The organism is Thioclava sp. IC9 (assembly GCF_002213225.1).
GTDB classification, from domain to species: Bacteria; Pseudomonadota; Alphaproteobacteria; order Rhodobacterales; family Rhodobacteraceae; genus Thioclava; species Thioclava nitratireducens.
In genome coordinates, this window is record NZ_NBNX01000001.1 from 1143146 (window position 1) to 1200035 (window position 56890).

Consider the following 56890-nt stretch of genomic DNA (forward strand, 5'->3'; position numbering starts at 1 on the left):
CTCCTGAATTGCGTTGAGCCGCAAGATAGATGGCTGGGCGGCAGGCTCAACCCCGGCGATGGGCGAACCCGAGGTCAGAGACCGAACCACGGGGCGGCATGGGACACGATCTCGTCAAGTTCACGGTAGCGCGCGGTAAAGCCCAGAGCGTCGCGCGCCCGCGACGGATCGGCCACCAGTTCCGCCGGATCGCCGGGGCGGCGCAGCGCGTCCTCGAAGGGCACCTTGCGCCCCGTCACCCGCTCGACCGAGGCGATCACCTCGCGGATCGACGCGCCCCGTCCGGTCCCTAGGTTCAGTTTCAAGCTATCTCCGCCGCCCTCCAGGTGATCGAGCGCCAGAAGATGCGCGCGGGCCAGATCGTCGACATGGATATAGTCGCGGATGCAGGTGCCGTCGGGCGTCGGATAATCCGTGCCGAAGACCTTCACCGCCGGGCCCTGCCCCGAGGCCGCACGCAGCACCAGCGGGATCAGATGGGTTTCCGGGTCGTGGCGCTCGCCGATCTCGCCGCTCGGATCGGCGCCGCTCGCGTTGAAGTAGCGCAGGGCCGCGAAACGCAGATCGGTCGCGGCAGCGGCATCTTCCAGCATCCATTCGCAGATCAGCTTGCTGCGGCCATAGGGGTTGATCGGATGCTGCGGCGTGTCGTCGGAGATCGGCAGCGTCTCGGGCGTGCCATAGGTGGCGCAGCTCGACGAGAAGACGATCTTGTCGAGCCCCACCGCCTGCATCGCGCCCAGAAGGGCGGTCATCCCGCCCAGATTGACGTCGTAATAGCGGGTGGGCTCGGCCACGCTCTCACCGACATAGGCCAGCGCCGCGAAATGGATCACGGCGTCGATCCGGTGGTCCTCGAGCGTCGCCTCGACCAGTTTTCGGTCGCGCAGATCGCCTTCGACGAGCGGCCCCCAGCGCACCGCATCGGCATGGCCGCGCGACAGATCGTCAAAGACCACAGGGGTGTGCCCCGCCTCGGCGAGCGCCTTGCAGCAATGCGACCCGATGAAGCCCGCGCCCCCGGTGACCAGAACCTTCGACGTCACTTAGGCGCCCCACCCGTCGCGCAGCATCGCCCCCACGATCTCGGGCGCGAGAACCCCGTCACGGCAGGCCATATCGCCCGGCATCTTGCCGCAGGCGCGCTCCATCGCGCGCAGCGTTCCGCGCCCGGCGAAGCCGTCGAGCGGGCCACGGTACAGCCCCTGCTTGGCGAGATGTTTCTGGATCAGATAGACTGCGAGCCTCGGATTGGCCTTGAAAAGGTCGCGTGCCTCTGCGGCGGACATATTGGCCATGGCCGGCGCGATCTCTCCGGCGAGCGGCGCGAAATCTGCGTCGTGCCGATGCATCGCTGCGCGGATGGTCATCTCGTAATTCGCCCGCTCTTCCGGCGTGAACAGATCAGCATGCGCTTCTAGGAACGTCGACGCCCCCTTGGGATCGCGCCGCACGTTGTAGGCGTTGCCATCGCGCAAGAGACCGACGAGATAGCGCGCCGCCGTGCGGTTGCCTGCTTCGGCGGCCTCACGCAGTTGCGCCACCGCCATCTTGCCATCACCGCGCATCGAGATGCCCCAGATGCGGCGTGTGGCGTCGAGCACTTCGATCCGCTCGTTTCCGGCCGCACGGGCGGCCTTGGCGTAGCCGTCGAACTTGGCCCGCGAGACCTTGCCGCTGCCGAGATAGCCATACATCGCGCCCTCGGCCAGCGTCGCATAAGCGCTGCCGATGCCCGCGGCCCCTGCGCGCTGCAACATCGTCTCAGCCGCGGCCGGATCGCGCTGCGACCACATCATCTCCTCGCCAAATTTCCACAAGCCGGTCGCGTCGCCCGCCTCCGCCGCAGTCTCGAACAGGTCGCGCGCCTTTTCGCGGTTCCGGGGCACGCCGATGCCATAGAGATAGGCTTCGCCCAGCTTGATCGCCGCATCCCGGTTTCCCGATTTCACCTGCGCCTCGAGAAGGGCCCGGCCACGGTCGGTGTCGCGCGGCAGCACCCAGCCGCCCAGCAATTGCTCGCCCAGCACGCGCGCGGCGCCAGCATCGCCGGCATCCGCGGCTTGCGACAGGAGCTCCGTCGCGCGGGCGCGATCCGTCGGGACCGGACCACCCCAGAGGAGCAGCTCTCCGGCCATCCGCGCGGCCTGGGCATTACCCTCCGACGCCGCGCGTTCCAGCATCGCGAGCCCCGTCTCGGGATCGGCGGGAACCTTCGGTGTCCCCCAGATCAAATCATGAGCACGCGCCGTCGTGTCGGGCTGCGTCTCCTCTGCCTGCACCGCGCCACCTGCGACGCAGAGCACGAGGGCGAAAGCCCCCAACGTGTCGGTCCAAATCTTGCGTGACATAGGTCCTCCCTTGGCGGGGCCTACCCGCCGACCAGATAAGGCAAAGCCAGACCGGCAAGCGCGATCGAGACGCCCATCGGGAGCTTTCCCCGTGCGTAACAGCTCTTCCAACCCAAGCGAGGCCCGAGGCGCGCCGCAACTGGCGCGCTTTGCAGCCCCATCGTCAGCGCCGAGCCTGCGAAAAGCGCGACGGAAAAGGCGATCAAAAACTCCCCCATCGCCGCAGAGGGCACGAACAGCATCAGGGCCGCGAGGAATTTCACGTCCCCGCCTCCGAAGGCGCGCAGCACGAAGAAGACGTAGCCAACCGCGAAAGTGATCGCTGCCGCGGCCAGCCGCAGGCTCAGCTCGTGCAGAGCCAGGAACGGCGCGCAGAGCGCAAAGAAGCCCAGCGTAATCAGCACGATCCTGTTTGGGATGCGCATCTCGCGCAGATCGCTGAGCGCGACCCAGATCAACACCGGGGCCAGCGCCGCCAGCGGCAGGAGTTGCGCAGTCATGCGACCCGTCCGGATTTCGCGCCGCCGAGTTCGAACGGCAGTCCGGAGACAAGCTGGAAGGTCAATTCCGCCAAGTTGCGCGCGCCGGTCTTGGAATAGAGATTGCTTAGATGGGTGCGCAGGGTGGATTCCTTGATCCCCAGCTCCGCAAGCATCTGATCGGGCGACTGGCCATGGCGCAGCAGCAGGCAGACGCGATATTCCGAACGGCTCAGGCGCGCCGGGTTATCCGCGCTCAGGATCGGCGAGCCGATGAGCGGCGCGGCCTGCTTGGCGGCCGATTTCAGCAAGCTCTCGGTGAACATGCCTCGCGCGCGGTTGTGCCAGGTGCGGCTAAGCGTATCGCCAAGGGTCGTCAGCACAGCCTGCTGATACTGGCGCAACTTCTCGGTGAAATGCAGCTCCAGCGTATCGACCCAGCGATCGCTGATCTCGAGCGGGATGACCACCATCTCGATCAGGTTGCGACGGGCGAGTGCCGAGGCGACCGCAGGCGGCACGTCCTCGTCCTGCATCGAGCGATACCAAGTCGAGCCCTTCTTCGCCTTGTCCAGGTAATCGCCCAGCAGATCGCCCGCGAAGCTTTGCTCCAAGGGGATCCGGCAACCCGATCTCGCCCTGTCATGAACCAGCGCCCGCGCCGGTGCGCCCGCATCTCGCGGATAGCGCGCCAATATGATGGCCTCGGCCCCGATACTGTCGGTCAGATATCTCAATGCCATGCGGAGCGGGTTCGTCCCGTGCAGACACTCACACCACTGTGCAACGGCCCCAATCATGCCCGCTTCGATAGCGCGCTCCTGCCCGGGCGGTGCCCCGGCTGTTCCATAGTCTCGCATGGTCCCCACCATCCCCAGAAACTATTATATGTGGCCCCTTTTCTTAGCGTGACAGCGCGTGGGCCATCTCTAAGCGTAACTCCTAAATGGTTTAATTCCTAAGCTAGCCATTTGGACTATATCCACAGAACCCAGGAATGTATCCACAGGCAACCGATACACCCAAAGGTTGCAATTTCGGCATTTAGGTCGAAATTTCGTCCGTAAAAATTGCCCGTAAACAATGCCTTGGGAAAAGCGCCGATTTGGAAACGATTCGAATTACTGGGCGTAGTTCATAAAATATCGAATCACCACGGGGCCGACCGCGATCAGGATCAGCGCCGGCAGCATCAGCGAAGCGAGAACCCCGGACATCTGCACCGGCAGGCGATTGGCCTTTTCCTGCGCGCGCATCTCGCGGATGCCACGCAGATCGGCGGCATAGGTTGTCAGGGCCTGTGCCATGGACGCCCCGAAGCGCAGCGACTGGCTCGCGACATTGGCGAAAGCGCGCACGGTCTCGACCCCGGTGCGGTCGGCCATGTCCCGCAGGGCCGCCTCGCGCTCGCGACCGGCCTGGACCTGTCGCTGCACCGAGAGGAACTCGAAGGAGATCTCCGGCGAGGTCTCGGCCAGTTCGTTGCCGACGCGAGTCATCGCCGCATCGAACCCCATGCCGCTCTCGATGGCGACCTGCATCAGGTCGAGCGCGTTCGGAAAGCTTTCCTCGATGCGCAACCGCCGCTCACGCATCCGGCCGTTTAGCCACATCAGCGGCAGCAGGTAACCGCCAGCGACAAGGCCGGTGAGTATCTGGTAGGTCGCGATACCGCTCAGGCTGCCGAGGCGGGCATCCAGCCCCAGCGGCAGCGCGATGTCGGGGCTACGCGCGGCGATCAGGAGCCCCATGAAAATCCCCGGCAGACCGATCCCCAGCGCGATCCGGATCAGAGTGAAGCGGCGCAAGGCGCTCGCCCCGGACAGCCCGGCCTGCGCGAGTTTGCGTTCGAGCTTGGAGCGGGTCTGGCGGTCTGCGGGCACGAAAGCCTTCAGGATCTGACCCGGACGGGCCTCCGGCGCCTTGAGATAGCCATGCTCGGCACGTCCCCCCGTTTTCGGCCCGCCAATGGCCGCAATGCGCTCGGCGGCGCGGTCGCGCTGGAAGGCGGCCTGAAGCCCGACGATCAGCAGCAGCAGGCCGAAGCCGATCCCGGCGGCCAGAAGCGTTTCGGGCTCGATGCCCATCCGAAGCGCAAAATCCTCGATCCGTGTCATCAACATGGTCTCTCTCCCCGGCTCAGATCCGGAACTGCACCAAGCGGCGCAGCACCACGGCATTCAGGACAATCAGCGTGATGACGATGATCGCCATCGTGCGGAACATCGGCTGATCGGCGACCTCGCCATAGTAATTGGGCGAAATCAGCGAGGTGAAGCCGAACATGATGAAGGGCAGAGCGGTCAGGAACCACGCCGAGGCGCGTCCCTCCGCCGAGATCGCGCGGATCTTGCGCCGCATCGAGATCCGGCCCCGCGTCGTCGCCGCCAGCACTTCGAGGACGCGGGCGAGATCGCCGCCCGTGCCATGCTGGATGCCGATGCTGGCCGCGAGATAATCGGCGTCTTCCAGCCCCACCCTCTCGGCGAATTCCAGCACCGCGTCAGGAAGATCTTCACCGTAGGTGACCTGATCGAAGATGATGCCGAACTCGGTGCCGATCGGGTCCGGCATTTCCTCGGCCACGGCGCCGATCGACATGTTCAGCGGATGGCCGATCTTCAGACCGCGCGCCAGCATGTCGAGCGCGTCGGGAAGTTGGCCGGTCAGCACCTTCATCCGCTGCGTCGCCCGCGAGCGCAGGACCAGAAAAGGCAGCACCAGCCCGATGACCAGTGCCGCCGGGGCCGCCCGCAACGGGCCGAGCGGCGCAAGCGCGAGTACGAAACTCCCGATCGTAAGCGCGGCGCAGAGCAGCAGGAATTTGTCCGGCCCGATCCGGAAGCCCGCACGATGCAGCAGGCGCGGCAGGTCGAAGCTCTTGGGGAGCCGCGCGATCCATCCCTTGCGCGGATTGGGCTTGAGCAGCGCAAGCACCTCCTCGGTGTCGCGGCCCTTCGCGATCATCTTCATCCGGCGGCTCTTGGCCTCGCCGCTGGTCTCCGTCCGGTTGAGCAGATGCAGCCCCCCGGTCAGCGCCAGCAGCACGCCAAGCGCGATGCCGCTATAGGCGACATAGGCGGCAAGGTCTTTTTCGATTATCTCCCACATGGCTCAGTGCCCCCGCATCTTGAAATCAGTCGGATCGACCGCGACGCCCGCTGCGATCAGGTCTTCGAGGCAGCGCGGGCGCAGGCCGGTGGCGGTGAACTCGCCCTCGATCGCGCCATCTGCGGTGGTGCCGGTCTTCCGGAACGTGAAGATGTCCTGCATCATCACGATATTGCCCTCCTGCCCGGTGATTTCCGAGATCGACAGTACCCGGCGGCGGCCGTCGGAGAGGCGCGCAATCTGCACCACGATGTCGAGTCCGGAGGCGATCTGCGAACGGATCGCGGTCAGCGGCATGTCGAGGCCGATCATGGTCACCATCTGCTCGATCCGCCCCAGGGCATCACGGGCGGAATTGGCGTGGACGGTGGTCATCGAGCCGTCATGGCCGGTGTTCATCGCCTGCAACATGTCGAAGGCTTCCGAGCCGCGCACCTCGCCCACGATGATCCGGTCGGGCCGCATCCGGAGCGCGTTCTTCACCAGATCGCGCTGGAGCACCGCGCCCTGCCCGTTCGGATTTGGCGCCCGGGTTTCCAGCCGCACGACGTGCTCCTGCTGCAGTTGCAGTTCCGCTGCATCCTCGATCGTCACGATCCGCGTGCGCGGGTCGATGGCGGCAGAGATCGCGTTCAGCAGCGTCGTCTTGCCCGAGCCGGTGCCGCCGGAAATCAGGATGTTCTTGCGGGCATGGACTAGCCCCTGCAGGAACCGCGCCGCCGCCCCGGTCATCATCCCGGTCTCGACGAGCCGCTCCAGCGTATAGGGCTGGCGCGAGAACTTGCGGATCGAGAGGCTCGGCCCGTCGATCGCGCAAGGCCGGATGATCGCGTTCACGCGGCTGCCGTCATCGAGCCGCGCATCGACCCAAGGGGTGCTCTCGTCGATCCGGCGGCCCACCCGCGAGACGATCTTGTCGATGATCCGGAGCAGATGACGCTCGTCGCGAAAGCGCACCGCGGTGCGCTCCAGCACGCCGTGACGTTCGACGAAGACGCGGTTGCAGCCGTTGACGAGAATATCGTTGATCGAGGGATCGGCCAGCAACGGCTCGAGCGGGCCAAGGCCCAGCACCTCGTTGAGAAGCTCGTCGACCAGCGTCTTGAACTCCTCCGCGCGCAGCGGGGTTTTCGCGTCGCGCAGTTCTTCGCTGACCAGTGCGGCCACTTCGCGGCGGAGTTCCTCAGGCACGACCTTGTCGAGCATCGACAGGTTCAGCCGATCAAGAAGCGCATCGTGCAACCGGCTTTTCAACTCCAGCGCGCGGCGCTGGCTTTCTTCGTCGATCGAAGGCGCCGCCGGTTTCGGCGGGTTCTTTTGCGCGACCATCTCGCGCGCCTCTTTCGGCGGACTTCCCGCGAAGGGTTTGCCGAGCGGGATCACCTTCTCGGTCTCGGTACGTTTGGACCCGCGATCCGTGAAATTGCGAAACATCTCGTGTTCCCCCTCAGTTCGACCGGGCCGCGCTCTGTGCGAGCCGCCCTTTCGCAAGACCGGCGATCGCTTTCGACAAGGCGGAGCGCCGTCCGATCCGCGCCAGCGGCACTCCGCGATCGGCGGCCTCCCGTGCGGCGCGCGGGTCGTCGGGAAGCCAGTGGCTGAGGTCGCGATCGAGCGCCTTCGCCGCTTCCTGCTGCAGCCGTGAGCGCATCAGCGGACGGCTTTGATGGTTCACGACCACCTCGATCTCCAGCGCGAGGTTTTCCTCGCGATAGGCGTCGATCAGGCGGCGTGCCTGCTGCAGCGACGGGACCGCGAGATCGGTCACCAGATACAGCAAGGAGGCGCGCGCCAGCACCGGCGAGACCCAGTCGATCAGCGCATGCGGCAGATCGACGATGACGTAATCGCAGCGCGCCTGCATCAGCGTGATCAGCTCGGTCACCTGATCGGCCCCGAGCGCGCCGAGCGGCGCAAAGGCGGCAGGAGCGCAGAGCACTTCCAACCCGTCTTTCGAATATTGCAGCGACTGGTCGAGGAAGGTCTCATCGGGCATCGCGCCGCTACGCGCCATGTCGTAGAGCGCCGGGCTCGGCTCGAGGTCCAGGAACCCCGCGACCATGCCGAATTGCAGGTCGAGGTCAATCAAGCCGACGCGGCGCGGCGCCTGCCCTTTCTTGGCGCCCTGCGCCGAGAGCTGATGCGCGAGGTTCACCGCCAGCATCGTCGCCCCGATGCCACCACGGCTGCGCGCAACCGCGATCACCTGGCCTTCATCGTCGGGTGCCTCCGTCTGCGCCATACGCCCGGTCTCGGCAGAAAAGCTCAGCCGGCGCTTGGCGGGTGCGGCAAGGTCGCGAGCGCTCGGCTCGGGCACCAGGACCATCGGATTGGTTCTACGAGTCATTTCATCTCTCCCCTTGCTTTAGCTACCCGCGCCCTGCGCGAGATCCTCGCCCGGCATCGACGTACTCATGCTCGGGAAGGCGATATCTGCATCAAGATTTTCATCGGCGGTGCCCGTCACGAGCCCCACCAGCGCGCCCAGCGGCGTCGCGAATTCGAAGTTCACATTCTGCAATTCGACCGTGACCATCGGCACATAGGGCCCGCCGAGGAACCCGAGTTCGGGATCGTAGGAATAGCTGAAGGACAGGTTCGCCGCGCTCGAGCCATTGGGCAGCGCCGGGGCCACGATCGGCCAGATCTCGGCCACGGTCGGATTCGTCATCGCGCCCGAGCAGCTTACCGTCGCAGGTGCGGAGCAGACCCAGCTCTCGGCGCTGCAATTGGTGCCGAATTGCGGCTCCGCCTGGTCCTTCGGCGTCACGCCGCGCGTATTCGTCTCGGGCACACCGGCGCAGGCCGGCGGGCGCACCGCGGCGAGCCGCGCCGCAACCTGCAGCCCGCGCTGCATGTTCACGTAGTGATAGGCCAGACGACCGAAATCCAGCAGCCCGAAGAACACCAGCAGGTAGAGGCCGAAGACCAGCGTGAACTCGACAAGGGTCGCGCCCTCTTCGTCACGCAGGAAGCGGCGGAAGCCATGTGCCCGATATGCGAAACGCGCGCTCATGAGCCGAAGACCCGGTTCTGGTCGGCGACGACCGTGGTCACGGTGCCGAGCGTGGAGGGCGTCACGAGGGTGAAGAGACCGGCGAAGGGGAAAGTGATCGTCACATTCGCCGCAACTTCGACGATTGGCGCATCGCCGAAACGATAGCTTCCTGCGATGCAGTCGAGGCTCGGTTCGACGCTGGTGACTGTCACGCCGCCGCCCAGAACGCTGCCGCCGGTGATCGCGTTGCCGACGATATTCGCGAGCGTCGCCGCCTGACCGTCGACGCTGCCACCGGTTTCGCAGATGCTGCGCGGAGTGATGCGGGCGAGGTAGCGGCTCGCATCGCGCACCCCGCCGATCACCGTCTGGTAGGCGAGGAACATCCGCCCGCTCTCTATGATCGCGGCAAACAGGATCAGCATCAGCGGCAGCACCAGCGCAAATTCCACCAGCTGCGCACCCTCATCATCGCGCCAGATCCGGCGCGGGCTGCGGAGGCGATATGCACGAAACCACCGCATCGCGTTCACCGGTAAAGCTGGACGACGTCGCGGACCATGCCGCCCGTGCCCAGTTCCTCTTGATCGCCATTGCTGGCAGAGCCGATAACCTCGCCCCAGATATCCATCGTCGGCGGGCTCGATCCGTCCTCGCCCACCGGCTCGGTCAGGAAGACCTTGACGAATTCCTTGACCGGCACGTTCGAGGCCGCACCCTTGATCACGGTGCCCGTCTCGGCGCTGCAATCGATCCCCGCGACGATCAGCACGCGGCGGTCGGCATTGGGGGCAGCAGCGGGCGCGCAGCTAGGCAGCCCCGTCTCCGCGCGTCCCGAAAGGATGTCGCCGCCATTTGCCGCCGCGATCTCGGCAAGATAGAGGTCATAGCGGGTCACGGCGTCGGCAAAGGGATCCGTCGCACCCTCTGCCGTGATGTCGATGCCGTAATTCTTCTGCATGTAGGTGATGCGACCCTGCGACCAGTCGCCATCGCCGAAGCGACCGCATGGCTCAGCTGCGCCCGGCATGAAGCAATCGTCACGCGGCAGACCGACCGTATCGGGCGAGACCTCCTCGTTCTCCTTGATGCAGGCGTTCTTGCTGGTGTTTTCCTTCCCGCTCGGGTTGGCAGCGACGATCCCCTTGATGACATTGGGTGCGGGCGCGTAATTGGGATCCTTGCTGAGGCCGTTCATGATCGACTGGTACATGTCGAAGCGCACATTGAAGATCGCCGCGTTGCGCCCTTCCTTCTGGCCCGGCTCGAGGTCGACGCCGCGCTGGTTGAAGCATTGGGTGATCTTGCTGACCGCACCGAGCAGGCAGGCGTCGAGCTGGGCTCCGGATTTATTCGCGCAGGGCCCGTCCTCGTCGACCTTGGCGCGTTTCGGATCGAGAAACCCGAAATCACCGGGCCCCCAGGCCGCGTCGCCGCCCCCGCCAGAGCGCAGCAGGATCATCTGTCCGATGTCCTTCTCCGCGTCGAAACCGGGCGGGACGCAGAACATCAAGGGTGTGACGTCGCAGGCCAGGATTTCGAGCCCCGCCACCGCCTGCGCCGAGGCCGAGCCGTCGAAAGCGTCATAGCCGCCCATCGTCGTGAAGGCCGCGGCGAATACCCCCTGAACTTCGCGTTCGTTGACGTCAACTCGGACGAAGGCGGCTTTTGTCGGATCGGTGGTGACCGCGTCTGTCGCGTCATTGTCGTTTGCCGGGAGCGCGCTGAGATAGGTCAGGGTCACGTCATTCGTGGCCCCAAGCACCCGCGAGCCAGTCGCGAAAGTCTGGCTGTCGACGATGAGTTGGGCCGCGGCATCGGCCCGCGTGATCGCGTCATTGTTGCCGTCAAGTTCGCCTGCCGCCGCCAAGGCCACCGAGTCCGCGAAGGATTGCAGCTCCGAGCGGGTGCTGCCGAGCCGCCCCAGATCGAAGGACAGCGCGACGAGCCCAAGCAGCACAACGAGGCTCATCCCGAAGAAGACGAGGATCGTCCCGTCTTCCTCTCTGGCGAAACGCCGGATGCTGTTCTGGATGCGCCCCATCGATCCCGAGCCTCACTTGATCGCGGTTTCGGTGACTTCGGTGCCGCGCCGGACGATCACGGTGCGGATCCTCGTCGGTTCGAGCTTGTTATTTGGGCGCTCGCTGAGAATGTCCGCGAGACCGATCGAAGGCAGCGGATCGCTCTCGGCGTCGTCCAGCGTGCGCAGCGTCAGGCTCAGCGTGCCCGCCTTCTGCGCGAGTGCGAGGCGCTGGCCCTGTTCGGGCGAAACCTCGACGGTGACTGTACGCGCCACGCCGGGGGTCTTCACCTTCTCATCGGCTTCCTGATCGACCCCGATGACGCGGACATCCTGCAAGATCGTCACGGTCTTAAGGGTCTCGTTCTTGCCGCGCGTCATCATCACGTCGACGCGGTCGCCCGGCGTCACGAAACCACCGACGCCGCTCGAGGCGTTGACCTCGATCGCCATTGCGCGGCTGTTCGGGCCGAGGGTCTGGACGATGGTGACCTTTTCGCCGTAATTCGAGACCTTGGAGGCGAGGATCAATTCGCCCTGCGCGATCTCGGCGCGGGCCCGGCGCGGCTCTCCGCCCGATTTCGGCAGGAGGGCTGCGTAATCGGTGAAGACACCCGGCGGCAGCGCGTCTTTCGGCCAGGAGATCGAGGTCAGCTTCTGTGCCTCGATGGTCTGACCGAAAGGAATGTTCTGTGCAGCGGCGAGCACCTCGACGAGGCCTTCGCGCTCGGCGGCGACTTCGCGTTTGTATTTCGCCTCGAAGAAATCGCGCGCCAGGTAAGCCGAGCCACCTGCCACGGCGAGTCCTGCGGTGAAGGTCAGCAAAGATGCGATACGCATGGCGCTCTCCTCGTCAAATTGATGAAATAGCTGACCAGTCACAAAGTGATCTGGTCAGCTTTTGCTTTACTGCGGCATAATGCCTGCGGCCTTGCTCAACGTACCAACGATGGCGGTGGTGAGGGGGGTGAACGCAACCGCAGCAACACCGAGTGCCACCGCCAGCGCGATCCCGTATTCGACGACAGTGACGCCCTCTTCGTCATTCTTCAGACGGCGCAGCGAAGCGAGTTTGAACAGTTTCATGGTCTTTCTCCGTTTTGAGATGCCGGCCCACCCCGGCGTTTAAATCTGGCCCCGTGTCCCCTGTTGAGCCGGGCAGCCAAGATTCAGATTGCGAGGGTTTCGACGCGGAGGCATCGGCGCGGCGTCGCAATATAACAACTCAAAGTTGTATTTTTTGGCAGCGGTGCCGAAATCTGGACCCCGCACACGCCGATGGCCCCCGCGAATGCGCGGCAACGCCCAAGCTGCGATTCGTCGGTCGGGCGCGATTCTCGTCTTGTTGCGGAGGTTTGGCGCGTGCCACGGAATGACGCCGTTCAGGCTACTGCGCCGTTCGAGCTACGGCCCGCGCGCCGATGCGGTGACAAAAGCGCCAAAATCGACGGCTGCCCCGAAGCGGGACACCCGGTGTCACGAGATGGGCGGACGGTCCGCTCTGCGAAGGTCGACCTCAGCCGGGCAATGCGTCCACGAGCTGCGCGAAATGATCGCCGCGTTTCTCGAAATTCGGATATTGGTCGAAGCTCGCCGCGGCGGGCGCCAGCAGGACCGTGTCGCCCGCCTCGGCATCGCGGGCGCAGGCGGCGACGGCGGCTTCCATCGTCTCGCAAATCTCATGCTCGACCGCCAGTTCCAGCGCGAAATCGCGCGCGGAGTGGCCGATGAAATAGGCTTTTTTCACTGCACCGAGATGTTCGGAGAGCGAGGCCACCCCGCCCTCCTTGCCCAGACCGCCCGCGATCCAGCGGATATTCGGGAAGGCCTCGAGCGCCTTCGCGGCGCTGTCGGTATTGGTCGCCTTGGAGTCATTGACCCAGCGCACGCCGCCCTTTTCGGCGACGGTCTGGCTGCGATGCGGCAGTCCGGCGAAGGAATGAAACGCCTCTTCGATGACGCGCGGCGAAATCCCGAGCGCGCGCACGGCGGCATAGGCGGCGCAGGCGTTCTGGTGGTTATGCGCGCCAGGCAGCCCGGTCACCTCGCGCAGATCGATCGATGCTACCTGCTTGCCCTTGCGCCATTCGCTGAGGAACCCCTTGCGGGCGAAGACCGACCAGCCCCAGTCGCCCAGCTTGCGCGACGCGGAGACGCGGATCAGGCGGTCATCGTTGCGGCCCATCATGATCTGATTGGCAAGATAGATGCCTTCGGGCTCGTCTACGCCGATCACCGCGCGATCCGGGCCGCCTTCGGCGAAAAGACGACGCTTGGCCGCGAAATAGCCGCCCATGCCGGCGTGGCGGTCGAGGTGGTCGGGAGAGAGATTGGTAAAGACCGCGATGTCGGGCGTCAGAGCCCGCGCCAGATCGGTCTGATAGGAGGACAGCTCCAGCACCACGACCTCGCCATTTTCGGCCGGTTCCAGATCGAGCACGCCGCGCCCGATATTGCCCGCCATCTGGGTCGGGCGCCCGGCCTCTTCCAGAATGTGGTGGATCAGCGCCGTCGTCGTGGATTTCCCGTTCGAGCCGGTGACGCAGATCGTGCGCGGTGCCTGATCGTAGCGCATGAAATCGTCGGTGGCCCATGAGGCGAAGAACAGACCGACATCGTTGTCGACGGGCACGCCCGCCTCCATCGCCGCAGAGATCACTTGGTTCGGCTTGGGATAGAGATGCGGGATGCCTGGCGAGACGATCAGCGCCGCGACACCCTCGAAAGCGCCGTGGCGGGTCAGGTCGCGGCAGCTATAGCCTGCATCCTCGGCGCGCGCGCGGCCTTCGGGGCTGTCATCCCAACAGATCGGCTCGGCCCCGCCTGCGCGCAGCGCCGCCGCCGTCGCCAGACCCGAACGCCCGAGCCCGAGCACCGCCACCTTCTGTCCGTCAAAGCCCTGCACCGGGATCATGGAAGTCTCCTGTCGCCTCGCGGGAATGCCCCGCCCTTCAGACCTGTCGCGCTCAGCGCCGCAGGGGCCTGCCCCCGCACCTCCGGGATATTTGAACCGATACGAAGGGGAAAGGGGGAACACGGCGCGGAGAGGGCAAGACACGCAAAAACGGCGCGCACGGAGGGGGAGGAACCGTGCGCGCCGAAAAGGGTCTTCTTGGTCCGGTCGTTAGATTACGACTTCTGGTCTTGCTGCTTTTCGAGCTCCGTCAGGATATCCGACAGGCTCGCGTTGAGGGTCAGTTTGCCCGAGCCGACTTCCGACGCCGGAACGGTGATCTTGAACATCGAGACAGCCGTGTCGAGCGTGTCATCGGTGCGGACATAGACCTGGTCGGTCTTGCCCATGTTCATGACCTTCGTGATCGTACCGACCGCAGCACCGTCCGAAGACACGACGGCGTCGTCCACGCCTGCCTGAACCTCGTTACCGACGATGCCGGCATCCTTTTTCAGCTGGTTCTGCGCCGGGATCGATTCACCACCGTTCGAGGTTTGGCCGCTCGCAGTTTGCTCGGCCGTCGCGGCGCCGACCTTCTTGCCGGCGACACCGGCGGTGTTGTTGACGTCGCTCCCCGTGGTGACGTTCACGGCGGGCGGGTTGCCAGTGGAGGTCTGATCGTTCGGAACGACCTGCATCTTGTAATCGACGAGACCGTACTGGCCGTTCTCCGCGTTGCTGCCCTGGGTCACGCCATTTGCGTGGGTGGCAACGGCGCCGAGCGAGAGCGTAGCGGCAAGAGCGGTCGTCGAAAGGATGATGTTGAACTTGCGGGTCATCGGGGTCTCCTCGCTAAAAAACTTTTGCGACATCTCGCGTCGCGGTTCGGGGAGACAACCAACGAATTTCGCTCTGGTTCGCTCAAATAATTTTGAGAAAAACCACGGCGCGCCTCGAGGAACCAAAGCGCGCCGGAAGAGATCGCGCGCGGGGCGCGATCGGAGAAAAAGATGTGCGGGTCAGCGGATCTTCAGTGTCGCCAGACCGATCAGCGCGAGGATCAGCGAGATGATCCAGAAACGGATGACGATCTGCGGCTCCGACCACCCCTTCTTTTCGAAATGGTGGTGGATCGGGGCCATCAGGAAGACCCGTTTGCCGGTGCGTTTGAAATAGGCGACCTGGATGATCACCGAGAGCGCCTCGACCACGAAGAGCCCGCCGACGATGCCGAGGACGATCTCGTGCTGGGTGCAGACCGCGATCGCGCCGATCGCGCCGCCAAGCGCGAGGCTGCCGGTGTCGCCCATGAAGACCGCCGCCGGCGGCGCGTTGTACCACAGAAAGCCCAGACCGCCCCCCATCAGCGCCGCGGTGAAGATCACCAGTTCCCCGGTGCCGGGCACGAATTGCACGCCGAGATAATCGGTGAAGTCGGTGCGGCCCACGACATAGGCGATCGCGCCCAGCGTACCCGCGGCGATCATCACCGGCATGATCGCGAGCCCGTCGAGCCCGTCGGTCAGGTTCACCGCATTGGCCGCGCCCACGATCACGATCATCGCGAAGGGGATGTAGAAATAGCCTAGGTTCAGCACCAGATCCTTGAAGAACGGGATCGACAGCCGCCCTTCCAGATCGGACGGGTGCAGATACCACGTCAGGAGCGACGCCAGAAGCGCGAGCAGGAAGCCGAGCGCGAGCCGCGCCTTGCTGCTGACCCCTTTGGTGTTCTGCTTGGAAACCTTGGCGTAATCGTCGGCGAAGCCGATTGCGGCGTAGCCGTAGGTCACCATCAGCACGACCCAGATATATCCGTTGTCGAGCCGCGCCCAGAGGAGCGTCGACACCAACAACGCGGTGAGGATCAGGATACCGCCCATCGTGGGCGTCCCGGCCTTGGAGATATGCCCCTCGGGCCCGTCATCGCGGATCGGCTGCCCCTTGCCCTGAGTGCGGCGCAGGATCCCGATCAGCCAGGGTCCGAAAATGAACCCCACCAGCAGCGCCGTGAAGAACGCCGCCCCTGCACGGAAGGTGATGTAGCGGAACAGGTTGAAGACGCCCCCGCCATCGGAGAAGTCGGTCAGCCAATACAACATTAGTCTTTTCCCTTATGGGCCTCGGCCGCTCCGGGCTGGCCGAGTTTTCTCAATACGCTCACGACGAGGCTCACCTTGGAGCCCTTCGAGCCTTTGACCAGCACCACGTCGCCGGGGTCGATCAGGTGGCGGGCGCGCTCTGCCAGCTTGTCCGCCGTTTCATACCATTCTCCCCGCTTGGTGCGCGGCAGGGCTTCGCGAAGCGCCGCCATGCGCGGTCCCGCGAGATGCACGAGGTCGACCTTCGCCATGGCCGGGTGATCGGCGATGGCCGCGTGCAGCGCCGTTTCGTCCTCGCCCAGCTCCAGCATGTCGCCAAGGATCGCGATGCGGCGCCCTTTCGCGGTGCGCCCAACACCGTCGCGTGGCTTGGCGCCTGCCAGAACTTCGAGCGCTGCGGCCATCGAGGCGGGGTTCGCGTTGAACGCGTCGTCGAAGAGGTCGAAGCTCTCGGCCTCGTCCACCACATCCATATAGACCCGCTCGCGCTGACCGCGCCCGGCGGGGGGCTGCCAGTTGCCCAGATCCATCGCGGCAATGGTCGGATCGCAACCCGCGGCTTCGGCCAAGGCCAGCACGCCGAGCGCGTTGGCCGCGAAATGCCGCCCCGGGGTCATCACCTTGAACAGGATCGACGTGCCATGGTGGTCCGCCTGAACGACGGTTGCGTCGCCCGAGATGCGGGCCTCGACAAGACGGTAGTCCGAGCCCGGCTCGGGGCCGAAGGTGACCATTGTTCCTGCCTGCTGGGCGGCCTCGCGCAGGATGTCGGAGGTCTCCAGCCCGGTCGGCACGATCGCGGTGCCGCCCTCGACGAGGCCCTGGAAGATCGACGCCTTCTCATGCGCGATACCTTCGATACTCTCGAAGGCCGCGAGATGCGCGGGCGCGACGGTCGTTATCATCGCGGCATGGGGCTGCGCCAGTTTCGCCAGCGGCGCGATCTCGCCCGGATTGCTCATCCCGATCTCGATCACGGCGAAATCGGCATCCTGCGGCAGGCGCGCCAGCGTGATCGGGACACCCCAGTGATTGTTGAAGCTCGCCTCGGCCGCGTGAACCTTGCCTTGAGCGGAGAGGACAGCGCGCAGCATCTCTTTGCTCGACGTCTTGCCGACCGAGCCGGTGACGGCGAGCACACGGGCCCGCGCCCTTGCGCGCCCCGCCCGCGCCAATGCTTCTAGGCCCGCGAGGACGTCATCCACGATCAGCAGCGGGTCGTCTTTCGAGCAGCCCTCGGGAATGCGACTGACCATCGCAGCCGCCGCGCCTTTGTCGAGCGCCTGTCGCACGAAGTCATGGCCGTCTCGCACATCTTTGAGCGCGACGAAAAGATCGCCCGGATGTATGGTCCGGGTGTCGATTGAAATTCCGGTCGCGGCGAAAGCCTGCGTGGCCTCACCATCGGTGGCGGCAGCCGCGTCGCTCGAGGTCCAGAGAACGGCCATCAGATTTTCCCGTCCAGCGCGGCAACAGCGACCGAGGCCTGCTCGGCGTCGTCGAACGGGTAGGTGTCCGAGCCGATGATCTGTCCGCTCTCATGGCCCTTGCCCATTACCAGCAGCGCATCGCCGGGCTGCAGCAGATCGACGCCGCGCAGGATCGCCTCGGCCCGGTCGCCCACTTCGAGCGCCTTTGGCGCGCCTTCCAGCACTGCAGCGCGGATCGTTGCGGGATCTTCCGAGCGCGGATTGTCGTCGGTCACGATGACAATGTCGGCATTCTCGGCGGCGGCCTTGCCCATCAGCGGGCGCTTCGTCGCGTCCCGATCCCCGCCTGCGCCGACGATGGCGATCAGGCGGCCCATCACATGCGGGCGCAGCGCCTTCAGCGCGGTCTGCACCGCATCCGGCGTGTGGGCGTAATCGACGAAGACCGTCGCGCCGTTGTCGCGGGTGGCAGCCAGTTGCATCCGCCCGCGCACGGTGGATAGCTTCGGCAGTGTCGCGAAGACCTCCTCGGGGTCGGCGCCGCACGCGATGGCGAGCGCCGCGCCGGTAAGCACATTCATCGCCTGGAACCCGCCGATCAGCGGCAGGCGAGTCATCTGGGTCCAGCCTTCCCAGGCGAAGCGCACATCCTGACCGGTTGCATCGAACCGCTGCCCGAGAATCTGCATCTCGCAGCGTTCGGTATGGCCGATCCCGATCAGCTCCTGACCGCGCGCAGTGATATAGCGCGCGAGTTCCTCCCCCTTGGGATCGTCGAGATTGATCACCGCCGCTCCGTCTTCGGGCAGGACCCGGGTGAAGAGCCCAGCTTTGGCCGCGAAATACTCCTCGAAGCTCGCGTGGTAATCGAGGTGATCTTGCGAGAAGTTGGTGAAAGCGGCCGCCGAGAGCGTCACACCATCCAACCGACGCTGCGCGAGCCCGTGCGACGAGGCCTCCATCGCGGCATGGGTCACGCCGACGGCAGCCATATCCGAGAGCAAGCGATGCAGGGTGATCGGCTCGGGCGTCGTATGCGGCGAAGGTGCGGCATAGCTGCCCTCAACGCCTGTCGTGCCGATATTCGCGGCCTCGAATCCCAGCAACTGCCAGATCTGGCGGGTAAAGGTCGCGACAGAAGTCTTGCCGTTGGTGCCGGTCACCGCGATCATCGTCTCGGGCTGGCGCTCGAACCACAGCGCTGCCGCGAAAGCGAGCGCCTGACGCGGATCTTGCGTGACGACAATGGCCGTATCGGTGCCCGCAAGCGCCTCGCGCGCGGTTTGCTCGCCCGCGCGATCGGTCAGCACCGCGGCTGCGCCCATGCGCAATGCGTAAGGAATGAACTCGGCCCCGTGGATCTGCGTGCCCGGCAGCGCGGCAAAAAGATGGCCCGGTTTGACCTGCCGACTGTCGACCGACAGTCCCGAGATCGCGCAGTCTGCGCCCTGCAGCGGCGTCAGCCCCAATTCGCTCAGCATTTTGGTGCCCGCAGCCATCGTATCCGTCCTTTATTCAGCTCGCCGCACTTATCCGGCGACACGTCTGCGAGGTCAAGGCGACAGGCCCTGCCCCCTGTCTCTATGCGCGGGTTCATGCACGTGGCGTGACACCCGCCTTCCGACCCCGAAAACGTCAGTCTTTCTTGACCAGACTGATGCCGTCGAGCGTGTTGGGTGTCGTCGGTTCGGGGCGCAGACCCAGAAGCGGCGCGACACGGCGGATCGTCTCGGCCGCAACCGGTACGGCGGTCCAGCCTGCGGTACGGCGCGGAGTGTCGCCGGAGGTATCCGTCGGCTCGTCCAGCGTCAGAACCAGCACATATTCGGGATTGGTCACCGGGAAGACGCCCGCGAAGGTCGAGATCACCTTCTTGTCGTAATAGCCGCCCTGCGGATCGGGCTTGTCGGCGGTGCCGGTCTTCCCCGCGACCTGATAGCCCTCGACATTGCCGTAGCTTGCGGTGCCGCGCGTCACAACGGCGCGCATCATCGCGAGCGCCTTATGGGCGACCTCCGGGGACACGACCTGCGCGCCTTCCGGGGCGCCGAATTCCTGCTTGTGCGGCTTGCGCGGGCCGCCATTGGCGATCAGCGTCGGCAGCACGCGCCGCCCGTCATTGGCGATCGTCGCATAGGCCGTCGCAAGCTGCAGCGGGCTGTCGGAGAGACCGTGCCCGTAGCCGATTGTCATCGCGGACAGCTCCGACCAGTTCTTCGGCAGGATCGGACGGCCCGTCGGCGCCTCGATCAGTTCCACCGGCGAAGGCTCCAGAAGGCCCAGCTTGCCGAGGAACTCGCGCTGCTTCTCGGGGCCGATCTTCTGGACGATCCGCGCGGTGCCGATATTCGAGCTGTGCACGATCACGTCCGTGACCGACAACTGCTTGCCGTAATTGTGGAAATCGTGGATTCGGAACTTGCCCCAGCGCAGTGGGCCCTTAGTGTCGATCATCGTCTCGGGCGTGACCAGACCATCCTGCATCGCCTGCGACACCGCGAAAATCTTGAAGGTGGAGCCGAGCTCGTACATCCCCTGAACCGCGCGGTTGAACAGCGGGCTGTCGGAGGGGTCGCCCTTCAGAAGCGGCGCGGGGCGGTCGTTCGGGTCGAAATCGGGCAGGCTCGCCATCGCGACGATCTCGCCGGTGTGGACCTTCATCAGTACCGCGGTCGCGCCCTTGGCGTTCATCAGCTTCATGCCACCCGACAGCACATCCTCTAGCGCCGATTGCACGGTCAGATCGAGCGAGAGCTTGAGCGGCTGCCCGCCATTGGCCGGATCGCGCAGCCAGCTGTCATATTCCTTCTCGATCCCTGCCACGCCGAGAATCTCGGCGGAGTTCACGCCTTCTGTGCCGTAGCGCGCGCCGCCAAGAATATGCGAGGCGAGATGGCCGTTGGGATAAAGCCGCATCTCCCGCGGGCCGAACAGAAGGCCGGGATCGCCGATATCGTGAACAGCCTGCATCTGCTCCGGGCTGATGCGGCGCTTGATCCAGACGAACTTGCGATGGCCGGTGAAGTCCTTCTTCAGTCGGTCGCGGTCGAGATCGGGGAAAATCTTCACCAGCTTGTCCACCGTGCCCAGCGGGTCGATCATCATCGGCGGCTGCGCGTAGAGCGAGTGGGTCAGCAGGTTCGTCGCGAGCACCCTGCCCTTGCGGTCGACGATATCGGCGCGTTGGGCGTGAATCTGCTCGGTCGTGGAATCGGTCTGCGGCTCTTCGGGGCGCGCGGCGGCGAAGGAACCCATGCGCAGTCCCACCGTCAGGAAGGCCGCGAGGAAGATCACCGACATGACCAGCAGACGGCCTTCGGCGCTCTGACGCGCCTTGTCACGGGTGGCCTCGCCGCGCAGACGGCGGTTCTCGCGTTCGATCGCGTCGGGGTTCTCACCTTTTTCGCGGGCATCGAGGATACGGGCGAGCGGGCGAAGGGGCGTGCGCATCAGTTCCCTCCCTCAGGATCGGCCTTGACCTCGACAGGATCGGAAAGGCCGGCCAGATCGGTGCCGGACGCGCCAGTATCATCGGCCTGCGGTGTCGGGTAGGCAATCTGGGCGACGGTTCCGAATTGCTCTGGCGTCATCGGCAGAAGATGCAACGAGGTGAAGTTGAGATTGACCAGTTCGCGCAGGCGCTGCGGGCGATTGAGATAAGCCCATTCGGCGTTGAGCACGGTCAGGCCCTCGTTCAGCGAGGCGATTTCCCGATTGAGGTCGCGCAGCTCGTCGATCCGGTCCTGGGTGTCGTAATTGACGTGATAGGCCCAGAAGGCGAGCGCGAGCACACAGGCAGAGGCGGCAAGATAGGCAAGCAGTCTCAACGGCGTTTCCCCTTCTTTTCCCCGGTGACAAGCTTCGGAAGCCCCAGTTGCGTGCGATCGGCCTTGCCGGCGGGCGCATCCGTGCGCCGCCCCACCCGCAACCGAGCCGAGCGTGCACGCGGGTTTTCCGCCAGTTCCTCTTCGTCGGGCCCGTCGCCTTTCACGGTAATTTCAAACGCGGGATCAAGGGTTTGCTGAACCGGCGCGTGGCGCGAACCGCCCCCGCCCGTCGACGAGCGCGCAGCGAAGAAGCGCTTCACAACCCGGTCTTCGAGCGAGTGGAAGCTGACCACCGCCAGCAGCCCGCCGGGTTTCAGCGCACGTTCCGCGGCCTCCAGCCCCTCGATCAACTGGCCGAATTCGTCGTTCACCGCGATGCGCAGGCCCTGAAAGCTGCGCGTTGCGGGATGGCTTTGCCCCGGTTTCGGGCGCGGCAGGCAGCGCTCGATCACCTTGACGAGCTGTTGCGTGGTCTCGAATGGCTGAACCTTGCGCGCCTCGACGATGGCCTTGGCGATCCGGCGCGAGGCGCGCTCCTCGCCATATTGATAAAGGATATCAGCGAGTTCGCCCTCATCCGTCTCGTTGACCAGATCGGCAGCCGACGGCCCTTCCTGCGACATCCGCATGTCGAGCGGCCCGTCGCGCATGAAGGAAAAGCCACGATCGGCCTGATCGAGTTGCATCGAGGAGACGCCGAGATCCAGCACCACCCCGTCGAGCAATTCGTCGGAATAGGTATCGAGTTCGGAGAACGTGCCTTCGACCAACTCCAGCCGGTCGCCGTATTCGCCGCGCCACGCCTCGGCCATCTCGAAAACCGCCGGATCGCGATCCACGCCGATCACCTTGTCGGCACCCGCCTCAAGCAAACCGCGCGCATAGCCGCCCGCGCCGAAGGTTCCGTCAAGCCAGGTCCCAGAGACAGGCGCGACCGCCCGAAGGAGCGGCCGCAGCAAAACCGGGACGTGGGGGGCGTCTGGCAGGGCGTCCCGATCCGTCATGGCTCACCCCTGCGACAAAAGGCTGAGAGGGTCGAAATCTTCGCCCTGCTCTTCGATCCACTGATCGATATTGGCTTCATCGGCAGCGGCGAAGGTCTCGGGGTTCCAGATTTCGAAGGTCTCGCCCACGCCGGAGAAATAGGCCTCCTTGTCGAGACCGATCTTCGTACGCAAGGCCGCCGGGAGAACGAGGCGGCCGTCGGGATCGACTTCGGTCGGATGCGATTTGGACAGAACCATCCGCTGGAGGATCGTGCGCTGCTTCGAGCCGCGCGGCAGCGCCGCGATATCGGCAGCCAGCGCCTCGAAAGCGGCCTGCGTGTAGATCTGAAGCATTTTCTGAGTATCGGCACCGTAGACGATGACCATTCGGGGGCGATCTTTGTTCGGGCGCTCGGGGTCACCCTCTTCGAGCTCACGACGAAACAGCGCGGGGATCGACACGCGACCCTTACTGTCCACCTTGAAGGTGTATTCGCCTATGAACATGCCCGCCAAAGCGCGCTCCTATCACCTGTCCCGCCGGGCCGGGCCCGGAATGAAAACGGCGGATTGGGCTGCTGCCACTGCCCAATCCGCCGCCCTCGTTCCCATCACTGGGTATGTCCGACTGCACGCGCCACCTGGGGGGATGGGATGTCTGCTCGCTCGCGCGCCGGATCTCTTTGTTTTCGTGAAGCGATGGCCTGTATGAAACCTGCTTTTCGCCGTGAGGTCTTGGTGCCTCTATTTGCATTCGCTTCCGATGAATTAGGGATGCCACGGGAATTCATGGCACGCAAGAAAAAATTTGCCGAAGATTGGGTAGATCTTGTCCGCAGCAGCACCCCGCCCCAAGGCCCTGCGCGCCTTATCGCATACCCCTAGGCATCATGAAGAAAAAATTTACCATATCTGGTAGCTGCGAACGCAGACCAAGCTTTCCCACGAAATCCCAAAAAATTTCAATCAAGATGGAACCTGTGATTTTTAAGCCGCAATTGGAGCCACCTGAGGCACCATTTTCCGCGCTCACCGCGGCGTGATTTTGCGCGAGCCGATGTGAATACGCCGTGATTCCACCAAGAATCTCTGCGAATCCCGGCTCACGCGCTCTCTACGCCCTCGTGAAGTTCCATGGAAGGTGCCATGATTTCCCATGACCTTCCCGCGAACATGAAAAAGGCGTCCGTTGAGGACGCCTTTCCCAGAGCAACCTTCGCCGCCAGATCAGATCAGATCGCGGTCGATCAGCCCACGCGCAAGAGTGGCGTAGCCTTCGGCTGCCGGCCCCTCGCTCGCGGCGACCGGGGTGCCCGCGTCACCCGCGAGCCGCACGTCCAGGTCAACGGGCAGCGCACCGAGGAACGGCAACCCCAGCGATTTCGCCTCCGCTGCGACGCCGCCATGACCAAAGAGATGCGCCTCGTGGCCACAATTCGGACAGACGTAAGAGGACATATTCTCGACCAGCCCATGGATCGGCGTCTTCAGCCGCTGGAACATGTCGATCGCCTTCTTCGCATCGAGGAGTGCCACGTCCTGCGGGGTCGAGACGATGATCGCCCCGTCCAGCTCGGTTTTCTGACACAGCGTGAGCTGCACATCCCCCGTCCCCGGCGGCAGATCGATCAAAAGCACGTCGAGCGGGCCGTATTCGTCCCATTTCACCTGGAACAGCATCTGCTGCATCGCACCCATCAGCATCGGGCCGCGCCAGATCACCGCTTCACTCTCTTTCAGCATGAGGCCGACCGACATCAGCGTGACGCCATGCGCCTGCAACGGCAGGATCGTCTGGCCATCCGGCGAGGCCGGCCGCTTGCTCGCCCCCATCATGCGCGGCAGCGAGGGACCATAGATGTCGGCATCCAGCAGCCCAACCCGCTTGCCCGCGCGCGTCAGCGCCACGGCGAGGTTAGAGGCGACGGTAGATTTGCCCACGCCCCCCTTGCCCGAACCCACGGCGATGATCTTCTTCACACCCGGCACCTTTTGCGGGCCCTGCTGGGGCTTGGGATGCCCTCCGATCGCGGGACCACGCTGTTGCGACTGTTGCGCCGTGCCGCCGAGGCCGCGCGGAGGGCCCGAAGGCACGACGACCGTCACGCTCGTCACCTCTGGGAGCGCCTTGATCGCCGCTTCCAGCGTGGGGCGCATCGCCTCCAGTTCGGGTTGCGGCGCGCCTTCGAGCACGAAGCGCACCACGCCGTCTTGCACCGCGAGCGCGCGCACGAGATCGCGGCTGACAGCGGTCCCGCCGCCCGGCACTTCCACCGTTTGCAACGTCGCAAGAACCGTTTCCTTGCTCAGAGCCATGCAGATTCCTCCATTCCCAGGTCCATTATCCGCCCGCATACTCGCTATTTGGCCGGAACTGTGGCGTTTTTGCCGCGCAGTTCAAGTCGAGAACTGCCCATACGGTCAGGAATCCCCCATGCCCCGCGAGGGGAGCGCAAATATCTTGCGCCTCTCTCCCGAAAATAGGTCAGAATCATTCATGCATTTTCTGCATGGCGGCATTGAGGCTTCCCGGCATTGTGCAACCGCAGCATTAGCGCCATCTTTGCTCCAACGACGACGGAACACGAAGTAACGAAATGGGTCGACAAGCTGGAACCAGCAGCGACCCGCGCAAGTAGATAGATGAGGCTGATACGATGGCACTCGCACAAGACATCCAACTGAACGACAGCGGCTTCGCCGCAATGAAATCGAAACTGTTCGAAGCCCTGGCCCGCCGCAAGGTGTATCGCCAGACGCTCAACGAGCTTCGCTCGCTCAGCAGCCGCGAACTGAACGACCTCGGGCTGCACAGCTCGATGATCACCCGCGTGGCCTATGAGGCCGCATACGGCAAGTAATTCTCTTCCTGAGCCCCTCTCCTCCTCCCTGGGGCTCGGAACTTGGGCGGCGCTCTCTCTCCTCCTCCCTGAGAGCGCCGCCACACCAAGACATACCGGCCCCAAGCGGCGAGACGCCGCGATGCCGGACCAAAGCTGCCCGGATCTCTCCTCCTCCTCCCTGAGGGATCCGCGCCGAGCAGGCGGCGACCTCTCTCCTCCTCCCTGAGGTCGCCGCCTATCATCGGCGGAAATATGCGACAGGCTGTCGCATGCTGCAGTGCAGCACTTGATATCCGGACCGGCAGGTCCAATTTGATACGAAAGGCCCTCTCCTCCTCCCTGGGCCAATCGTTTCGGCGGCGCCCTCCTCCTCCTCCCTGAGGGTGCCGCCAACCAGATACCGAGGGTCCTCTCCTCCTCCCTGGACCCGAGGGTGTGACGCCGCTTCCTCCTCCTCCCTGAAGCGGTGTCGACAGTGCCGAAGGGTCTCTCTCCTCCTCCCTGAGACCTGACGGCAGAAAAGAGACGGCGGCGCCCCTCCTCCTCCCTGGGCGCCGTCGTTTTCTTTTATCCCCCTGCCAGATGAACCTTCGGAGAGGCTCCGCCCCGCACTCCTCGCGCACCCCCGGGATACGTCTCCCGAGAAGAAGAGCATTGCCCTCGCGCGCGCTGACCGGCAGGAAGGGCCCAAGGAGACCGAACCGATGCTGTCTTACCAACACGCCTATCACGCCGGAAATCTGGCCGATGTGCACAAGCATGCGCTGCTTGCGTCTGCGCTCGATTACCTCACGCGCAAGGACAAGCCGCTGAGCTACCTCGAAACCCATGCCGGGCGCGGGCTTTACGCGCTTGACGGGGCGGAAGCGGCGAAGACGGGCGAGGCCGCCGCCGGGATCGCCCGGGTGGAAGGCTTGGGCTGGTTCGCCCCCGATCATCCCTACATGCGCGCGCTGGCAGCGGTGCGGGCGCAACACGGGGCGCAGGCCTATCCGGGCTCGCCTTTGGTGGCAGAGGCGCTGTTGCGCCCGATGGACACGATTCAACTATGTGAACTGCACCCGCAGGAGTTTTCCGCCCTGCGAAGCGCAACACGACGCAGCGGGGCGGTCCTGCACAAGGCAGACGGGCGCGAGATGGCGCTCGCGCTGACGCCCCCCACCCCGCGCCGCGGGATGATGCTGATCGATCCGAGCTTCGAGGAGAAAGCCGATTACACGGCGATGCCAAAGCTGATCGGTCATATCGCGAAGAAATGGAACGTCGGCATCATCGCGCTTTGGTATCCGATGCTGGCTTCGGGCGCACAGGAGGCGATGGTCCGCACCCTGCGCCGCGATTTCCCCGAAGCGCTGAGCCACGAGGTACGTTTCCCGCCTGCCCGCGAAGGCCACGGCATGATCGGCTCTGGGATGTTCATCGTGAACCCGCCCTGGGGGCTCGTCGGCGAGGCCGAGCGGCTCTCGGCGCTATTTGCCAGCCTTTGAAGCGAGGAAAGCCTCGAACGCCTCCAGCGTACGGGACGAGACATGATGCTCGATCCCTTCGGCATCGAGCTCCGCGACCTCTTCCGGCACGCCCACGGCGCGCAATAGGGCCACAACGGTGCGATGGCGTTCGCGCACCTGGGCGGCCAGCGCCTCCCCCGCCTCCGTCAGGAACACCCCGCGATAGGGCCGCGACACTGCGAGCCCTTCGCGCTTGAGTCGCGCGACCGCCTTGGTCGCGGTCGGATGGGCCACCCCGAGTCGTGCGGCGATCTCGGTGATACGGGCCTCGCCGAATTCCGCCGTCAGATCGGCGATCATCTCGACATAGTCTTCCAGCAGCGCGCGCGCCGCACGCTCTCGGGCCCGGTTGAACCCCTTGATCTGGGAGGGATCGGTGTCAGTCATTCGCCTGCCTTGACGGTCTCGGTCTCAGTGCCTGTCGGGGCCAGTCGGGCGCCATTTCCAGAGCGGACCGGATAACCTGTCGCGCCCGATATGCCAAGCAAAGCTTCGCGCGAGGCGCGTCGAGCTGTCAACGAAAATTAGCCACTTGCGAATCTTGTAGCCACGGCTACATTTCGCCGAAGAAGTATCCACGAGGAGCCCCATGACCGAACTTATCCGCAAGGAAAACATGACCAGCCGCACCCGCACGGCCATGGAAGCGGTGCTGTCGGGCAACCGGCGCGGCGGGTTTCTGTTGTTCTTCGGGCCGGCGGTGATCGCCTCGGTCGCCTATATGGACCCGGGCAACTACGCGACGAACATCCAAGCGGGCGCGGGCTACGGCTATGCGCTTTTGTGGGTCGTTCTCGGCGCGAACCTGATCGCGATGCTGTTTCAGGCGATCTCGGCGCGCGTCGGCATCGTGACCGGCAAGAACCTCGCGGAACTGTCGCGCGAGAATTTCTCGAAACCCGTGACGATCGCGATGTGGATCGTCTCGGAGATTGCGGCGATGGCCACCGATCTGGCGGAGTTTCTGGGCGGCGCCTTGGGGCTTTCGCTCCTGTTCGGCTGGCCGCTGATCTGGGGAATGGGCGTCACCGCCGTCGTCACCTATGCGATCTTGCTGTTCGAGCGCGGCGGCTTCCGCCCGATGGAGATCGTGATCGGCGCGCTCGTGGCGCTGATCGGGGCGTGCTACCTCGCGGAGATGTTCGTAGCGCCGGTCGACTGGTCCGGGGCCGTGCAAGGGTTGATCACACCCGCGATGCCCGACGCCAAAGCGCTCACGATCGCGGTGGGCATCATCGGCGCGACCGTTATGCCGCATGCGATCTTCCTGCATTCCGGTCTGACGCAGAACCGCGCGCTGACCCCCGACCCGGTGCAGAAGGCACGGCTAGTGAAATTCTCCAACCTTGAGGTGATCATCGCGCTCGCGATTGCGGGGATGGTCAACATGGCGATGGTGATCATGGCGGCCTCGGCCTTCCATAGCGGCCATTCCGAAGTGGCCGAGATCGAGAGCGCCTATCATACGCTGACGCCGCTCTTGGGCGGTTTCGCCGCCGCCGCCTTCCTGACCTCGTTGATCGCCTCAGGAGTATCCTCTTCGGTCGTCGGTACGATGGCGGGGCAGATGATCATGCAGGGCTTCATCCGCCGGCGCATCCCGGTCTGGCTGCGCCGGGTCATCACGATGGCACCTGCCTTCGTCGTGGTATGGCTCGGGGTAAACACCACCGACGCCCTGGTGATGAGCCAGGTCGTCCTGTCGATCGCCCTGCCCGTCCCCATGGTGGCACTCCTGATCTTCGCGCGGCGGAGCGACCTCATGGGCAAGTTCGCCCTGCGCGGGCCGCTTCTCTGGCTCGCTGTTCTGGGCGCGCTCATGGTGCTGGGGCTGAACTTCGTGCTGCTCTGGCAATCGGCGGGGCTGCCGGTGCCGGGTCTGGTGAGCTAAGGCCTAAGCGCGAGGGGGCGCTGCCCCCTCGGGATATTTGCGCCACGGCGAGGGGTTAAAACGGCACGTCGTCGGCATCTGCGGCGGGCACGACAAAGCTCGACAGCAGACGTTTCTCGCCCGCCTTGTCGAATTCGACGACGAGCTTGTCGCCTTCCGAGCCCATTACCTCGCCATAGCCGAATTTCTTGTGGAAGACCCGGTCGCCGATCTCGTAATCGCTCTCGCCCTTGGCGTCGATCACCATGTGGCGGGCCTCGCGCGGCTGGCTGACCCCGCGCGATTGCGCATTTTGCAGCCGCCGCCAGCCGGGCGAGTTGTAGACATCGGCGCGCGAGACGCGGTCTTCCATCGCGCTGGAGCCACCAAAGCCGCCCCCGTTCATGCCGCCGCCATAGAGACCCGGAGGGGTCAGCACGTCGATATGGGCGGGCGGTAGTTCGTCGATGAAGCGCGAGGGCATCTGGCTTTGCCATTGGCCGTAGACCCGCCGGTTTCCAGCGAAGGAAATCGTGCACAGCTCCTCGGCGCGGGTGATGCCGACATAGGCCAGACGGCGCTCTTCCTCGAGGCCCTTCAATCCGCTCTCGTCCATCGAGCGCTGCGACGGGAACAGCCCGTCCTCCCAACCCGGCAGGAAGACCACGGGGAATTCCAGCCCCTTGGCCGCGTGCAGCGTCATGATCGAGACCTTCTCCTCGGTCTCGGCCTTGTCATTGTCCATGATCAGCGCGACGTGTTCGAGGAAGCCCTGCAGATTGTCGAACTGCTCCAACGCCTTGACGAGTTCCTTGAGGTTCTCGAGCCGCCCCGGTGCTTCCGGCGTCTTGTCGTTCTGCCACATCTCGACATAGCCGGATTCCTCGAGGATCCGTTCGGCCAGACGCACATGGCTGAGGTCATTTGCGGGCGCCACACCATCCTCGGCGGGCTCGATCAGCAGCTCGTCATCCTCGGCCCGTGTCACGGCGGTCGCAGGCGAGGCCTGCACAACCTCCTCGTGCCAGCGCGCGACATTCTCGACGAAGAGCCGCAGCTGCCCGGCCGCCTTGCCCGAAAGCGCACCCTCGGCCACCAGCATCCGCGCGCCGTCCAGCAGGCTCAGTCCGTTCTCGCGCGCAGCCACCTGAATGCGCTGCTGCGCCTTGTCGCCAAGGCCGCGCTTGGGCGTGTTGATGATCCGCTCGAAAGCCAGATCATCATCGGGCGAGGTCACGAGGCGGAAATAGGCCATCGCGTCGCGAATTTCGAGCCGCTCGTAGAAGCGCGGGCCGCCGATGACGCGATAGGGCAAACCGATGGTCAGGAAGCGGTCCTCGAAGGCCCGCATCTGATGCGAGGCGCGCACGAGAATCGCCTGCGAATTCAGACTGATCGGCGGATTGCCACGGGTGCCGCGCTGAATCGCCTCAACCTCCTCGCCGATCCAGCGCGCCTCTTCCTCGCCGTCCCAATGGCCGATCAGGCGCACCTTTTCGCCGCCCTCGGCTTCGGTCCAGAGCTCCTTGCCCAGACGGCCCTCATTGGCCGTGATCAACCCGGACGCGGCGGAGAGGATATGTTCGGTCGAGCGGTAATTCTGCTCCAGCCGGATCACCGCCGCGCCCGGGAAATCCTTCTCGAACTTCAGGATGTTGCCGACCTCGGCGCCGCGCCAGCCATAGATCGACTGGTCGTCATCGCCCACGCAGCAGATGTTCTTATGCCCCTGCGCCAGAAGCCGCAGCCACAGGTATTGCGCGACGTTGGTGTCCTGATACTCGTCCACGAGGATGTAACGGAACCAGCGTTGATATTGCGCCAATACGTCCGGCTGGGTCTGGAAGATCGTGACCATGTGCAGCAGCAGATCGCCGAAATCGACCGCGTTGAGCGTCTTCAACCGTGCCTGGTAGGCGGCGTAAAGCTCGGATCCGCGATTGTCGAAGGCCGCGGTCTCGCGGCCCGAGACCTTCTCGGGCGTAAGCGCCTTGTTCTTCCAGCCGTCGATCAGCCCCGCCAGTTGCCGTGCCGGCCAGCGTTTCTCGTCCATATTCGCGGCGACGATCAGCTGCTTGAGCAGCCGGATCTGGTCGTCCGTGTCGAGAATGGTGAAATTCGACTTCAGCCCCACCAGCTCGGCATGGCGGCGCAACAGCTTCACGCAGACCGAGTGAAAGGTGCCGAGCCACGGCATCCCCTCGATCGCACCGCCCAGGTGGCGCCCCACACGCTCTTTCATCTCGCGCGCGGCCTTGTTGGTGAAGGTCACCGCCAAGACCTCGTTCGGGCGTGCCCGGCCGGTGTGGATCAGATGCGCGATCCGCGCGGTCAGCGCCGAGGTCTTGCCCGTGCCCGCGCCTGCCAGCATCAACACCGGCCCGTCGAGCGTCTCGACGGCCTGCCGCTGTTGGGGGTTCAGTTTATCGAGATACGGCGCCGCGCGCGCTTGCATGGCGCCCGCCATGGCACGTTGCGACAGGCTCGCAGCCCCTTCATACGGATCGTCGTCATCAGCCCAATTCATGGGAGGCAATCTAGCGGTTCGGCCCCCTGAGGGAAAGGGGCATGTTCAGCATCTGTTCGCCTAACGTGCGCCTCTGCGCCCGGCTTTGCTCTTGCGAAAATATTCACCGGGAGCCCGAAGGGCGGGGACAGCGCCCCCCTGCGCCAATAGCGATGCGCCCTGGCCCTTGGGGCAGCGTCCCTACCCGTCTTCAGCCCTGATGGATCAGCGTGGCGAAGAGCTTCGGATCGACGCTGGCCGATGCGAAGGTCTCGCCCTCGGTCAGCATGGCCACGGCGTCATGGCTGTGCAGGCTTTCCTGATGGCTGGCCACGATGCGGAAGTCACCGACGCGCGGTTCGGCCAGAAGGCGCTCGGCGAAGGCGCGCACAGCATCCTCGACGAAAATCGGGTTGGCTGCGTTCAATTCGGCGAAAGCCTGTTCGTCCTCACGCTTGACCATCACCTGCGTCTCGGTCGGCACAGCGGCACGGGCGAGATCGATCATGTCCTCGAACCAGAGAACGTTGCCGGGCTCGACCACCGCCGAAATCCGCGCGACGGAACGCTGCGAATGCGGCGTGGCCAGCTGGCCGCGGCTGGCACGAGCATGCTCTGACAGCTCCAGCGAGCACGGACACGTGGAGGAATAAACGTAATCGAGGTGAATAACCTTGGTGCGCACACCAGCCGTCTCGATCAGCTCCAGCGCGATGTCGTAATACTGCCAGCCCTCCAGCCCCGAACGCAGCGACGGCCGCTTTACCGGGAAGGAGACGCGCATCATCAGGCGCGCGTCGAAGCTTTCGAGATCGTCCATGTAGTCGTCGAGCGCGGATTCCATCACTTCGAAGGAGAAGGTCTTCTCCGCATGGGCGTAGAAGCTGCGCATGACGCGGGACATGTTGATGCCCTTCTTCTCCGCCTCGAGGCTCACCGTGCCCGTGACCGACGCCTCCAGCGTCAGATCGCCGTTGTCGCGGGTATGAAACCGCACCGGCAGCCGGAAGTTCGAGATACCGACATGTTCGATCCGGGTATGGGCGCCCACGATCAGCGAGGACGGACCGTTCTGCAGGTCGGGCAGCGTCGCCTTGTAAGCCGCGTCGGCTTCGAAGCTGTCGTCATATTCGCGGCTCAGATCGGGGTAGTTCGAGAGCTCGCGGTCCGGCAGGAGCCGCGCGATGGCCGGGTCAAGCTGCGCCACCTCGACCGGATCGGCCTTCGCGGCCCATGCGCGCAGCACCTCGAGCGCGGCGCGGGCGTCGTTATCGTCGGGGGTCTCGATCCTGCCTTGCACGTTCATATCCTGTCCTCCGGTATGCCCGGTCCCGCCAGATATGGGGGTTTTGGGGCTGATGTCCAAGACAATACGCCGGTTCGCGGAAATCGGTTCACCCCGATCAGGCGGCGTCGAGCGCCTCCTTGATATCGGCGATCAGGTCACCCCCGTCCTCGATCCCCATCGAAACGCGGATCAGACCGGGGGTAATCGCGATCGCCGCCCGCTCCTCTTCAGACAGATTCTTGTGGGTCGTCGTCGCCGGATGGGTCGCGATGGATTTCGCGTCGCCGAGGTTGTTCGAGATAGACACGATCTGCAGCGCGTTGAGGAAGCGGAACGCCGCCTCCTTGCCGCCCTTCAGGTCGAGCGCGAGCATGGTTCCGCCCGAGCCCATCTGCTCCATCGCCAATGCATGTTGTGGATGGTCCATCAGACCGGGATAGACTGTGCGGGCGAGTTTCTCATGGCCGGCCACGGCGCTCGCCACCGCAGCGGCGTTCGCGGCCTGCGCGCGCACCCGCAGATCGAGCGTCTGCAACCCGCTCAGCAGAACCCATGCGTGGAACGGGCTCATGGCGCCGCCGGTGTGTTTGACGTAAGTTTCCAGCGGGCCACGGATATACTCTTTCGACCCCAGCACGACACCGCCAAGTACGCGCCCGCCGCCATCGATATGCTTGGTCGCGGAATAAACGATCACATCTGCGCCAAGCTCCACCGCGCGCGAGAAGATCGGCGAGGCGAAGACATTGTCGACCACCACCGTCGCGCCGCCCTCATGAGCGATCTTCACGATACCCGCGACATCCATCACTTCGAGGCCGGGGTTCGAGACGCTCTCGAAGAAACAGATCTTCGTCTCGGGACGCATCGCGGCGCGCCAGGCGTCGAGATCGGTCCCGTCGACCAGCGTCACATCCACGCCGAAGCCCTGCAGCACTTTCAGCACATGCAGGCAGGATCCGAACATCTGGCGCGCGGCCACGATGTGATCGCCCGCCTTCACGAGGCAGGTCAGCGCGCCGTTGATCGCAGCCATGCCGGAGGCGCAGGCGAAGGCGTCCTCGGTGCCTTCGATCGACGCCATCCGGTCCTCGAACATCCGCGTCGTGGGGTTGCCGTAACGGGCATAGATGAACTCGTCGTCGGAGGCCTTGAGGAACCGTGCCTCTGCGGCTTCGGCCGAGGGGTAGGCAAAGCCCTGCGTCAGAAACATCGCCTCGGCCATCTCGCCATACTGGCTACGGCGAATGCCGTCATGGACGAGTTTGGTGCGGGTCTTGCGCTCGGTCATCGGTGCCTCCTGCGGCGGTCTGTCGCGACTTGGGGCTGCGATACCGCGCAGGGGGCGTAGCGTCAACGCATAGCGGCGATGTCCCGTTCGCACCAAAGGAGGCCCGGCGCGCGTCGCGTTCCATGCCCCGCCGCGGCGCGCTCACGCGAAGGCAAGGGAACTTTCGGGCGAAAAACCGCGTTCGATTTAAAACATCAACCCGCGCCTGCGCCCCTCCCCCGAGGCCCCAATGCCGCTTCTCAAGGTCCATGCCAGCTCCGAGCTGCCCGCCGATGTCCTCGCTCAGGCGCGCGCCCTGCCGGAGGGCGCCCCGATCGTGGTGATGATCCACGGCTACAGCTACGCGGCAGGGGTCGAGGGCCGCGATCCCTACGAGCACATCTTCGCGATGGAGCCGACCTTCAATCTGCATACCGCGATCAGCTGGCCGCGTGCGCTTGGCTTCGACGGGACCAATCCCGGCGAGGGCCTCGGCATCGCGTTCAGTTGGCAATCGACGGGACGGTTGACCCGGATTTACGACATGGCCGAGATCGCCGCCCAGCGCCTTGCCCGCCTGATCGGCGCACTGAATGCCGCGACCGGGCGTCCCGTGGGGATCATCGGCCATTCGATGGGCGCGCGGGTCGCCCTGCGGGCGCTCCGCCACGCCCATGCCGGGCAAGTAGCTCGGATGGTTCTGCTGGCCGCCGCCGAATTTCAAAATCGCGCCGAGGAAGCGATGGCGAGCCCTGCGGGCCGGACCTGCGAAGTGCTCAACGTCACGAGCCGCGACAACGACCTTTTCGACTTCCTCTTCGAGTGGGGTGTAGCCCGCGGGCGCGAACGCTCGCTCGGCAACGGCCTGACGCGCCCCTTGCGCAACTGGCTCGATCTGCAGATCGACGCGCCCGAGGTGATCGAGGTGCTCGACGATCTGGGCTATCCCGTCGCCCCGCCCGAAAAACGCGTCTGCCATTTCGCCTGCTACATGCGCGAGGGGCTGTTCGACCTCTACCGTCAAGTGCTGCGTCAGCCCGACCGGCTGCCGCTTCCGTTCCTCGCCGAAGCGCTGCCCAAGGCGCAAGACCCCCGCTGGTCGCGGCTGTTTGCGCGTCCGCGCACATCGGGTTTCGCATTGCCCTCGTTCCAGCGCACGGCAAAGTAGAGCGGACCCTGCCGCCTAACCCGACGGAGACCCCATGATCGACCTCTATTTTTGGCCCACGCCGAACGGCTGGAAGATTTCCATCGCCCTCGAAGAGATGGGCCTGCCCTACGAGACCCACTTGGTCGATATCGGCAAGGGGGAGCAATTCGAGCCGGAGTTCCTGAAGATCTCGCCCAACAACCGGATGCCCGCGATCATCGACCGCGACGGCCCGGATGGCGAACCCGTCTCGATCTTCGAGAGCGGCGCGATCCTGCAGTATCTCGCCCGCAAGACCGGCCAATTCTATGGCGAGACCGAGCGCGACCGGATCGCGGTCGACGAATGGCTGTTTTGGCAGGTCGGCGGGCTGGGCCCGATGGCCGGTCAGGCGCACCACTTCCTGAAATATGCACCCAAGCTCGAACCCTCGCAGGACCTACCCTATGCCAAGGACCGTTACCGCGCCGAGACGGGACGGCTCTATGGCGTGATGGATCGTCGTCTGGCGGAGAACCGCTACCTCGCGGGCGATTTTTACTCGATCGCGGATATGGCGTCCTGGGGTTGGGCCTCGCTCTGGGAAGGGCAGGAGCAAACGCTCGACGACAAGCCGAACCTCAAACGCTGGCTCGATGAGTTAGGCGAGCGCCCCGCCGTCAAGGCGGGCCGCGCTCTGGCCGCCGAAAAGCGCAACGACAATTCGAGCCGTGACGCGCAGAAGCACCTCTTCAAGCGCTGAGCACGTCCGCCGAACCACGAAAAAGGGCGCCTCACCGGGCGCCCTTTTGCTTTGACCGCTGAGGACCGGATCAGTTGACCGTCAGGTCGAGCGTGATCTCGCAATTCAACAGCTTCGAGATTGGGCAGCCTTCTTTCGCGCCCTCGGCGGCCTTGCGGATCGCCTCCTCGTCGCCGGTTCCCTTCACGGTCGAGGTCAGCGCGGATTTCTTAACCGCGAAACCGTCGCCTTCCTTGTCGAGCGAGATTTCCGCCTTGGTGTCGATCACCACGTCCGAGACGCCCGCCTCTTCGAGCTGAAGCGACAGCGCCATCGAGAAACAGGACGCATGAGCCGCGCCGATCAGCTCTTCCGGGTTCGATCCGGGCTCACCCTCGAACCGGGTATTGAAGCCGTAGGGCTGCGCCTTCAGCGCGCCACTCTCGGTCGAAATCGTGCCTTTGCCGCCCTTGATGGTGCCTTCCCAATGGGCCGATGCGTGCTTGCGGATCATGAATCCCTCCTATGCGTTGCATTCGCGAGCACAACGAGACGGAGGGCCAGTGGTTCCGCCTCAGCGCCCGCGCCCGACCAGCCTATCATATTCCTGGATGGCGAAACGATCCGTCATACCCGCCACGTAATCGAGCACGACCCGCGCGAGAGCCTGCTTCGATTCCGGCCGCGTGCAGTCGCCGCCGAGGATACGGGCCCGCGAGACTTCTTCCTGCCATTCCTCGGGCAAAAGCTCCGGGCGTTCCATGAACAGGGGGAAGAGCGCGTTGATCATCTCGGTCACGCGCTTGCGCTCCACCACGACGGAGGGCGCGCGATACATGCGCTCGAACAGGAACTGCTTTAGCACCTTGAGGCTTTGATAGAGCGGCTTCGAGAAGCGGATGATCGGCCCGTCCATCTGCCTGATATCATCGACCGATTGCGGCCCGAGCGAGGTCAACCGGTTCTCGGCCACCGCGATCACGTCCTCCACCATCACGCCGAAGACCCGGCGCAGCGCCTCGTGCTGGCGCCGCGTGCGGTCGAGACCGGGATGCAGTTTGTCGACCTCGGCGAAACAGGCCCCGATCACCGGCAATTCGCACAGGTCGTCCTCGTCGAAGAGCCCCGCGCGCAGCCCGTCGTGCAGATCGTGGTGATTATAAGCCACGTCATCGGCCACGGCCGCCACCTGCGCCTCGGCGCTGGCGTTGGTCTCCAGCTCCAGGTCCCAGGCCGCATCGACCTCGGCCAGCGCATAGGGCAGTTCCTCGCGGCTCGGGAAGCTGTGCGAAACGCCCTTGTCGGAAATCGCGGGCCCGTTGTGCTTGGCGATGCCTTCCAGCGTCTCCCATGTCAGGTTCAGCCCGTCGAAGCCCGCGTAATGCTTCTCCAGCTTGGTCACGATCCGGAGCGCCTGCGCATTGTGATCGAAGCCCCCATAGGGCTTCATCAGCTCGGCCAGCGCGTCCTCGCCGGTATGCCCGAAGGGCGGATGGCCCAGATCATGGGCCAGCGCCACCGCCTCGGCCAGATCGGTGTTCAGCCCCAATGTCCCTGCAATCGTGCGCGCGACCTGCGCCACCTCGATCGTGTGGGTCAGGCGCGTGCGGTAGTAATCGCCCTCATGTTCGACGAAAACCTGCGTCTTGTGCTTGAGCCGTCGGAAGGCCGAAGAATGGATGATCCGGTCCCGATCGCGCTGGAACGGCGAGCGGAAAGTGGACATGCTTTCGGGGTGAAGCCGCCCGCGGCTCTCGCCGGGCTGGCAGGCATAGGGCTTGAGCACTGGTAAAACCTCGTCTTGTCGGCACGCTTCGGCCCTCCTATATCTCGGATGTGACGGAAATACAGGCCCCGAGGGGTCAGGAAGGCCAATCCGATGCAACTCCCTCCGAAAGTGACCGAACGCGCCTTTGCGCGACTGGCGGAAATCAATGAAGGTCGCGAGGCGCCACAGGCGCTGCGCGTGGCCGTCGAGGGCGGCGGCTGTTCTGGTTTCCAGTATGATATCAAGCTCGAAGAGGCGCCTGCGGGCGACGACATCGTGCTCGAAGGCGCGGGCCAGAAGGTGCTGATTGACCCGGTTTCTCTGCCCTTCCTCGAGAACGCCACGATCGACTTCACCGAAGAACTGATCGGCGCGCGTTTCGTGATCGAGAACCCGAACGCGTCGAGCTCCTGCGGCTGCGGCGTCTCCTTCGCGATGTAACGACGCAGGCGATGCGCCTTATCTGAAAGGCGCATTCTCGCTTCCTCTTGATATAAATATCCCCGCCGGAGGCGCCCTTCCTCCGGCGTCACTCCGCCAGTTGCAATTGGCGAAAATCGAACCCGCCTTCTAGCGTCGGCTTGATCACGGCGAAATAGGGCGAGAGATCGAAATCGCGCGGCGTGAACAGCGACGAGTGCCGGATATGCAGAATTTCTCCCTGGCTGTCGGCGCTGCCCATCACGACATCCGGCAGGATCGGGTAGTGGACCGCGTGAAACGCCTCGGCGATCACGGTCGAACAGATCGCCCGCGTCGGGTCGCCCGATCCGAGCGCCAGCATCCGCCGCCGAAACCGATGCGGCACGGGCGGGCGCGGCAGCAGGTACCGCGCGAGATCGACCACGTTTCTCAGGTCATACTGCCGCCCGACCGCGCCTTGCATGTAGTTAATCACGAGCTCAAGCTGATCGTGGCCAAGCCCGACGGGCCGACAGATGCGTGTGTTGAGATGCGCATAGGCCGAAAGCCCGGTGATCCTGACGCCTTCCTCCAGGTCCGCCTCGATCAGCTCGCCTCCGGGCGGGCCGCCGGAATAGAAGGCTGCATGGGACCAAGTGGAATGGGTAAGATACTTGATCGCCGCCGAAATCCGCCGGTCGCCCTCCACCAACAGCACATCGCCCGGCCGAAGCGTCGCGCGCAAGGCAGGGGTCGGGATGACCCCGAAAGGCTGGTAGAAGCGGGTCTGCTTTTGCAAAAACCGCGCGATTGCCTTGCCGGGCAGACGAGAGACATGCGCCATGATCTCCTCCTTGTTCAGAGGTAGGTGTGGCGCGCACAGATGCACAGCCCAGGCGCAAAGATGTGATTTTCGTTACCTGATGCGCGATGCGCTGCGCTCATTTCGGCGGTAGCGGTCCACCCATGTCGAGCCCGGTATCCATCGCCGGGGCGCGTGCCTTCTCGATACGCGACCAGAGCGCGGTATTGCCCTCTCCCTGCTGCGGCCAGACGCCCGTCAGCGCAAAGCGGAACCGCGCGGAATGGCGCGCCTCGCGCTCGATCCGGTCGATGAACTCGTCGCCATGCTCCGCGACCAGATCTTCCAGCGGCCCGGCGGCGAGCATCACCACCTGCCAGATCGTCGTCGCCCCGGTCAGCGCCTTGCGGATGAAGGTCCAGAGCACCTCGGGATATTCGCGCAGCTCGAAAACACACAGCACCGACCAAGGGAAGTCCTCGCCCTCGGGCTCCTCGGCATTGTCGGCAAGCCACAGATCGACCAGCGCCTCGACCGTGCGCACGTCTTCCGGGGCACTCGCTTCGTTGCACAGGATCGAGACGAGTTCGGGGGGCAGTGGGGTTGTCATTGCATCATTTCCTTGGTCGCCGAGAGCGTCACGCCCTCGTAGTCGCGCTCGACCCGGTCGATGTCCCATTGCAGGCGCGTGAGGAACACCACGTCGCCGTCATGATCATAAGAGATGTGCTGCTTGTTGGCGTTGACCAGCTTCTCGACCGCCGCCTTGTCGCCCAACACCCAGCGGGCGGAGGTGAACTGCGAGGCCTCGAAGCGTACGGGGATGCCGTATTCCAGCTCGATCCGGCTCGCCAGCACGTCGAATTGCAGCGCGCCGACGACGCCCACGATGAAGCCCGAGCCGATCGCGGGCTTGAACACCTTGGCCGCGCCCTCTTCGGCGAATTGCATCAACGCCTTCTCGAGGTGCTTGCCCTTCATCGGGTCGGTCGCACGCACGGATTGCAGCAGTTCCGGCGCGAAGCTCGGGATGCCGGTGAAGCGCAGCGCCTCGCCCTCGGTCAGCGCGTCGCCGATGCGCAATTGCCCGTGGTTCGGAATACCGATGATATCGCCGCCCCAGGCCTCTTCCGCCAGTTCGCGGTCGGCTGCGAGGAACAGAACCGGGTTCGACACCGCCATCTGTTTCTTCGAGCGCACATGCAGCAGCTTCTGCCCGCGGGTGAAATGCCCCGAGACGAGGCGCACGAAGGCCACGCGGTCGCGGTGCTTGGGGTCCATGTTCGCCTGCACCTTGAAGACGAAACCCGCGACCTTCTTCTCCTCGGGCGCCACGTCACGCTCGGCGGATTTGAAGACCTCCGGCTCGGGTCCGAATTCCCCGATCCCGTCCATCAACTCCTTCACGCCGAAGCTGTTGATCGCCGAGCCGAACCAGATCGGTGTCAGGTGACCTTCGAGGAAACTCTGGCGGTCGAAGGTGGGCAACAGTTCGCGCGCCATCTCGACCTCTTCCTTCAGTTTCTCAAGCAGATCGGCCGGAACATGTTCGGCCAGCTTGGGATCATCCAAACCACTGATCTTGATCGACTCGGCCACCTTGTTGCGGTCGGCGCGATCCATCAGTTCCAGCCGGTCGTGCAGCATGTCGTAGCAACCGAGGAAATCGCGGCCCATCCCGATCGGCCAAGAAGCCGGGGCCACGTCGATCGCGAGATTTTCCTGAATCTCGTCGATGATCTCGAACGTGTCGCGGCTCTCGCGGTCCATCTTGTTACAGAAGGTCAGGATCGGCAGATCGCGCAGGCGGCAGACCTCGAAGAGCTTGCGTGTCTGGCTCTCCACGCCCTTCGCGCCGTCGATCACCATGATCGCCGCATCCACCGCCGTCAGCGTTCGGTAAGTATCTTCCGAGAAATCCGAGTGGCCGGGCGTGTCGACGAGGTTGTAGCGGAACTCGCGATACTCGAAGGACATGGCAGAGGCCGAGACCGAAATCCCGCGATCCTGTTCGAGCTTCATGAAGTCCGAGCGAGTCCGCCGCGCCTCGCCCTTGGCACGCACCTGCCCCGCCATCTGGATGGCGCCGCCGAAAAGCAGGAACTTCTCGGTCAAGGTGGTCTTGCCCGCATCCGGGTGCGAGATGATCGCAAAGGTGCGGCGACGGGCGATTTCGGGCGGGAGCGCGGGACGGTTCATCATGCGCGCTCGTTTAGCCTGCCCGCGCGCGCCTTGCAATCGCGGCGATGGGGGCTCCGCCCCCCGCGCTGACGCGCTCCCCCGGGATATTTCGACCAAGGCGAAGTTCAATCCCACGCGCCCCTTCCTCTTGGCGGAAATATCCCGGGGGTGAATTGGCGCAGCCAAGAGGGGGCAGCGCCCCTTCCCCGACCGTTAGTTGTCGCTGTTCAAAAGGCCACAAGCCGATGCTGTCTTTTTCGCAGGGACTATTCGCTGGCTCAATGGCGAGGCGAAGTCAGAGACCGAGAGCGCGGCAGTAAAAATCGCGCTTCGCAGCCCGCAGGCCGTCAGCTCCGGCCGGGTAGTCGCGCGTCGCGCCTTCGAGATACCATTTCGTCTGGTAACCTGCCGGATGCGGCAATGCCATGACCCGGTCTGCGCCAATGACTTCCTGCTTGACGGCAACACCATATATTTTGGCGGCAGCCTTGCCGCCAAGGGCGACGATCCGAACGGGTTGAACCTGCGCGATCTCCTCCGCAAGGATCTCACTGCAGACCCGCCCGCCTCGTTTATCCTTCAAAAGCAAGTTGCCGGGACCAGCGAAAACCTTCACCGCATCTGTGAGCCAGACGTCGTAGTCGGCATCGAGACAAGCTCGGACGACATCCCACATCGCCGGGTGGTGTGGTTTGACCTGTTTGCCCGGGTTGATGTAGTGGCGGTATCTCTCGCTGTCAGTTCCAAAGAAAGTTCCGATAGTTACTACACCAGGCGCTCCCGTTTTTCGGAGCGGATCCTGAGCGCAAAGCATGATCCTGCCACGCGTGGGGCGATCGCGAGAGATCAGGCAGGGCAGGTCGTAGCCGATAGGATAGTCGGTGAATGCCTCAAGGAGATCGGTTGCCCACTCCGACCTCTGAAAACTCGGCATTCGTCGGCCTTCGGCGTGACCACTGTAAAACTCTTCGCGTAGCCCGTCCGACACACGCGTCAGGCTCTCCCGGGAAAAGAGCTTTTGCTGTGATTGGATGAGATCCGGCCATTCACCCTCGTTGAACAAAACATCTGCATCGAAAGCTCGAGAGCTGGAATTCGGCTTGGTCATATAAAGTCCCTGAGATCAAAAATGGATATTCGGCCTTTGAGTGCGCCAGCACCTTCGAAAGCGAACGGCGGGTCCGTTTTTGATAATCGTGAGTTTCGGTTAGGGCAATCGCGGCGGTCGCCTCACGGCGACTGCCCCTGCGCTTTGTCCTCATCCCATACCCTCGAACGCAAACTGCCGAGATCCAGTTGGATCTCGGCAGCCAGGCCGTCTTCGGACTTGGGGTCCGGTATGAGGGTGATAGATCGTATGAGGGTGCCGAGCTCTTCGTTTGCGCGGGCGACGAGATCCGGATCGCCGAGGAGCGCTTCGAGATCCTGGAGCGCCGCCTCGAAGATCGCAGGGATGTCGGGCGGCGTGGCGTCTTTCCTTTCCTGCTGCGCCTCCAGTTGCGCGACCCGGTCTTCGAGTTCCTGGGCCTCTGCTTTGAGCTCCTTGTCGCGCGCGCCGTAGTCGGCGAAGTCGGCGCCGTTCTCGATCGCGCTCATGATGCTGCGGCGGGCTTTGCGCACCTTGGCGAGCTGGGCATTCGCGGCCTTGATGGAGGCCCCCAGATCGGTGCCTTCCAGAATGCGCATCTCAGCCAAGAACGCAGCTTCGAACTCAGCGATCAGTTCAGCGCTGCGCAGATTGGAGCGCAAAGCGGTGAAGACGCGCGGTTCGATCCGGGTTTGGCGGATCGTGACGCTGTTCTCGCAAACACTTTTGCGGTTCTCACGACACTGGAAGCGGTTCCTGCTCGTCTTGATATAAGGCGCGCCGCAGCAACCGCAGACCATCAGGCCGCTCAGCAGGTGCTTCGAGCGACGCGCCGCCTGCGGATTGCCGGTGCTGGCCGCACGCTGCGTGCGCGTCGCGAGCTCGGCTTCGACCTGATCCCAGAGGTCTTGCGGGATGATCCGCAGCGCGTCGAAGGTTTCCGTCACCGTGTCATCTTCGGTCGCGAAGACGGCCTTGGCTCCAGTCTCCGGATGATAGCGACGGCCGAACCGGCAAACCGATGCCTCGCCGACGTAGAGGCGGTTGTTCAGAATGCCTTCGCAGCGATCCTTGCGGCCGCGGATCGACGAGGCGTCCCAGGTGCCGCCCTTGGGGGCCGGAATCCGATCGGCGTTCAGCGCCTTGGCAATGGCGGTGGCGGAGCGGCCATCCGCAGTCTCCCGAAAGATCCGGCGCACGACCTCGGCCTGTTCCGGGTCGATCTCGCGGTTCAGCCCCTCAGCGGCCTCGCGCTTGCGATACCCGTAGGCGCTGGTGTGCAGCCGCCCGCGCGAGACCGCGCCTCGCATACCGCGCCGCGTATGTGCGCCGATCATCTCCGAGAACTGCTGGGCGCCGATGCCTCCGACCAGAACCGAAAAAAATTCCAGCGCGCCCTCTTTCACGGAGTGCAGCTCGACGCCCTGGAACTGGAGAAGGTCGAACTGCGAAAGAGCATCGACGACCTTGCGCGTCAGGCGGTCCAAGGCCTCGATCACGACGACATCGATCTCGCCCCGCGCGACCGCAGCCTTCATCGCCTGGAAACCGGGACGGCGCATATTGCGCCCGGTCTTCTCGCGGTCTTCAAAAATCTCGACCACGGTCCAGCCGTTGCGCTCGCATTCGCGGCGCGCCATGGCGATCTGATCCTCGATCGAGGTGGCCTTTTGCAGGCTCGACGAGTAGCGGGCATAGATGGCGGCGCGTTTCACTGGGCGGTCCTTTCGGTCGGGGCGGTGGTCATGTTGGCGGGCGCGGACGCCTCGACGAAGCGCCGAGCGGCGGCGCGGCCGAGAAGCGAGATGAGCCCGGTCGGTGCGGTCTCGATCCGGGTCGTGCCGCCCGGGTTTTCGTTGGCTGCGGTCAGCGTCTGGGTGGTTGCCTGCATGTCTGCTCCTTGCGGTCTGATTTTTTCGACGCAGGAAGAGTGGATAAGAGCAGGAAAAATACCCCATCGGATTTCGGAAGAAACTTTCAAGTCATTGCTTTCGAACGAAAGAAAGCCTCTTCCGGATCACGATTTCCGGTTGGAAAGGTCTCAAAAAGGGGGCGCAGATCCCGTTCGGACCCGCGCCCCAAGTTGGGTGGCTGGCTTACTTGCCGAGCCACCGAAGGCGGCGGATTTCTTGATCCGCCGCGATCAGATCGGCGACGCGCTCCGAGTGGTTCAGCGCCACCCTCAGTTCGTCGCGAAACACCTCGACCGTGTCGTCGGGGAGGAAGGCCCCGAGCTGCTCGATGCAGAGCGCGATTTCGGCGCGAGCGCCGTCGCCGATCGTGTCGCGCCGCTCCAGCCTGCGCTCGAGCGCGGTGAGTTCCGTGCGGATATCCTCGGCGATGCCTTGGGAGAGGTCGGAAGCCGATTGCAGGGCAAGGCGCAGGGCGCCGGTCGCATCGGCGGCGATGTCCTGAATCCGGTCGAGATCGGGCGTTTTCTGTTCGGGCGAGGACACGATGATCCGATGCGTGTTGCCGCTCGGGATCATGTTGGGAACGAGCATTGTTGTAACTCCTGTTGAGATTGGGAAAGGCGGCAGCGCCGGCGAACTGACGCTGCCGAAAGGCTTCAGCGTCAGGTGCCGGTGATGACCGCCCGCGCCGCAGCCCGGGCCCGGGCCTCGATCACCGACTTGCGGTCATCGATGCGCGCACGGCGGCGCTCGGCGCGCGCCTCGGCGGCGATGTCGGCCTCGGCCTGAAGTCGCGCCCGGATCGCGTGCATCCGCTCCAGCGGACGCCCGGTCAGACGGCCAAGCACAGGCGTGCGCAGGATCGGACTGACAGCGAAGGCGCGATTGTTGGGGCGCACGATCACGATGCGATCGCCGCGAAAGGCCGTCGCGCGCTCGAGCCCGGCCACCCGCGCATCGTGCGAGCCGAGCGGGATCGCGTAACCTTTGCGGACCTTCTCGGTGACGGAGGTGCCGTAGGCGATGGTGAGCCAGCGCTGCCCGGAGATCAGGGCCGAGGCGAGAACGAGACAAGGACGGGCCTTCGGTTCAGGGCCGGTCTTGCCTTCGTTCGTGGGGAAGCGGAACGAGACGATGTCGCCGGAGCGCAAGGTCTCGGACCACGCGTGCGGCTTGGTCTCGACGGTCGAGGGAACATTGTCGAACATGGGATTCTCCATTTTGGGAAAAGATCGACACGCTCCCGTTCTGGCCCCCTGCGGGGTGTCCGGGTTTCGGTCGCGCGTCATATCGACCGCGCGACCGAAACCCGGACGCCTCAGCGGCCATTCACGCGAAACCGCTCGGGCCCTGGCCCGCGGTCGGTCGAGAGGAGGCACAATGCTGGAGGGGGTTCGGGGGAGGCGCGCCCAAGCGGCCTCCCCCGGGCGCAGGGGGTGTCCAGAGGGGGAGTGCAGAACGACGACCCTTTGGTCCCGCGGAAGGCGGCCGGGGTAGTCCAGAGGGGGTGGCGAGCGCCCCTATGGTCCGTCGGAGGACGCCAGGGGGAGGCCGGAGGGGGCGCGGCGAGCGACCGCCCTTCGGTCCCGCGGAAGGCGCGGGGTCCGGGGCAGCGCCCCGGCGAACGGCTTCTGACAGGGAGGGCCAACGGCCCGGAATGTCAGATGCTTAGTGAGTAATGGTGTGGCGAGGCAAGTCGATGTCTTTTCCCGAGTTAGCAATGGCGATCAAGGACATCTCTGATCTCGGCGGGTCGGAGTGCAACATCTGCCGCCCATTCACCAAAACCACCAACCGAATTGATGGCGGAAACCCATTCCTCGAGCGCGGCGCGTTTCGCCTTGTTCTGAGGACTGTCAACGCCTTTGATTTCTAGCGCGAGGATCTTGCCTGATTTGAACTGCACGAGAAAGTCCGGCAGAAAACGCCGCTTCGATCCTTGCCAGAGGTAGTGGATTTGGAAGCCAAGGTGATCGTTTTTGGCGTAGGCAACAATCTCATCGTGTCTCTCGAGCAAATCAGCAGCGTGACCTTCCCAAGCAGAATCACCCACGACGTGACTGATATGCGACTTCACGGTCTCCCTGCAGGGCTTCGATGTATACCAGGTTCGCATATTTCCGGTGCTACCGATCGGATCGTCTTCGTCAAAGACGGGCGTGAGTTCGGTGCGGTTTTGCTCAACAATACCACGCATCAGATGCTGAACGATCAAGTCAATGTTCAGCGCAACCAAGATACGGCGCCGGAGCGGATCGGAATGGAAGATCGACGGGATCTCGATCCGATCTGAGGCGAGAAACTCCTCCGTGATCCGAACCAGTTGCGATGCCAAAAAGCCCTCATGGCTTTTGAAACCGTGCTTCATTGTCGCAAATACCTTGCGTGTCGCTTGGAAAACGAGGCGTTGCAACCGGAAGCCATCCGGGATTAACTCGAGATCGATGGCCTCAACCATCGACAAGTGGGTCGCGCCGCCAAGTGCAGGGGCAAGCTCGGCCGAGATCGGGGTCGATGCCGGATCAAGGGTCAGGTTCGAAACCTTCGACCAATCCACTTCAAGCCGCTGCCGAACGACAGTCTCTACCCGCAAGACGTTGGGCCAGCGAATTTCGAGATCAGCGCGGTCCTGCAGCACTTCGATCTGAGTTGAGGGCTTTGGCGGCGGCGGGGGTTCACCGCCTCCACCCGCTTCGGAAATGGTAAGAGGCACGCCAAAGACGTTGACATATTCGGGCACAAACAGCCCTTTCTCGTCAGTTTCATATGACACGCGGCGCAATCCTCGCCCAACCACCTGTTCACAGAGCAACTGCGAAGTGAATGCACGCAGCCCCATGATGTGTGTGACGTTCTTCGCGTCCCAGCCTTCAGAAAGCATCGCGACCGAGATGACATTCTGAAGATCCTGCCCAGCTTGTCCGCGCTTGCCAACATTGTCGATGATCTCACGCAGCAACTCTTCTTTCTTGAGTTCGCCGAGTTGCTCCTTTCGTGTCGACGGGATGTCAGCGGCGTCAACGATCTCTTTCAGGTGCTCTTCATAGCTCTTGTCGGAAGCGGCAGTATCGCCCACTTCCGCCTTGTCGAGTATTTTCGAGTCAACTCGAAGGGTCTTGTTGGGCGCGTGAAGCTCTGGCCAATGGGCATCGCCTTGATTGAAGTAATACTCGATCCGCGCTGCAGTTTCGGTGCGGTTGCAAACGGTAAGCATCACCGGCGGCGATTTGTGACCCGCCTCAGCCCAAGCTTGCATCGCCACACGCCAGTCCGCACCAAGAAGGGTGTAGGCATCCTGCACCAGCTTCGGCAAAGGTTCGTGAGGTTCAGCTTTTGAGCGATTTAGATCCTCTGATACAGAGGGATCGCGATAGATGTGATACAGCTTCGAGCGCAGCGTCTGCGCATCCGGCACGGCATCGTCGCGGACAACTACGCGCGGCGTTTTCACCAGACCAGCCTCAATAGCATCGTTCAGCCCGAAATCCGAGATGATCCACCCGAACAGCGCCGTATCAGTGCTTTTCTTACCGGTGGGCGCGAACGGCGTCGCCGACAGGTCGAAACATCGCTGGATGCGACGCACTTTATGGATTCGGTCCAGTCCTTCGACCCAACGGGTGGCCTCCTCCAGATCGATGCCGTGTTCTGCGGCATCCTTTTTGCTGATCTTCACCTCAGGCGGCTTGCGATAAGCGTGGTGCGCCTCGTCGTTGATGACAATGATGTCCTTGTAGGGCGACAGCTTGCCCAGCACACGCCGGGCGAAGGCCTCGTCACTCTCGGAGCCCTTCTTGACGACCGAGCGTTGCTGATCTTTCAGCGGCATCAGTGTGTGCCAGTTCTCAATCAGGACCTCTGCCTGATTGAGCTTCTGCCGCATTGCCTCTGAGGGGCACAAGTTGAACTCGTCGTAATAGCTGCCTTCGCTCGGGATGAGCACCTGAAGGCGCCCCTTCACGGTTAAGCCCGGAGCGACAATGAATACGGCGCGGCTGAACTCTTTGTTTCGCTTGGGGTAGGTGACAGCGTTGAGCACTTGCCAAGTGATTAGCATCGCCATCACAGTGGTCTTGCCTGAACCGGTGGCCATCTTGTTACACAGCCGTTCCCAGTCACCTCCATCGCCGGGCACATTGATCCCCTGCTTGTAGGCGGCTGCGCCCTCGACCCACCAGATCAGTGTCTCGATTGCTTCGAGCTGACAGAAATAGAATGGCAACTGCCGTGCGGTGTTGTCGTGCCAATGCTCCAAGAGTTTGCGTGTGACGATGGTTACGCCAGGCCAACCATCTGCACGCCATTGATCGACCCGACCGCGGATCGTATTTACCAGATCCAGTGTCTCGACGCGTTTAGTATTGTTGCGAACATCGAAGACCTCATAGCTCGCGGGGCGTCGTTCGGGCTTGATTTCCAGCTTGCCGCCTGTGCCTTCGACCCAATGCTGCTGCGGGCAGCCATAGGGCTTGTTAATAATCAGCGACATGGATCAGCCCTCCAGCGGGATGATCTTGAGCGACTCGATCCCACGATCATCCACGATTTTGACCGCGATGCGCTTATGTTCCCCGGCCTCGAAGGGCAGCGACTCCGTGCCGTGGAACCGCTCCAGTAGGTCTTCGTCCAGCTCGGACCGCACAGTCTTCTTCAGACGGTTCCATCCGCCTTTGCCATCTGCCATCGGGAAAAACACTTGGTGCGGGAAGAGCGAGCGCTGATCATAGTCTGTATCCAGCGACCACATCGCGATCTGCTTCTTACCGCCGCCTTCGATCTCGCCGGTCTTCGGATTGAAATAGTCAAAGCCGTTCACCTCGACTTCCCACAGCCCGTCCTTGCGCTTGCGCAGGTCAACCTCAGGCTGGCCCATGAGCCAGAACGACTGGTTCGAGGAGCGGTTCTTCTTCAGGTCTTCGGTCAAGAGGTCGGTGTTCATCTGGACCTTCAGGAAGGTCATCCCGGGAACCGCCATCTCGTCTATGTCCTTCGCCGCCTCGGGGTCGAAGGTGAAGGCACAGAACAAAATGAACTTCGGGCGCGGCATCAGGCCGTAAGCCTCGTTCATAGCCTCTTCGACCTGCCGCTGTTCCAGTGCCGCGTGTTCGGGGCCAAAACTGACGACGACGCGATCGCCAGTGTCCGAGACGGAGCCGCTGGCGTGCAGAAACTTGCAGCTAGGCAGGGTTTCGAACTCGGCGAAGGTCATCATATTCCCGCCCTTGCCGCGCACACCTGTTTTCAACAGCTCCGAACGCCACGCACTTTGGCGCGAGGTTTCACCCGAGCGTGCGACGGTGGTGTCGGCTTGGGCCATGGGCAGGCTTTCGTCGAGCGACAGAACCGTCGGTGCCGGCACCGCCTCGACTGAGAAGGGGCCGGCGATGCGCAAGCGGTTCGGGTCCTTCTTGGGTTTGTCATAAAGCGTTTCTTGATCGGCGTGATCGGCGATGGACTGGTCCATCCGGCGCTGCATCGCTTGGCGTGCTGCGTGGAAGGCGTCAAACGCCGCCTTGGCGGATGCGGGCCAGAGCGGTTTTTCGTCGTTATCCAACGGCCAGTCGAAGGGCACCTCCCATTCGTGCAGTATGTCGCCCTGGGCGAAATCGACCACCTTGCCCTTGCGCACGCCTTGGGTGGGTTTCATGGCTCTGGGGGGAGTCGCCGTCAGGGCTGCGTTGAGTTCGGCTAGTGCCGCTTCGATCCTGGGATGACCCTCATCCCAGATAGTGTCGATATCGGGATTATTGGCAATGGATTTCAGCGTGATATGCGGGACGGTGTCGTAATCGAAGCCGCCTTTCAGCCCGTCGTGCGGATAGCGCAGGATGTAATAATCGAAGGCTGCCGTCATCAGCCGCTGCTTGGCCAGCGTGACCGCCACGCGCGAGGTGTCGCAGGTGATCCAGCGCCGCCCCCATTTCTCGGCAACAAAGGCGGTGGTGCCGGAACCGCAGGTGGGATCGAGCACCAGATCGCCGGGATCGGTGGTCATCAGTAGGCAACGTTCGATGACGCGAGTGTATGTTTGAACAACATAGTCTTTCTCGATTGCGAATGTGCTCTGGACGGTGTCTTCCCACCAGTTCGTTATGGCCTTCACCGGAAAATCATCACTGAAGCGCTTGTAGGTCAGCGTATTCCCCACCGGTAGCAGACGCCCAGCCTTCGCGAGTCTCATCATGCCACTCTGATTGGTCTTCCAGTATGAGTTTGCAGACGGTTTCAAAGACTGCCCGAATATCTCCACGGGGAAACCCGTCTTCTCACCGCCACTCTGCGACGTGATGTTTGAGGTGCGGAATAGCTTTCCGTCATATTCGCCGGTCCGCTTCTCTGCCGCTGTGAGCCTACGCCATTCCCCGCTTACTGCCTCAACAGCAGGAAATGAGTATGTGTCGCCCTCGACGCTCTGAAAGAGCTGCCGATACCTCATCGCATCGGATTTCGAATACCAAACAAGGTAATCATTGATCTGGTCCAAGCCGGCGCTGCCGACAGAAGATGTCTTTTTGAATGGTATGATTGCGCGAAAGTTCTCCGCGCCCATTACCTCGTCCATCAATTCTCGAATATGGTGCAGGTTCTCATCCGAAATCTGCACGAAAACCGAACCCGTCTCGGTCAGAAGTTCGCGCGCCAGCATCAGCCGGTCGCGCAAGTAAGTCAGGTAGGAATGGATGCCCAGCTCCCAAGTGTCGCGAAACGCCTTGATCATCTCGGGCTCTTGCGTCAGGTCAGCGTCTGAGCGGTCCTTCACGTCGCGCTTATTCGTGAACGGCTGGAAGTTCGACCCGTATTTGATGCCGTATGGCGGGTCGATGTAGATCATCTGCACCTTCCCAGCCATGCTTTCCTTGGTCAGCAAGGAGTTCATCACCAGAAGGCTGTCACCCGCCACCAAGCGGTTCGACCAGCCCTTTTCATGGCTATAGAAATCCATTGCTTTTCGCAGCGGCAGGCTCTCGAACGGAGCCTCGAAAAGATGTCCCTGCCGCCATTGCTCGGCGGCATCTTTCCCTTTCAGCTTCTTCGCCACGTGGGCGAGGATCGTCGCCGGATCAACCCGTTCGTGAACATGCAGCGAAACAGTATCTACTTCGACGCACGTCCTCTCGGCCTTGCCCGTCCAGTTCAGATAGGGTGCTTGCATCCGCTTCAGTTCGACCAGCGCCTCTTTCATCACATCGAGATCGCCGGAGGCCAACGCACCGTCTATGATCCCCTCAATCGCCCCGCGCGCAGAATCGAAGTTAAGCACTGGATCCAGATGGGGATCATAGGCCCACGTGGCCTTCTGGCCATCGGGATCGGTGTCGGCGTGCACCATCCCGACCTCGGGGTTGTTCACCCGAGTGTCCTTGTGGCGATAGGACAGAACCTGCACCGGTTCATCCGATTTACGCGCGGCTTTCTTCTTCCGCGGAGCCGTGGATTTCGGGCGATCTTCGGGCTCGTCGGTGTAATCGAGTTCGAAATCGTCTTCGTCTTCGTCGTCATTCTCGACGAGGAGAGCGAGCGAACCACCGCGCCCTTTGCCCTTTTGAACGAGGCCTTCGTCGATCAATCGCTCTTTCGCTTCTTCGTATTGTGCCACCGTCAGATCGGGCCACAGTTCCTGAAGCCTGGAAAATATGGCGCCATTTCCGACCGAAGATCCGTCTTCGGGCAGAATGGAAATAATCAGGTCATTCAAATCAGAAGGCATATGCGGTCACCGAGGTCAAAGCGTCGGCCGGATAGTCGTGGAATCCCTTTTGCTTAGCAACCAGAAAGGGCGAAGCTCATGGGTCGTCTGAGCCTTCCGGCCCAGGGAACTACGCCATGAGGAGCAGCGACCCACATCCCTGGCCGTCATCGACCGAGGAGGACTAAATGCTCGGTCGTCGGCCCAAGAGCGTCAGGGGCTACTGCGTCTCGATAGGAGGTTTCTGAGAAAGCCGCTTGAAGCTCGTCCCGCGTTTAGGTCGATCAAGGCCCGGAACCATTTTGGCGACGGTTCCAGCTCAAGCCTGCGCGTCACACGTAAAATGAACACTCACCTATCGGTCCAATCGAGCTTTCACTTCCTCCGCCTCCGCCCACTTTTCGACGGCAACCCCAACCGGAGGCCGTCATGTCACTGCATCAACCTATCGACACAGCTGCTGCTGCGTCGGTGTCCTCAACCCATCCCGTCGTGCTACGCTTCGCGGAGCTCTACCCCCAGCAGCTCTATCGCTATCGGATGCACGGTGAGCGCAAGCAGCAAGAAGATCGACTGGATCATGTCGATCTGAGCCGCACACAGCTGAACGAACAGATCCTCGGCTCACCTAATTGGCACAAAGAGCTTATGCAGGCGGTGCGCCTCGCGAGCCTTCAGAATATCAATCAACAGGTCGAAGGGCTTCGTGCGGCCAAGCGGCACAAGGAAGCGGACCGTTGCTTGATCGAGGGGCCGAGCGACCCGTGGCGTAAGTCGAAATCCGGTCCGTTGCGCGAGTTCATCATCACCGCAAACCGCGAGTGGTTTGTGCCCTCTGAGGCTGAAAGCCGCTTTATCGGGACCGACGCAGAGAAAGCATCTGCACGGCAGCAGCTGATCCAGGAGCGCGAAGCGCAGTTTCAGGCAAGGGTAATCGAATGGCTGAGATCGCGCTTCGGCGATCAGGTTCTGCATGCCCGTGCAGATCGCGACGAGACGACGTTCCACATCCACGGGGTGATCGCGCCTTGGACCGAGAAACACTCGAAGCGCAGCGGCACGCAGCGCCTCATCCAGCCATCCTCCCATCCGCTCCTGAAGGATTATGAGAAGGCGCAGGACGACATTGGGGAGTTCTTTGCCTCCTTGGGGCTGGCACGCGGAGAACGACAGGCAGCGGCCCGTCGCAAAGCGAAGAAAAAGCAGAAGACTGACCCGACCGTGATCATTCCGGGTCGCAAGAAACATGTCCCGGCTCATGTCTGGCGCGCGAATGAGGAGGTCCGCTTGGCCCGCGAAAGAGCCAAGATCGCGGCCGAGACGAAGAAGCTCGAAGCAGAGCAGACGCGCGCCGAGCGACTGCAGCGTGATGCCAAAGACCAACGAAAAACTCTGAACGCCGCAAACAAGCGCGCCGAAGCGCGCGAGGCCGAGGCGAATGAAGTGATCGAAATCGCCACACACGCGGCGACGGGGAGCCTCATCCCGGCGCATGGCGACCGACTGGCGGTGGCGCCGCGCCTTCCGAAGGAGTCGCGGGAGCGGGAGCGGCTGGAACGCCTATTGACCGCGCCTGGTGCCTCGGCGCGCAAGCTACTGATCCATCTGGGCGGCGCCTATCGAGCCCTCCGGCTGGGGGCAGCCCGAAAAGCCGAGAACGATGTTGCCGCACGGGTGGCTGCGGTCACGCAGAAAGAAACAGCTCTCGAAAAGCTGCGGGCCAAGATGATCGCCGCTCTCCCGTCGAACCTGCGCAGCCATTTCATCGCAGATACGCAAATCGAAAAACGAGAGGTCGAAGATGCAACCAAGGCGCTGAAAGGAAAGAGCAAAAATGGCGATCAAAGAAGTCGATAAATCCGCTTCTTGTCGAACCCCGGAGGTCCACATTCATTCCTCACCCCGTCGCAAGCATAGGAGCACGACATGACCGTTCAAATCCCCCAAACCCAGCAAGACCGCATCTTCCAGCAGTATCTGAACCTCCAGAACAAAGTCGCTCAGCTAGCCGAAAAAGAGCACAAGGCGCAACTGCGCCGCCGGCGCTATGTCCTCGACGCCTTCGGCAAGTGGCTGGACAAGGCGCCCCGCAGTGAGGTCGGCGTGTTCCTCGAAACGCTCTCGGAGGCATCGAGCTCTGCTGACAGCAAGCGGATCGCAGACTATCTCGCGAAACTGCCTCTCGAGCCGGAGGCTCCCGCTTCGGCTCCGGCCACGGCACCTAAGCTCTCGAGCAGGGAAAAGCCTCAGGGGGGAGAAGCGGACCGCCACAGCAACTAATCAGCGATCGCCCCTCGTCAGCGTTTCTGATAGCGCGCGTCAATCTCAAAAGCCCGCCAGTCTTCTGGCGGGCTTTCAGTAATGCGGATAGCGTTAGAAAAAAGACGATCCCGTTTGACAACTAACGGTCGGGCAGCGCCCCCTCCCCCTCGTGGCTCGCGTGGCGCTGTGGCAGATTTACCCGGTATTCCGATGCATGCCGTCAAACGCTTGATCGGCGGGAAATTTCGCCGCAGCTAGAAGGTCACACCCGCGTGAGCGAGACCTATGAGATGACCGCCGATCCCAAACCCCATCTGCCCGACCATCCGCAGCGCTATGCGCTTGTGAACGAATTGCACGCCCGCCCCTACCCGAAGCTCGGCGTCCCGGGCCACGCGGTCTATGTCGCCTTCAAGGAGCCGCGCGACGCCGCCAATCGCGACCGCAGCAAGGATCACGACCATCTCGTCGATCTTCTGACGCGCAACGGCGCGGCGCAGCCTCAGGCGGGGATCACCCATTACGCCGGCAAGATCGGGCGGCACGAGGTGAAGTGGGAGAGCCATACCGAATTCACCACTTATCTCGCTTTCGGCAAAGGCGTGTCGTCGCGCGCCTTCGACCCGGCGGAGACCGAGATCTACCCCGATAGCTGGATCGATGCGGGCCCCGGCGGGCGGATCGCCGCGGTGCAGATCCGCATCGAGGAGTTGCCCGAGAACCCCGACGACATCGCGCCGCTTCTGGAGCAATGGTTCGTCACCGAGAGCCTCGTCTGCACCTGGGTGCTCGACGGGGCTGCGGTGGTCGCGGGCGATTTCCGGATCGATCCGAACGGGCAGATGCGCTTCGCTATCTTCGCGCGGCCCGGGACCGGGTCGGGACGGATCGGGCGCACGGTGCAACGGCTCTGCGAGCTGGAGACCTACCGGGCGATGTCGATGCTCGGATTGGCGCGGGCGCGCGACCTGTCGCAGCGGCTCAATGCGCTCGACCCGAGGCTGACCGAGATCGTGGACGGGATGGGCGACGACGCGCACTCCGCAGAAGAAACGCTGCACGACCTGCTGGAAATCTCGGCCGAGCTGGAGAGCCTCGCGGTCGCGCATTCCTTCCGGTTCTCGGCGACCGGGGCCTATGAGGCGATCGTCCGAGAGCGGGTGGAGTCCTTGCGCGAAAGCCGCTTCGAGGGGCGCCAGAAACTCAGCGAGTTCATCGCCCGGCGCTACGACCCGGCGGTGCGCACGGTGAAATCGGCGGAGACGCGGCTGCAGCAGATGGTGACGCGGGCGGCGCGGGCGGGCGAGTTGCTGCGCACGCGGGTCGATGTGGAGCGCTCGGCGCAGAACCAGAAAGTGCTGGAAAGCATGGATCGCCGCTCGGACCTGCAGCTGCGCCTGCAGCACACGGTCGAAGGGCTGTCGGTGGTCGCGATCAGCTACTACGCGATCTCGGTCGCGGGCTACCTGGCTTATCCGCTCTCGAAGAAGATCGGACTGACGAAAGAGATCATGATGGCAGGGCTGACGCCGATCGTGATCCTCGCGGTCTGGCTGATGATCCGGCGTATCCGCAAGGGTGTGGGGGGGCATTGAGGGGAGGCGTTATGCCTCCCCTCGTGTCGTACCGCCTCAGAGACAGAGAAACAGGTGCGCGTTGGTGTATTCCGCGACTTGGCGCGACGAGGCGTATTCTGCTCTCTTGCCTTTCTTGGCACAGATACGGTCCGCCTCGGCCTGGGCGTTCACCTTCACCTCAGCCTGATCGGCAAGCATTGATGTCTGGATGGTGACGCTATCCCCGTTGTAGTCGCTCACGATCGGCGTCGCAGGCACGCATCCAGCAAGAAATGGCAGCAACAATAAAGCTTTACGCATTTAGATCTCCTCCACAAAACAAACTCACTAAACCGTGAGTGTCGTGTGAAGATCAACTCTCGCGGCCCGTCCCGAGCGGCGCGGTCAGCGCAAGGGTGACATTTAAGTCACCCTCAGAAATCCGCCGTCGCCGGGTTCGGCCCGATCCGGCCCGCAGCAGTGTCGATCTGCTTGATCTGCGCCATCTCATGCTCGCTCAGCTCGAAATCGAACACGTCGATATTCTCGCGCATCCGCTCGTGATTGGCGGATTTGGGGATCGTCACGAGGCCCAGCTGGATCTGCCAACGCAAGGTGACTTGTGCGGCGGAGACGCCGTGGCGGGCGGCGATCTCGGTGAGGATCGGGTTCGCGAGCGCCTCGCCCTGACCCAACGGCGACCAGCATTCGGTGGTAATGCCGAGCTTTTCATGCGCCGCGCGCTGGTCGGCCTGCTGGAAGCGTGGATGCAGCTCGATCTGGTTGATCGCGGGTGCCTCGCCGGTCTCCTCGATCAGCCGCTCGAGATGGTCGGGCAAGAAGTTCGACACGCCGATCGCGCGGATTCGGCCGGCGTCGCGCAACTCGATCATGGCCCGCCACGTCTCGACATATTTGTCCTTGGCGGGCATCGGCCAGTGGATCAGGTAGAGATCGAGATAGTCGAAGCCCAGCTTGTCCAACGTCTCGTCGAAGGCGCGCTTGGTTTCGTCATAACCCTGCCGGTCATTCCAGAGCTTTGAGGTCACGAAGATGTCTTCTCGTGCGACGTCGCTGTCCGCGACACCACGGCCCACGCCCGCCTCGTTGCCATAGGCCGCGGCGGTGTCGATGTGGCGATAGCCCGCATCCAGCGCATTACGGATGATGCGCGGTGTCTCGGCATCCTCCATCTTCCAGACGCCGAGGCCAAGTTGCGGGATCTTGATGCCGTCGTTGAGGGTAAGGGTCGGAACGCTCATGGTCGATCTCCTGATTGCCTATTCGGTTGGGCAACAGGTTAGGGCGGCGCCGCGTTCCGGAAAGGCTGTCACGGCGCGGTGAGGTGCAGCGCCGCGCCCCGGGACCGAGCCGCCCCGGGGGTCACTCGATACCTTATTCGCCGCGCGGGAAGCGCTTGTTTTCTTCCAGAACGTTGAGGTTCATGTGATTGCGCATATAGGCCTCGGAGGCTTTTTTCAGCGGTTGATAGTCCCACGGGTACTGGCCGCCCTGACTGAGCGCCTCGTAGACGACCCAGCGGCGGGCCTGACTTGCCCGGACCTCTGCGTCGAAGCGATCCAGATCCCAGCGCTGAGCCGCCTCGGCTTTCAGCGCGGCATAGGCCTCGGCATGGGCAGGGTCGCCCGCGAGGTTCGTCAACTCATGCGGATCGGCCTCGACATCGAAAAGCTGATCGGGATCGAGATTGCACAGATTCAGCTTGTAGCGTCCCTTGCGCAGGCTCACGAGCGGCGCGTAGGACGCTTCGGCCGCGTATTCCATCGCCACCGCCTCTTTCCGGGGTTCGCGGCGGGCTTGCGGCAGCAGGGTCTGCCCGTCGATCCAGGGCGCGATCTCGTCCATCGAGATG

The 56890-nt window shown here is 63.6% G+C and carries 51 protein-coding genes (1 of these 51 only partly in view); 9 read left to right on the top strand and 42 right to left on the bottom strand.

Annotated features, from left to right (window positions below; all coding sequences use genetic code 11):
• Positions 1-74: 74 nt before the first annotated feature.
• The 23 genes from galE to B6V76_RS05385 form a co-directional block, all read right to left on the bottom strand.
• Positions 75-1046 (bottom strand): UDP-glucose 4-epimerase GalE, encoded by a 972-nt coding sequence (gene galE, locus B6V76_RS05275; RefSeq protein WP_088726836.1) that lies wholly within the window; start codon positions 1044-1046, stop codon positions 75-77.
• Positions 1047-2351 carry an SEL1-like repeat protein gene (locus B6V76_RS05280; RefSeq protein ID WP_088726837.1) on the bottom strand — a complete coding sequence of 435 codons (1305 nt, stop codon included), beginning with the start codon at positions 2349-2351 and terminating at the stop codon, positions 1047-1049.
• Positions 2352-2371: 20 nt separating this feature from the next.
• The gene (locus B6V76_RS05285; RefSeq protein ID WP_075774447.1) at positions 2372-2851 is read right to left on the bottom strand and encodes a prepilin peptidase; all 480 of its coding nucleotides are present in this window, start codon (positions 2849-2851) and stop codon (positions 2372-2374) included.
• Positions 2848-3573 carry a helix-turn-helix transcriptional regulator gene (locus tag B6V76_RS05290; RefSeq protein WP_157771571.1) on the bottom strand — a complete coding sequence of 242 codons (726 nt, stop codon included), beginning with the start codon at positions 3571-3573 and terminating at the stop codon, positions 2848-2850. The genes B6V76_RS05285 and B6V76_RS05290 overlap by 4 nt, the downstream gene beginning before the upstream one ends.
• Before the next feature lie 378 nt (positions 3574-3951).
• A complete protein-coding gene (locus tag B6V76_RS05295; protein WP_088726838.1) occupies positions 3952-4953 on the bottom strand; it encodes a type II secretion system F family protein in 1002 nt (333 codons plus the stop codon).
• A 16-nt stretch (positions 4954-4969) separates the two neighbouring features.
• The gene (locus tag B6V76_RS05300; RefSeq protein ID WP_088726839.1) at positions 4970-5941 is read right to left on the bottom strand and encodes a type II secretion system F family protein; all 972 of its coding nucleotides are present in this window, start codon (positions 5939-5941) and stop codon (positions 4970-4972) included.
• A gap of 3 nt (positions 5942-5944) precedes the next feature.
• Positions 5945-7375, bottom strand: coding sequence for a CpaF family protein (locus B6V76_RS05305; RefSeq protein ID WP_088726840.1), 1431 nt, complete (start codon positions 7373-7375; stop codon positions 5945-5947).
• A gap of 13 nt (positions 7376-7388) precedes the next feature.
• Entirely contained in the window at positions 7389-8288 is a 900-nt protein-coding gene (locus B6V76_RS05310) for a hypothetical protein (protein WP_141104879.1), read from the bottom strand.
• A gap of 18 nt (positions 8289-8306) precedes the next feature.
• The gene (locus B6V76_RS05315) at positions 8307-8957 is read right to left on the bottom strand and encodes a TadE/TadG family type IV pilus assembly protein (protein ID WP_075774441.1); all 651 of its coding nucleotides are present in this window, start codon (positions 8955-8957) and stop codon (positions 8307-8309) included.
• A complete protein-coding gene (locus B6V76_RS05320; RefSeq protein WP_075774440.1) occupies positions 8954-9463 on the bottom strand; it encodes a TadE/TadG family type IV pilus assembly protein in 510 nt (169 codons plus the stop codon). The genes B6V76_RS05315 and B6V76_RS05320 overlap by 4 nt, the downstream gene beginning before the upstream one ends.
• Positions 9464-9468: 5 nt before the next feature.
• Positions 9469-10983 (bottom strand): pilus assembly protein TadG-related protein, encoded by a 1515-nt coding sequence (locus B6V76_RS05325; protein WP_088726841.1) that lies wholly within the window; start codon positions 10981-10983, stop codon positions 9469-9471.
• Between the two features lie 12 nt (positions 10984-10995).
• Positions 10996-11802: a Flp pilus assembly protein CpaB gene (gene cpaB, locus B6V76_RS05330; protein ID WP_088726842.1), complete on the bottom strand. Its 807-nt coding sequence runs from the start codon at positions 11800-11802 to the stop codon at positions 10996-10998.
• A gap of 66 nt (positions 11803-11868) precedes the next feature.
• Complete coding sequence (locus B6V76_RS05335) at positions 11869-12048, bottom strand: Flp family type IVb pilin (RefSeq protein ID WP_088726843.1); 180 nt, start codon at positions 12046-12048, stop codon at positions 11869-11871.
• A 430-nt stretch (positions 12049-12478) separates the two neighbouring features.
• Positions 12479-13876: a UDP-N-acetylmuramoyl-L-alanine--D-glutamate ligase gene (gene murD, locus B6V76_RS05340; protein WP_088726844.1), complete on the bottom strand. Its 1398-nt coding sequence runs from the start codon at positions 13874-13876 to the stop codon at positions 12479-12481.
• A 215-nt stretch (positions 13877-14091) separates the two neighbouring features.
• Complete coding sequence (locus B6V76_RS05345) at positions 14092-14697, bottom strand: hypothetical protein (RefSeq protein ID WP_088726845.1); 606 nt, start codon at positions 14695-14697, stop codon at positions 14092-14094.
• A gap of 180 nt (positions 14698-14877) precedes the next feature.
• The gene (gene mraY, locus B6V76_RS05350; RefSeq protein WP_075774434.1) at positions 14878-15960 is read right to left on the bottom strand and encodes a phospho-N-acetylmuramoyl-pentapeptide-transferase; all 1083 of its coding nucleotides are present in this window, start codon (positions 15958-15960) and stop codon (positions 14878-14880) included.
• Complete coding sequence (gene murF / locus B6V76_RS05355; RefSeq protein ID WP_088726846.1) at positions 15960-17408, bottom strand: UDP-N-acetylmuramoyl-tripeptide--D-alanyl-D-alanine ligase; 1449 nt, start codon at positions 17406-17408, stop codon at positions 15960-15962. The genes mraY and murF overlap by 1 nt, the downstream gene beginning before the upstream one ends.
• The gene (locus B6V76_RS05360; protein WP_075774432.1) at positions 17408-18889 is read right to left on the bottom strand and encodes a UDP-N-acetylmuramoyl-L-alanyl-D-glutamate--2,6-diaminopimelate ligase; all 1482 of its coding nucleotides are present in this window, start codon (positions 18887-18889) and stop codon (positions 17408-17410) included. The genes murF and B6V76_RS05360 overlap by 1 nt, the downstream gene beginning before the upstream one ends.
• Positions 18890-19025: 136 nt before the next feature.
• Positions 19026-20840 carry a penicillin-binding protein 2 gene (locus tag B6V76_RS05365; RefSeq protein WP_240497801.1) on the bottom strand — a complete coding sequence of 605 codons (1815 nt, stop codon included), beginning with the start codon at positions 20838-20840 and terminating at the stop codon, positions 19026-19028.
• Complete coding sequence (locus tag B6V76_RS05370) at positions 20840-21217, bottom strand: cell division protein FtsL (protein ID WP_075774430.1); 378 nt, start codon at positions 21215-21217, stop codon at positions 20840-20842. The genes B6V76_RS05365 and B6V76_RS05370 overlap by 1 nt, the downstream gene beginning before the upstream one ends.
• Complete coding sequence (gene rsmH, locus B6V76_RS05375; protein ID WP_075774429.1) at positions 21214-22221, bottom strand: 16S rRNA (cytosine(1402)-N(4))-methyltransferase RsmH; 1008 nt, start codon at positions 22219-22221, stop codon at positions 21214-21216. Before rsmH ends, B6V76_RS05370 begins: the two co-directional genes overlap by 4 nt.
• Before the next feature lie 3 nt (positions 22222-22224).
• A complete protein-coding gene (gene mraZ, locus B6V76_RS05380; protein ID WP_078520010.1) occupies positions 22225-22710 on the bottom strand; it encodes a division/cell wall cluster transcriptional repressor MraZ in 486 nt (161 codons plus the stop codon).
• Positions 22711-23430: 720 nt separating this feature from the next.
• Positions 23431-24519 (bottom strand): Mrp/NBP35 family ATP-binding protein, encoded by a 1089-nt coding sequence (locus tag B6V76_RS05385; RefSeq protein ID WP_088718933.1) that lies wholly within the window; start codon positions 24517-24519, stop codon positions 23431-23433.
• Between the two features lie 341 nt (positions 24520-24860).
• On the opposite strand from B6V76_RS05385, the gene B6V76_RS05390 reads away from it, so the two are divergent.
• Positions 24861-25064, top strand: coding sequence for a DUF1127 domain-containing protein (locus B6V76_RS05390; protein ID WP_075774427.1), 204 nt, complete (start codon positions 24861-24863; stop codon positions 25062-25064).
• Positions 25065-25750: 686 nt separating this feature from the next.
• Positions 25751-26533, top strand: a complete 783-nt coding sequence (gene rlmJ, locus B6V76_RS05395; protein WP_088726848.1) for a 23S rRNA (adenine(2030)-N(6))-methyltransferase RlmJ — start codon at positions 25751-25753, stop codon at positions 26531-26533.
• Here the strand turns inward: rlmJ and mntR are convergent.
• Positions 26516-26941 (bottom strand): manganese-binding transcriptional regulator MntR, encoded by a 426-nt coding sequence (mntR, locus tag B6V76_RS05400; RefSeq protein WP_088726849.1) that lies wholly within the window; start codon positions 26939-26941, stop codon positions 26516-26518. The two genes, rlmJ and mntR, sit on opposite strands and share 18 nt — an antisense overlap.
• A 202-nt stretch (positions 26942-27143) precedes the next feature.
• Between mntR and B6V76_RS05405 the strand changes: the two genes are divergently transcribed.
• Positions 27144-28445, top strand: coding sequence for an Nramp family divalent metal transporter (locus B6V76_RS05405; protein WP_075774424.1), 1302 nt, complete (start codon positions 27144-27146; stop codon positions 28443-28445).
• A gap of 55 nt (positions 28446-28500) precedes the next feature.
• Here the strand turns inward: B6V76_RS05405 and B6V76_RS05410 are convergent, their stop codons facing one another.
• The 3 genes from B6V76_RS05410 to metZ form a co-directional block, all read right to left on the bottom strand.
• Complete coding sequence (locus B6V76_RS05410) at positions 28501-30951, bottom strand: UvrD-helicase domain-containing protein (protein WP_088721812.1); 2451 nt, start codon at positions 30949-30951, stop codon at positions 28501-28503.
• 190 nt (positions 30952-31141) lie between these two features.
• Complete coding sequence (gene folE2, locus B6V76_RS05415; protein WP_075774422.1) at positions 31142-32236, bottom strand: GTP cyclohydrolase FolE2; 1095 nt, start codon at positions 32234-32236, stop codon at positions 31142-31144.
• Between the two features lie 97 nt (positions 32237-32333).
• Positions 32334-33509 (bottom strand): O-succinylhomoserine sulfhydrylase, encoded by a 1176-nt coding sequence (gene metZ, locus B6V76_RS05420; protein ID WP_088726850.1) that lies wholly within the window; start codon positions 33507-33509, stop codon positions 32334-32336.
• Positions 33510-33738: 229 nt separating this feature from the next.
• Between metZ and B6V76_RS05425 the strand changes: the two genes are divergently transcribed.
• Positions 33739-34656, top strand: coding sequence for an alpha/beta fold hydrolase (locus B6V76_RS05425; RefSeq protein ID WP_088726851.1), 918 nt, complete (start codon positions 33739-33741; stop codon positions 34654-34656).
• Between the two features lie 34 nt (positions 34657-34690).
• Entirely contained in the window at positions 34691-35380 is a 690-nt protein-coding gene (locus tag B6V76_RS05430) for a glutathione S-transferase N-terminal domain-containing protein (protein ID WP_088726852.1), read from the top strand.
• A 70-nt stretch (positions 35381-35450) separates the two neighbouring features.
• On the opposite strand, the gene B6V76_RS05435 is transcribed toward B6V76_RS05430, so the two are convergent.
• Both B6V76_RS05435 and B6V76_RS05440 read right to left on the bottom strand, forming a co-directional pair.
• Entirely contained in the window at positions 35451-35873 is a 423-nt protein-coding gene (locus tag B6V76_RS05435; protein WP_088726853.1) for an OsmC family protein, read from the bottom strand.
• Positions 35874-35933: 60 nt separating this feature from the next.
• On the bottom strand, positions 35934-37145 hold the full coding sequence (locus tag B6V76_RS05440; protein WP_088726854.1) for a deoxyguanosinetriphosphate triphosphohydrolase: 1212 nt from the start codon (positions 37143-37145) through the stop codon (positions 35934-35936).
• Between the two features lie 93 nt (positions 37146-37238).
• Between B6V76_RS05440 and B6V76_RS05445 the strand changes: the two genes are divergently transcribed.
• Positions 37239-37568, top strand: a complete 330-nt coding sequence (locus tag B6V76_RS05445; protein WP_075774416.1) for an iron-sulfur cluster assembly accessory protein — start codon at positions 37239-37241, stop codon at positions 37566-37568.
• 88 nt (positions 37569-37656) lie between these two features.
• Here the strand turns inward: B6V76_RS05445 and B6V76_RS05450 are convergent, their stop codons facing one another.
• From B6V76_RS05450 to B6V76_RS05490, 10 genes are all read right to left on the bottom strand, one after another.
• Positions 37657-38373 (bottom strand): lipo-like protein, encoded by a 717-nt coding sequence (locus tag B6V76_RS05450; RefSeq protein ID WP_088725116.1) that lies wholly within the window; start codon positions 38371-38373, stop codon positions 37657-37659.
• A gap of 97 nt (positions 38374-38470) precedes the next feature.
• Positions 38471-38941 carry a DUF6869 domain-containing protein gene (locus tag B6V76_RS05455; protein ID WP_075774414.1) on the bottom strand — a complete coding sequence of 157 codons (471 nt, stop codon included), beginning with the start codon at positions 38939-38941 and terminating at the stop codon, positions 38471-38473.
• Positions 38938-40533, bottom strand: a complete 1596-nt coding sequence (locus tag B6V76_RS05460; protein WP_075774413.1) for a peptide chain release factor 3 — start codon at positions 40531-40533, stop codon at positions 38938-38940. The genes B6V76_RS05455 and B6V76_RS05460 overlap by 4 nt, the downstream gene beginning before the upstream one ends.
• 274 nt (positions 40534-40807) lie before the next feature.
• Entirely contained in the window at positions 40808-41620 is an 813-nt protein-coding gene (locus B6V76_RS05465; RefSeq protein ID WP_088726855.1) for a uracil-DNA glycosylase family protein, read from the bottom strand.
• Between the two features lie 122 nt (positions 41621-41742).
• Entirely contained in the window at positions 41743-43314 is a 1572-nt protein-coding gene (locus B6V76_RS05470) for a recombinase family protein (RefSeq protein ID WP_166504544.1), read from the bottom strand.
• On the bottom strand, positions 43311-43490 hold the full coding sequence (locus B6V76_RS19855; protein ID WP_166504545.1) for a hypothetical protein: 180 nt from the start codon (positions 43488-43490) through the stop codon (positions 43311-43313). Before B6V76_RS19855 ends, B6V76_RS05470 begins: the two co-directional genes overlap by 4 nt.
• Before the next feature lie 205 nt (positions 43491-43695).
• Entirely contained in the window at positions 43696-44103 is a 408-nt protein-coding gene (locus B6V76_RS05475) for a hypothetical protein (protein WP_088726857.1), read from the bottom strand.
• Positions 44104-44174: 71 nt separating this feature from the next.
• The gene (locus B6V76_RS05480; protein WP_088726858.1) at positions 44175-44720 is read right to left on the bottom strand and encodes a type II toxin-antitoxin system PemK/MazF family toxin; all 546 of its coding nucleotides are present in this window, start codon (positions 44718-44720) and stop codon (positions 44175-44177) included.
• A gap of 506 nt (positions 44721-45226) precedes the next feature.
• The gene (locus tag B6V76_RS05485; protein WP_088726859.1) at positions 45227-48001 is read right to left on the bottom strand and encodes a DEAD/DEAH box helicase family protein; all 2775 of its coding nucleotides are present in this window, start codon (positions 47999-48001) and stop codon (positions 45227-45229) included.
• A 3-nt stretch (positions 48002-48004) separates the two neighbouring features.
• Positions 48005-51220 (bottom strand): site-specific DNA-methyltransferase, encoded by a 3216-nt coding sequence (locus B6V76_RS05490; protein WP_088726860.1) that lies wholly within the window; start codon positions 51218-51220, stop codon positions 48005-48007.
• A gap of 408 nt (positions 51221-51628) precedes the next feature.
• Between B6V76_RS05490 and B6V76_RS05495 the strand changes: the two genes are divergently transcribed.
• The 3 genes from B6V76_RS05495 to B6V76_RS05505 all read left to right on the top strand — a co-directional run bounded on the left by B6V76_RS05495 (position 51629) and on the right by B6V76_RS05505 (position 55056).
• Positions 51629-53056, top strand: a complete 1428-nt coding sequence (locus B6V76_RS05495; RefSeq protein WP_088726861.1) for a plasmid recombination protein — start codon at positions 51629-51631, stop codon at positions 53054-53056.
• Positions 53057-53125: 69 nt separating this feature from the next.
• Positions 53126-53479, top strand: a complete 354-nt coding sequence (locus B6V76_RS05500; protein ID WP_088726862.1) for a hypothetical protein — start codon at positions 53126-53128, stop codon at positions 53477-53479.
• Between the two features lie 272 nt (positions 53480-53751).
• Positions 53752-55056, top strand: coding sequence for a DUF3422 domain-containing protein (locus B6V76_RS05505; RefSeq protein WP_088726919.1), 1305 nt, complete (start codon positions 53752-53754; stop codon positions 55054-55056).
• A 36-nt stretch (positions 55057-55092) separates the two neighbouring features.
• Here B6V76_RS05505 and B6V76_RS05510 read toward each other — a convergent pair whose 3' ends face one another.
• The 3 genes from B6V76_RS05510 to betC all read right to left on the bottom strand — a co-directional run.
• Entirely contained in the window at positions 55093-55338 is a 246-nt protein-coding gene (locus B6V76_RS05510; protein WP_075774412.1) for a hypothetical protein, read from the bottom strand.
• A gap of 113 nt (positions 55339-55451) precedes the next feature.
• Positions 55452-56279, bottom strand: a complete 828-nt coding sequence (locus B6V76_RS05515) for an aldo/keto reductase (RefSeq protein ID WP_088718942.1) — start codon at positions 56277-56279, stop codon at positions 55452-55454.
• 133 nt (positions 56280-56412) lie between these two features.
• A protein-coding gene (gene betC / locus B6V76_RS05520) for a choline-sulfatase (RefSeq protein WP_088726863.1) crosses the window boundary here: on the bottom strand, positions 56413-56890 show its end. It continues 1067 nt past the right edge of the window; the window shows 478 of its 1545 coding nt (coding positions 1068-1545); the start codon falls outside the window, past its right edge — the gene reads right to left on this strand; its stop codon occupies positions 56413-56415.

What these genes read in the sequence shown, in the direction of transcription:
- B6V76_RS05280 (WP_088726837.1), bottom strand. Translation starts at nt 2,351, where the DNA reads ATGTCACGCAAGATTTGGACCGACACGTTGGGGGCTTTCGCCCTCGTG.
- B6V76_RS05285 (WP_075774447.1), bottom strand. Translation starts at nt 2,851, where the DNA reads ATGACTGCGCAACTCCTGCCGCTGGCGGCGCTGGCCCCGGTGTTGATC.
- B6V76_RS05290 (WP_157771571.1), bottom strand. Translation starts at nt 3,573, where the DNA reads ATGGCATTGAGATATCTGACCGACAGTATCGGGGCCGAGGCCATCATA.
- B6V76_RS05295 (WP_088726838.1), bottom strand. Translation starts at nt 4,953, where the DNA reads ATGTTGATGACACGGATCGAGGATTTTGCGCTTCGGATGGGCATCGAG.
- B6V76_RS05300 (WP_088726839.1), bottom strand. Translation starts at nt 5,941, where the DNA reads ATGTGGGAGATAATCGAAAAAGACCTTGCCGCCTATGTCGCCTATAGC.
- B6V76_RS05305 (WP_088726840.1), bottom strand. Translation starts at nt 7,375, where the DNA reads ATGTTTCGCAATTTCACGGATCGCGGGTCCAAACGTACCGAGACCGAG.
- B6V76_RS05310 (WP_141104879.1), bottom strand. Translation starts at nt 8,288, where the DNA reads ATGACTCGTAGAACCAATCCGATGGTCCTGGTGCCCGAGCCGAGCGCT.
- B6V76_RS05315 (WP_075774441.1), bottom strand. Translation starts at nt 8,957, where the DNA reads ATGAGCGCGCGTTTCGCATATCGGGCACATGGCTTCCGCCGCTTCCTG.
- B6V76_RS05320 (WP_075774440.1), bottom strand. Translation starts at nt 9,463, where the DNA reads ATGCGGTGGTTTCGTGCATATCGCCTCCGCAGCCCGCGCCGGATCTGG.
- B6V76_RS05325 (WP_088726841.1), bottom strand. Translation starts at nt 10,983, where the DNA reads ATGGGGCGCATCCAGAACAGCATCCGGCGTTTCGCCAGAGAGGAAGAC.
- cpaB (WP_088726842.1), bottom strand. Translation starts at nt 11,802, where the DNA reads ATGCGTATCGCATCTTTGCTGACCTTCACCGCAGGACTCGCCGTGGCA.
- B6V76_RS05335 (WP_088726843.1), bottom strand. Translation starts at nt 12,048, where the DNA reads ATGAAACTGTTCAAACTCGCTTCGCTGCGCCGTCTGAAGAATGACGAA.
- murD (WP_088726844.1), bottom strand. Translation starts at nt 13,876, where the DNA reads ATGATCCCGGTGCAGGGCTTTGACGGACAGAAGGTGGCGGTGCTCGGG.
- B6V76_RS05345 (WP_088726845.1), bottom strand. Translation starts at nt 14,697, where the DNA reads ATGACCCGCAAGTTCAACATCATCCTTTCGACGACCGCTCTTGCCGCT.
- mraY (WP_075774434.1), bottom strand. Translation starts at nt 15,960, where the DNA reads ATGTTGTATTGGCTGACCGACTTCTCCGATGGCGGGGGCGTCTTCAAC.
- murF (WP_088726846.1), bottom strand. Translation starts at nt 17,408, where the DNA reads ATGGCCGTTCTCTGGACCTCGAGCGACGCGGCTGCCGCCACCGATGGT.
- B6V76_RS05360 (WP_075774432.1), bottom strand. Translation starts at nt 18,889, where the DNA reads ATGGCTGCGGGCACCAAAATGCTGAGCGAATTGGGGCTGACGCCGCTG.
- B6V76_RS05365 (WP_240497801.1), bottom strand. Translation starts at nt 20,840, where the DNA reads ATGCGCACGCCCCTTCGCCCGCTCGCCCGTATCCTCGATGCCCGCGAA.
- rsmH (WP_075774429.1), bottom strand. Translation starts at nt 22,221, where the DNA reads ATGACGGATCGGGACGCCCTGCCAGACGCCCCCCACGTCCCGGTTTTG.
- mraZ (WP_078520010.1), bottom strand. Translation starts at nt 22,710, where the DNA reads ATGTTCATAGGCGAATACACCTTCAAGGTGGACAGTAAGGGTCGCGTG.
- B6V76_RS05385 (WP_088718933.1), bottom strand. Translation starts at nt 24,519, where the DNA reads ATGGCTCTGAGCAAGGAAACGGTTCTTGCGACGTTGCAAACGGTGGAA.
- B6V76_RS05390 (WP_075774427.1), top strand. Translation starts at nt 24,861, where the DNA reads ATGGCACTCGCACAAGACATCCAACTGAACGACAGCGGCTTCGCCGCA.
- rlmJ (WP_088726848.1), top strand. Translation starts at nt 25,751, where the DNA reads ATGCTGTCTTACCAACACGCCTATCACGCCGGAAATCTGGCCGATGTG.
- mntR (WP_088726849.1), bottom strand. Translation starts at nt 26,941, where the DNA reads ATGACTGACACCGATCCCTCCCAGATCAAGGGGTTCAACCGGGCCCGA.
- B6V76_RS05405 (WP_075774424.1), top strand. Translation starts at nt 27,144, where the DNA reads ATGACCGAACTTATCCGCAAGGAAAACATGACCAGCCGCACCCGCACG.
- B6V76_RS05410 (WP_088721812.1), bottom strand. Translation starts at nt 30,951, where the DNA reads ATGAATTGGGCTGATGACGACGATCCGTATGAAGGGGCTGCGAGCCTG.
- folE2 (WP_075774422.1), bottom strand. Translation starts at nt 32,236, where the DNA reads ATGAACGTGCAAGGCAGGATCGAGACCCCCGACGATAACGACGCCCGC.
- metZ (WP_088726850.1), bottom strand. Translation starts at nt 33,509, where the DNA reads ATGACCGAGCGCAAGACCCGCACCAAACTCGTCCATGACGGCATTCGC.
- B6V76_RS05425 (WP_088726851.1), top strand. Translation starts at nt 33,739, where the DNA reads ATGCCGCTTCTCAAGGTCCATGCCAGCTCCGAGCTGCCCGCCGATGTC.
- B6V76_RS05430 (WP_088726852.1), top strand. Translation starts at nt 34,691, where the DNA reads ATGATCGACCTCTATTTTTGGCCCACGCCGAACGGCTGGAAGATTTCC.
- B6V76_RS05435 (WP_088726853.1), bottom strand. Translation starts at nt 35,873, where the DNA reads ATGATCCGCAAGCACGCATCGGCCCATTGGGAAGGCACCATCAAGGGC.
- B6V76_RS05445 (WP_075774416.1), top strand. Translation starts at nt 37,239, where the DNA reads ATGCAACTCCCTCCGAAAGTGACCGAACGCGCCTTTGCGCGACTGGCG.
- B6V76_RS05450 (WP_088725116.1), bottom strand. Translation starts at nt 38,373, where the DNA reads ATGGCGCATGTCTCTCGTCTGCCCGGCAAGGCAATCGCGCGGTTTTTG.
- B6V76_RS05455 (WP_075774414.1), bottom strand. Translation starts at nt 38,941, where the DNA reads ATGACAACCCCACTGCCCCCCGAACTCGTCTCGATCCTGTGCAACGAA.
- B6V76_RS05460 (WP_075774413.1), bottom strand. Translation starts at nt 40,533, where the DNA reads ATGATGAACCGTCCCGCGCTCCCGCCCGAAATCGCCCGTCGCCGCACC.
- B6V76_RS05465 (WP_088726855.1), bottom strand. Translation starts at nt 41,620, where the DNA reads ATGACCAAGCCGAATTCCAGCTCTCGAGCTTTCGATGCAGATGTTTTG.
- B6V76_RS19855 (WP_166504545.1), bottom strand. Translation starts at nt 43,490, where the DNA reads ATGCAGGCAACCACCCAGACGCTGACCGCAGCCAACGAAAACCCGGGC.
- B6V76_RS05475 (WP_088726857.1), bottom strand. Translation starts at nt 44,103, where the DNA reads ATGCTCGTTCCCAACATGATCCCGAGCGGCAACACGCATCGGATCATC.
- B6V76_RS05480 (WP_088726858.1), bottom strand. Translation starts at nt 44,720, where the DNA reads ATGTTCGACAATGTTCCCTCGACCGTCGAGACCAAGCCGCACGCGTGG.
- B6V76_RS05485 (WP_088726859.1), bottom strand. Translation starts at nt 48,001, where the DNA reads ATGTCGCTGATTATTAACAAGCCCTATGGCTGCCCGCAGCAGCATTGG.
- B6V76_RS05490 (WP_088726860.1), bottom strand. Translation starts at nt 51,220, where the DNA reads ATGCCTTCTGATTTGAATGACCTGATTATTTCCATTCTGCCCGAAGAC.
- B6V76_RS05495 (WP_088726861.1), top strand. Translation starts at nt 51,629, where the DNA reads ATGTCACTGCATCAACCTATCGACACAGCTGCTGCTGCGTCGGTGTCC.
- B6V76_RS05500 (WP_088726862.1), top strand. Translation starts at nt 53,126, where the DNA reads ATGACCGTTCAAATCCCCCAAACCCAGCAAGACCGCATCTTCCAGCAG.
- B6V76_RS05505 (WP_088726919.1), top strand. Translation starts at nt 53,752, where the DNA reads ATGACCGCCGATCCCAAACCCCATCTGCCCGACCATCCGCAGCGCTAT.
- B6V76_RS05510 (WP_075774412.1), bottom strand. Translation starts at nt 55,338, where the DNA reads ATGCGTAAAGCTTTATTGTTGCTGCCATTTCTTGCTGGATGCGTGCCT.
- B6V76_RS05515 (WP_088718942.1), bottom strand. Translation starts at nt 56,279, where the DNA reads ATGAGCGTTCCGACCCTTACCCTCAACGACGGCATCAAGATCCCGCAA.